Annotated in this window: 50 protein-coding genes and 1 riboswitch (1 of these 51 running past the window's edge); of the genes, 31 read left to right on the forward strand and 19 right to left on the reverse strand. The window is 71.1% G+C overall.

The window, feature by feature from the left end; all coding sequences use genetic code 11:
- Positions 1–36: 36 nt before the first annotated feature.
- The 4 genes from ACFUPX_RS05565 to ACFUPX_RS05580 all read right to left on the reverse strand — a co-directional run bounded on the left by ACFUPX_RS05565 (position 37) and on the right by ACFUPX_RS05580 (position 8,514).
- Complete coding sequence (locus ACFUPX_RS05565) at positions 37–756, reverse strand: DUF4232 domain-containing protein (protein ID WP_383316460.1); 720 nt, start codon at positions 754–756, stop codon at positions 37–39.
- A gap of 966 nt (positions 757–1,722) precedes the next feature.
- Positions 1,723–4,503 carry a BTAD domain-containing putative transcriptional regulator gene (locus ACFUPX_RS05570; protein WP_383316463.1) on the reverse strand — a complete coding sequence of 927 codons (2,781 nt, stop codon included), beginning with the start codon at positions 4,501–4,503 and terminating at the stop codon, positions 1,723–1,725.
- A 205-nt stretch (positions 4,504–4,708) separates the two neighbouring features.
- On the reverse strand, positions 4,709–6,697 hold the full coding sequence (locus ACFUPX_RS05575; protein ID WP_383316466.1) for an ATP-binding cassette domain-containing protein: 1,989 nt from the start codon (positions 6,695–6,697) through the stop codon (positions 4,709–4,711).
- A complete protein-coding gene (locus ACFUPX_RS05580) occupies positions 6,694–8,514 on the reverse strand; it encodes an ABC transporter ATP-binding protein (RefSeq protein WP_383316469.1) in 1,821 nt (606 codons plus the stop codon). The genes ACFUPX_RS05575 and ACFUPX_RS05580 overlap by 4 nt, the downstream gene beginning before the upstream one ends.
- Positions 8,515–8,708: 194 nt before the next feature.
- On the opposite strand from ACFUPX_RS05580, the gene ACFUPX_RS05585 reads away from it, so the two are divergent.
- From ACFUPX_RS05585 to ACFUPX_RS05600, 4 genes are all read left to right on the forward strand, one after another.
- A complete protein-coding gene (locus ACFUPX_RS05585) occupies positions 8,709–9,611 on the forward strand; it encodes an ABC transporter ATP-binding protein (protein WP_383316472.1) in 903 nt (300 codons plus the stop codon).
- Positions 9,608–10,402 carry an ABC transporter permease gene (locus tag ACFUPX_RS05590; protein ID WP_383316475.1) on the forward strand — a complete coding sequence of 265 codons (795 nt, stop codon included), beginning with the start codon at positions 9,608–9,610 and terminating at the stop codon, positions 10,400–10,402. The genes ACFUPX_RS05585 and ACFUPX_RS05590 overlap by 4 nt, the downstream gene beginning before the upstream one ends.
- A gap of 115 nt (positions 10,403–10,517) precedes the next feature.
- A complete protein-coding gene (locus ACFUPX_RS05595) occupies positions 10,518–11,753 on the forward strand; it encodes a sensor histidine kinase (RefSeq protein ID WP_383316981.1) in 1,236 nt (411 codons plus the stop codon).
- A complete protein-coding gene (locus ACFUPX_RS05600; protein WP_383316478.1) occupies positions 11,746–12,375 on the forward strand; it encodes a response regulator in 630 nt (209 codons plus the stop codon). The genes ACFUPX_RS05595 and ACFUPX_RS05600 overlap by 8 nt, the downstream gene beginning before the upstream one ends.
- Before the next feature lie 73 nt (positions 12,376–12,448).
- Here the strand turns inward: ACFUPX_RS05600 and ACFUPX_RS05605 are convergent, their stop codons facing one another.
- From ACFUPX_RS05605 to glgX, 3 genes are all read right to left on the reverse strand, one after another.
- Entirely contained in the window at positions 12,449–13,819 is a 1,371-nt protein-coding gene (locus ACFUPX_RS05605; RefSeq protein WP_383316481.1) for a carbohydrate-binding protein, read from the reverse strand.
- Between the two features lie 591 nt (positions 13,820–14,410).
- Positions 14,411–15,364 carry a LysR substrate-binding domain-containing protein gene (locus ACFUPX_RS05610; protein WP_383316484.1) on the reverse strand — a complete coding sequence of 318 codons (954 nt, stop codon included), beginning with the start codon at positions 15,362–15,364 and terminating at the stop codon, positions 14,411–14,413.
- Between the two features lie 69 nt (positions 15,365–15,433).
- Positions 15,434–17,764 carry a glycogen debranching protein GlgX gene (gene glgX / locus ACFUPX_RS05615; RefSeq protein WP_383316487.1) on the reverse strand — a complete coding sequence of 777 codons (2,331 nt, stop codon included), beginning with the start codon at positions 17,762–17,764 and terminating at the stop codon, positions 15,434–15,436.
- 289 nt (positions 17,765–18,053) lie between these two features.
- Between glgX and ACFUPX_RS05620 the strand changes: the two genes are divergently transcribed.
- The 7 genes from ACFUPX_RS05620 to ACFUPX_RS05650 all read left to right on the forward strand — a co-directional run bounded on the left by ACFUPX_RS05620 (position 18,054) and on the right by ACFUPX_RS05650 (position 25,261).
- A complete protein-coding gene (locus ACFUPX_RS05620) occupies positions 18,054–19,184 on the forward strand; it encodes an Ig-like domain-containing protein (protein ID WP_383316491.1) in 1,131 nt (376 codons plus the stop codon).
- A gap of 157 nt (positions 19,185–19,341) precedes the next feature.
- A complete protein-coding gene (locus tag ACFUPX_RS05625) occupies positions 19,342–20,583 on the forward strand; it encodes an Ig-like domain-containing protein (RefSeq protein ID WP_383316494.1) in 1,242 nt (413 codons plus the stop codon).
- Between the two features lie 69 nt (positions 20,584–20,652).
- Positions 20,653–21,423: an enoyl-CoA hydratase/isomerase family protein gene (locus ACFUPX_RS05630; protein WP_383316497.1), complete on the forward strand. Its 771-nt coding sequence runs from the start codon at positions 20,653–20,655 to the stop codon at positions 21,421–21,423.
- Between the two features lie 287 nt (positions 21,424–21,710).
- Positions 21,711–22,214, forward strand: a complete 504-nt coding sequence (locus ACFUPX_RS05635) for an ATP-binding protein (protein WP_249587637.1) — start codon at positions 21,711–21,713, stop codon at positions 22,212–22,214.
- Positions 22,215–22,638: 424 nt separating this feature from the next.
- A complete protein-coding gene (locus ACFUPX_RS05640; protein ID WP_383316502.1) occupies positions 22,639–23,421 on the forward strand; it encodes a polysaccharide deacetylase family protein in 783 nt (260 codons plus the stop codon).
- Positions 23,421–24,611, forward strand: a complete 1,191-nt coding sequence (locus ACFUPX_RS05645) for a YncE family protein (protein ID WP_383316505.1) — start codon at positions 23,421–23,423, stop codon at positions 24,609–24,611. Before ACFUPX_RS05640 ends, ACFUPX_RS05645 begins: the two co-directional genes overlap by 1 nt.
- Before the next feature lie 98 nt (positions 24,612–24,709).
- The gene (locus ACFUPX_RS05650) at positions 24,710–25,261 is read left to right on the forward strand and encodes a glycoside hydrolase family 25 protein (RefSeq protein ID WP_383316508.1); all 552 of its coding nucleotides are present in this window, start codon (positions 24,710–24,712) and stop codon (positions 25,259–25,261) included.
- Between the two features lie 30 nt (positions 25,262–25,291).
- Here ACFUPX_RS05650 and ACFUPX_RS05655 read toward each other — a convergent pair whose 3' ends face one another.
- On the reverse strand, positions 25,292–25,951 hold the full coding sequence (locus tag ACFUPX_RS05655; protein ID WP_383316511.1) for an NADPH-dependent F420 reductase: 660 nt from the start codon (positions 25,949–25,951) through the stop codon (positions 25,292–25,294).
- 256 nt (positions 25,952–26,207) lie between these two features.
- Between ACFUPX_RS05655 and ACFUPX_RS05660 the strand changes: the two genes are divergently transcribed.
- Positions 26,208–26,861, forward strand: a complete 654-nt coding sequence (locus ACFUPX_RS05660; protein ID WP_383316515.1) for an RNA polymerase sigma factor — start codon at positions 26,208–26,210, stop codon at positions 26,859–26,861.
- Positions 26,858–27,982 carry a CU044_5270 family protein gene (locus ACFUPX_RS05665; protein WP_383316518.1) on the forward strand — a complete coding sequence of 375 codons (1,125 nt, stop codon included), beginning with the start codon at positions 26,858–26,860 and terminating at the stop codon, positions 27,980–27,982. The genes ACFUPX_RS05660 and ACFUPX_RS05665 overlap by 4 nt, the downstream gene beginning before the upstream one ends.
- Here the strand turns inward: ACFUPX_RS05665 and ACFUPX_RS05670 are convergent.
- Together ACFUPX_RS05670 and ACFUPX_RS05675 are read right to left on the reverse strand one after the other, a co-directional pair.
- Entirely contained in the window at positions 27,940–28,410 is a 471-nt protein-coding gene (locus ACFUPX_RS05670; RefSeq protein WP_383316521.1) for an ABA4-like family protein, read from the reverse strand. The genes ACFUPX_RS05665 and ACFUPX_RS05670 overlap by 43 nt on opposite strands.
- On the reverse strand, positions 28,407–29,339 hold the full coding sequence (locus ACFUPX_RS05675) for a hypothetical protein (RefSeq protein WP_383316984.1): 933 nt from the start codon (positions 29,337–29,339) through the stop codon (positions 28,407–28,409). The genes ACFUPX_RS05670 and ACFUPX_RS05675 overlap by 4 nt, the downstream gene beginning before the upstream one ends.
- Positions 29,340–29,595: 256 nt before the next feature.
- Here ACFUPX_RS05675 and ACFUPX_RS05680 point away from each other — a divergent pair, with 256 nt between their 5' ends.
- Positions 29,596–30,246 (forward strand): MerR family transcriptional regulator, encoded by a 651-nt coding sequence (locus ACFUPX_RS05680; protein WP_383316524.1) that lies wholly within the window; start codon positions 29,596–29,598, stop codon positions 30,244–30,246.
- Positions 30,247–30,289: 43 nt separating this feature from the next.
- On the opposite strand, the gene ACFUPX_RS05685 is transcribed toward ACFUPX_RS05680, so the two are convergent.
- Entirely contained in the window at positions 30,290–30,838 is a 549-nt protein-coding gene (locus ACFUPX_RS05685) for a GNAT family N-acetyltransferase (protein ID WP_383316528.1), read from the reverse strand.
- Positions 30,839–30,926: 88 nt separating this feature from the next.
- On the reverse strand, positions 30,927–31,622 hold the full coding sequence (locus ACFUPX_RS05690; protein ID WP_383316531.1) for a FadR/GntR family transcriptional regulator: 696 nt from the start codon (positions 31,620–31,622) through the stop codon (positions 30,927–30,929).
- Positions 31,623–31,908: 286 nt separating this feature from the next.
- On the opposite strand from ACFUPX_RS05690, the gene leuA reads away from it, so the two are divergent.
- Together leuA and ACFUPX_RS05700 are read left to right on the forward strand one after the other, a co-directional pair.
- Complete coding sequence (gene leuA, locus ACFUPX_RS05695; protein ID WP_383316987.1) at positions 31,909–33,615, forward strand: 2-isopropylmalate synthase; 1,707 nt, start codon at positions 31,909–31,911, stop codon at positions 33,613–33,615.
- Positions 33,612–34,403, forward strand: a complete 792-nt coding sequence (locus tag ACFUPX_RS05700; protein WP_383316534.1) for an ABC transporter ATP-binding protein — start codon at positions 33,612–33,614, stop codon at positions 34,401–34,403. The genes leuA and ACFUPX_RS05700 overlap by 4 nt, the downstream gene beginning before the upstream one ends.
- A 59-nt stretch (positions 34,404–34,462) precedes the next feature.
- On the opposite strand, the gene ACFUPX_RS05705 is transcribed toward ACFUPX_RS05700, so the two are convergent.
- Positions 34,463–34,675 carry an EF-hand domain-containing protein gene (locus tag ACFUPX_RS05705; RefSeq protein WP_383316537.1) on the reverse strand — a complete coding sequence of 71 codons (213 nt, stop codon included), beginning with the start codon at positions 34,673–34,675 and terminating at the stop codon, positions 34,463–34,465.
- 81 nt (positions 34,676–34,756) lie between these two features.
- On the opposite strand from ACFUPX_RS05705, the gene ACFUPX_RS05710 reads away from it, so the two are divergent.
- The 4 genes from ACFUPX_RS05710 (at position 34,757) to ACFUPX_RS05725 (ending at position 39,221) form a co-directional block, all read left to right on the forward strand.
- Complete coding sequence (locus ACFUPX_RS05710; protein WP_383316540.1) at positions 34,757–35,416, forward strand: GNAT family N-acetyltransferase; 660 nt, start codon at positions 34,757–34,759, stop codon at positions 35,414–35,416.
- 60 nt (positions 35,417–35,476) lie between these two features.
- Complete coding sequence (locus ACFUPX_RS05715; RefSeq protein ID WP_383316989.1) at positions 35,477–36,139, forward strand: response regulator transcription factor; 663 nt, start codon at positions 35,477–35,479, stop codon at positions 36,137–36,139.
- Complete coding sequence (locus ACFUPX_RS05720; protein WP_383316544.1) at positions 36,136–37,446, forward strand: sensor histidine kinase; 1,311 nt, start codon at positions 36,136–36,138, stop codon at positions 37,444–37,446. Before ACFUPX_RS05715 ends, ACFUPX_RS05720 begins: the two co-directional genes overlap by 4 nt.
- Before the next feature lie 221 nt (positions 37,447–37,667).
- A complete protein-coding gene (locus ACFUPX_RS05725; protein ID WP_383316547.1) occupies positions 37,668–39,221 on the forward strand; it encodes an alpha/beta hydrolase in 1,554 nt (517 codons plus the stop codon).
- 22 nt (positions 39,222–39,243) lie between these two features.
- Here the strand turns inward: ACFUPX_RS05725 and ACFUPX_RS05730 are convergent, their stop codons facing one another.
- The 4 genes from ACFUPX_RS05730 to gcvT form a co-directional block, all read right to left on the reverse strand.
- Positions 39,244–40,629: an L-serine ammonia-lyase gene (locus ACFUPX_RS05730; protein WP_383316992.1), complete on the reverse strand. Its 1,386-nt coding sequence runs from the start codon at positions 40,627–40,629 to the stop codon at positions 39,244–39,246.
- Between the two features lie 159 nt (positions 40,630–40,788).
- Positions 40,789–42,051, reverse strand: coding sequence for a serine hydroxymethyltransferase (gene glyA / locus ACFUPX_RS05735; RefSeq protein ID WP_383316550.1), 1,263 nt, complete (start codon positions 42,049–42,051; stop codon positions 40,789–40,791).
- Between the two features lie 30 nt (positions 42,052–42,081).
- Positions 42,082–42,459, reverse strand: a complete 378-nt coding sequence (gene gcvH / locus ACFUPX_RS05740; protein ID WP_383316553.1) for a glycine cleavage system protein GcvH — start codon at positions 42,457–42,459, stop codon at positions 42,082–42,084.
- Positions 42,460–42,517: 58 nt separating this feature from the next.
- Positions 42,518–43,657 carry a glycine cleavage system aminomethyltransferase GcvT gene (gene gcvT / locus ACFUPX_RS05745; RefSeq protein WP_383316556.1) on the reverse strand — a complete coding sequence of 380 codons (1,140 nt, stop codon included), beginning with the start codon at positions 43,655–43,657 and terminating at the stop codon, positions 42,518–42,520.
- A gap of 147 nt (positions 43,658–43,804) precedes the next feature.
- Positions 43,805–43,911, reverse strand: a riboswitch (glycine riboswitch).
- Between the two features lie 153 nt (positions 43,912–44,064).
- Between gcvT and ACFUPX_RS05750 the strand changes: the two genes are divergently transcribed.
- The 11 genes from ACFUPX_RS05750 (at position 44,065) to ACFUPX_RS05800 (ending at position 56,458) form a co-directional block, all read left to right on the forward strand.
- Positions 44,065–44,739 (forward strand): AAA family ATPase, encoded by a 675-nt coding sequence (locus ACFUPX_RS05750; RefSeq protein ID WP_383316995.1) that lies wholly within the window; start codon positions 44,065–44,067, stop codon positions 44,737–44,739.
- A gap of 64 nt (positions 44,740–44,803) precedes the next feature.
- Positions 44,804–45,643, forward strand: coding sequence for an enhanced serine sensitivity protein SseB (locus tag ACFUPX_RS05755; RefSeq protein ID WP_383316559.1), 840 nt, complete (start codon positions 44,804–44,806; stop codon positions 45,641–45,643).
- Between the two features lie 123 nt (positions 45,644–45,766).
- A complete protein-coding gene (locus ACFUPX_RS05760; RefSeq protein ID WP_383316562.1) occupies positions 45,767–46,540 on the forward strand; it encodes an enhanced serine sensitivity protein SseB C-terminal domain-containing protein in 774 nt (257 codons plus the stop codon).
- A gap of 352 nt (positions 46,541–46,892) precedes the next feature.
- Positions 46,893–47,897, forward strand: a complete 1,005-nt coding sequence (locus tag ACFUPX_RS05765) for an ABC transporter permease (RefSeq protein ID WP_383316566.1) — start codon at positions 46,893–46,895, stop codon at positions 47,895–47,897.
- Between the two features lie 101 nt (positions 47,898–47,998).
- Positions 47,999–49,768, forward strand: a complete 1,770-nt coding sequence (locus tag ACFUPX_RS05770; protein WP_383316569.1) for an ABC transporter substrate-binding protein — start codon at positions 47,999–48,001, stop codon at positions 49,766–49,768.
- Between the two features lie 119 nt (positions 49,769–49,887).
- Positions 49,888–50,889 (forward strand): ABC transporter permease, encoded by a 1,002-nt coding sequence (locus ACFUPX_RS05775; RefSeq protein ID WP_383316998.1) that lies wholly within the window; start codon positions 49,888–49,890, stop codon positions 50,887–50,889.
- Positions 50,886–51,983, forward strand: coding sequence for an ABC transporter ATP-binding protein (locus tag ACFUPX_RS05780; protein ID WP_383316572.1), 1,098 nt, complete (start codon positions 50,886–50,888; stop codon positions 51,981–51,983). The genes ACFUPX_RS05775 and ACFUPX_RS05780 overlap by 4 nt, the downstream gene beginning before the upstream one ends.
- Before the next feature lie 35 nt (positions 51,984–52,018).
- Positions 52,019–53,281 (forward strand): ABC transporter ATP-binding protein, encoded by a 1,263-nt coding sequence (locus tag ACFUPX_RS05785; protein ID WP_383316574.1) that lies wholly within the window; start codon positions 52,019–52,021, stop codon positions 53,279–53,281.
- A gap of 108 nt (positions 53,282–53,389) precedes the next feature.
- Entirely contained in the window at positions 53,390–54,781 is a 1,392-nt protein-coding gene (locus ACFUPX_RS05790) for a M1 family metallopeptidase (protein WP_383316578.1), read from the forward strand.
- 74 nt (positions 54,782–54,855) lie between these two features.
- Positions 54,856–55,524 carry a trimeric intracellular cation channel family protein gene (locus tag ACFUPX_RS05795; protein WP_383316582.1) on the forward strand — a complete coding sequence of 223 codons (669 nt, stop codon included), beginning with the start codon at positions 54,856–54,858 and terminating at the stop codon, positions 55,522–55,524.
- 64 nt (positions 55,525–55,588) lie between these two features.
- Complete coding sequence (locus ACFUPX_RS05800) at positions 55,589–56,458, forward strand: thioesterase family protein (protein WP_383316585.1); 870 nt, start codon at positions 55,589–55,591, stop codon at positions 56,456–56,458.
- Positions 56,459–56,524: 66 nt separating this feature from the next.
- On the opposite strand, the gene ACFUPX_RS05805 is transcribed toward ACFUPX_RS05800, so the two are convergent.
- Positions 56,525–57,571, reverse strand: a complete 1,047-nt coding sequence (locus tag ACFUPX_RS05805) for a YeiH family protein (RefSeq protein ID WP_383316588.1) — start codon at positions 57,569–57,571, stop codon at positions 56,525–56,527.
- Positions 57,571–57,671: the 3' end of a cysteine dioxygenase gene (locus ACFUPX_RS05810; protein WP_383316591.1), read on the reverse strand. 469 nt of this gene lie beyond the right edge of the window; 101 of the gene's 570 nt are visible here — the last part of the coding sequence; its start codon lies off the right edge, out of view; the stop codon is at positions 57,571–57,573. Before ACFUPX_RS05810 ends, ACFUPX_RS05805 begins: the two co-directional genes overlap by 1 nt.

Genomic DNA, 57,671 nt, shown 5'->3' on the forward strand with positions numbered 1-57,671 from the left:
GCGTCGCTCCGGGCCGGTCTTTCCCTGGGGGGGGGATCAGAAGTCGTAGGGCTTCTCGGTGTTCCAGTTGGTGACCTCGGCGTCGGACCAGGTGAACTCCGAGGGCACGCCCTTGCCGTCGAAGGCACTCGTCTCGGCGGCGGGACCGGTGTCGCCGGCCTGGTCGCGCATCGCGAGGGAGAGGTCGGCCGAGGTGTGGGTCCTGCCGCCGTCGGTGAAGAGGGCCACGGCGGAGTAGACCTTGCCGCCGGGCTTGACCGTGATCCGGGCGCCGCCGCCCGGGGCGTCCTTGGACGCGTGTGGCAGGACGTTCGAGGTGTCGCCGAGCATCACTGAGGGGTAGGAAGTGACCCAGCAGGACGTGGAGTCGGTATTCGTCGCGCCGACCAGGAGGTGCTCGCCCACCTCGCCGGGGAAGCGGTGCAGCACGGAGTAGGAGATCTCGTCACCCTTGCACGGCTGGGCCGCGGCGGCGCGCACGGGGGCGGCTTTGCCGGCGCTGGAACCGGAGGCTGCCTTGCCCCCACCGGAGCCGGAGCTGGCCTTACCCGCACCCGAACCGGAGGCCGCCTCGGTGGTCACCGTCTCCGCGGAGTCCGCCTTCGCCCCGTCGGAGGTGGTGACACTCTTGCCCGCACCGCCCTTCGCCGCGCTGTCGCCCGACCCGCCGACCGAGCCACCGCAGGCGGCCAGGGACAGGGCGAGAGCGGCGGTGGCGGCGGCGATGGCCGTGGTGCGGATCCGGGTCGTACGCATGATGAGGTTCCCCCGTGCGGTGGTGGACGCGGGACTGGCTGGTCGTTCCCGCTGCAGACACCACTGTGTCCACCCCCGCTGCCGTCCCACTCACGCCCCGCTGACGTCCCGCTGACGCGGGGTCGCGCGGCGAACCGTGGGGTGGGGGGTGTTGGCGTGCCTGCGGCGGTTCCGTTGTCCCGGCCTACGTGTGCGCCCCGTTGTTGTCCCGCTTGCGCGGGGGTTGTGCGGCGAGCCGTGGGGTGGGGTGGTGTGCCCGCGGCGGTTCCGTTGTCCCGGCCTACGTGTGCGCCCCGTTGTTGTCCCGCTTGAGCGGGGGTTGTGCGGCGAACCGTGGGGTGGGGGTGGTGTGCCTGCGGCGGTTCCGTTGTCCCGGCCCACGCGTGTGCCACGCTGCGACGCTGCCTGAGGCAGGTGCCCCTCGGCACCACATCTCCCGCGTCCGGGCCGTAAGTCCCCGGCCCACAAGCCGGGTTCGTCGGCGTGCTCGCGAGCGAGGCCTGTTGCCGCGCGGGCTCTTGCTCTGGCCGTGGGGTGTGGCGCCGCGGTGTGGTGTCCGACGGGGTGTGTCCCGGTGCGGCGTCCCATGCGGCACCCCGCTGTGGCGTCCGGTGCGGTGTTCCATGCGGCGCCTGGCTGTGGTCTCCGGCCTGGTGTTCCATGCGGCGCCTGGCTGTGGTCTCCGACCCGGTGTTCCATGCGGCGCCCCGCCGTGGCGCCCGGCCCGGTGTCCGGCTGTGGCGCCCGGCTGTGGTGTCCGGCCCGGTGTCCCCTGCGGCGTCCCGCTGAGGCGCCCGTCTGTGGTGTTCGGTGCGCTGTCTGGTGTGGCGCTCGGCTGCGGCGCCCGACCCGGGTCCCAAAGGGCGCCCGCTGCGGCGCCCGGCCCGGCGCACCGTGCGGCGTCCCGCCGTGCCGTCCGGCCCGGCGTCCACCCGGTGTTGGTCCGAGCCGCAGGCGTCAAGCCCCCTACGTGCGGTTCGCCAGGCGGACCATTGCTGTGTCGTAGCGGGCGCGCAGGCCCACGTCCGCCGATACCCGCAGCAGCGCGGCGAGTGCCCGTACCGCGCCCTCGTCGTAGCCGGACGACTCCGCCTCGCTCGCCGCGCTCTCCAGGCGGCGGATTCCCTCGGCCTCGTCGCCCAGGCCGATCAGCGCCTCGCCGCCCGCCGTGAGCAGCAGGACACGGGACGCCGCCGGGGCGTCCGGCGTGCTCTCGACCGCCAGGGCCGCGACCGACGTGTCCAGGGCCGACTGCCATTGCCTGGTGTCCAGTTGATGCCGGGACAGGTGGTGCAGCGCCAGGCGTTCGGTGTGGCGGTCGCCGGCCTCGCGGGCCAGGTGCGACGCCCGTACGCAGCCCTCGGCCGCCTCCTGGGGGCTCCCCAGCGCGGCCTGGGCGAGCGAGAGGTTGATCAGTGCCGTCGCCTCGCCGCGCCGGTCGCCGGCGCGGGCGGCGATCACCGGCGCCGCCTCCAGGTGGACGACCGCCTCGGCCGTGCGGCCCTCCTCGGTCAGCACCCACCCCAGCAGGGCCAGCACCCGCGACTCGGCGCGGGCGTCCCCGTCGGCCCGCGTCGCCTCAAGTGCCGTATGGAGCAGGGGAGTCCAGCCGTCCAGGACCCGCCAGACCATCTGCGGCCACAGTCCCAGAACGATCCGCCAGGTCCGTCCGTGCAGCCCGGCCGCGTCCGCCGCCGCTGCCGCGAGCGTCAGGTCCTCGCGCTCGGCCGCGTACCAGTCCATGGCCTCTTCGCGGTCCGCGAACTCCCGTATCGCGTGCGGCGGTCGGAAGTCCGCGGGCAGCGTGAAGCACGACTCGTCGCCGGGCTCGGCCGCGTCGGCGGCGGCCAGGGCCGTGGCCACGCAGTGGTCGAGCACCCGGACCAGGGCGTCGGGCCCCGCCGCCAGGTCGCGCGCGTACAGCCGTACGAGATCGTGCAGGGTCCAGCGGCCCGGTGCGGTACGGGTCACGAGGTGGGCCGCGGCCAGCCGGTCGAGCGCCGCCTCCGCCGTCTTCGGGTCCGTGCCCGCGAGAGCCGCCGCCGTGAAGCGGTCGACGTGCGTGCCCGGATGGCGCCCCAGGTGTGCGAAGTGGTGCGCGACGTCATCGGGCAGCCGCCGCACGGTCAGCCGCAGCGCCGCGCGTACGCCCGTGTCCTCCACGTCGAGCAGACTCAACCGCCGTGACTCGTCGGCCAGTTCGGCGCTCATCGCCCGCAGCGAGCAGTCCGGCTGGTCCGCGAGGCGCGCCGCGGTCACCCGCAGCGCGAGCGGAAGCCCGCCGCACAGCTCCACGAGCCGCAGCGCGCCCACCGCCTCCGCGACGACCCGCTCCTTGCCGAGCACCGCGGCGAGCAGGGCCGTGCTGTCGTCCGGTTCGAGGACGTCCACGGGGACGGGACGGGCGGCGTCGGACGCGATCAGGCCACGCAGGCGGTACCGGCTGGTGACCACGGTGACGCAGCGGGTGCCTCCCGGGAGCAACTCCCTGACCTGCTCCGAGCCGCGCACGTTGTCCAGTACGACGAGGAGCTGACGGTCGGCGGCGAGCGAGCGGTACAGCGCGGACGCGCCGTTCGCCGACTCCGGAATGCGGCGCGGCGCGACCCCCAGTGCGAGCAGGAACTCACGCAGCACTTCGAGGTGCGTCGGCTCTCCCGTGTCGCTGAAGCCGCGCAGGTCCGCGTAGAGCAGCCCGCCGGGGAACGCCGCGCGGTTGCGGTGCGCCCAGTGCACCACCAGCGCCGTCTTGCCCACGCCCGCGGGCCCGGTGACCAGGCACACGGGCGCCTCGCCGGCGGCCGCACGGGACAGGTCGGTGAGCTCCCCGGAGCGCCCGTGGAAGCCGCGCGGCATGCGGGGCAGCAGATCGACGGTGTCCGGCACGGAAACGCCCGGCCCGCCGGGCGCAGGGGCGGGCACGGCCGGTGCCGGGCCCGGAGCAGCCACCTGCGCCACCTGCGCCGCCGCGCCCGCCGCGCCAGCCGAGCCCGACGCACCTGCCTCCTCGTCCCCGCGCAACGCGACCCCGTAGGCGTCCGCGAGCTCGCGGCCCGGATCGACGCCCAGTTCCTCCGCGAGCAGCCGCCGGGTGCGGTGGAACCAGTCGAGCGCCTCCGAGCGGCGTCCCGCACGCTGGAGTTCCCGCATGAGCGCGGCGGCCAGCGACTCGCGCAGGGGATGGGCCTCGGCCTCCGCGCGCAGCACGGCCGCCGCCCGGTTGTGCTCGCCGAGGCGCGCGTACGCCCCCGCCAGCATCTCCACGGAGGCGAGCCGGAGTTCCTCCAGGGCGTGCGCGGCGGCCTGGAGCGGCGGGCTCGGATAGGCGCCGCTCAGCGCGGGCCCCTGCCACAGCGACAACGCCTCCTGGTACATGGCCACGGCGTCGGCCGCGACCCGCTGGCCGCGGGCCAGCGTCACCAACTCCTCGAACCGGTGGGCGTCCAGCAGGCTCTCCGGCATCCGCAGGACGTACGAGGCGCCCTGCGTGACCAGTTCCACCCCGAACATCTCGGCGTCCGCCCCGGCGAGCAGGACCCGCAGCCGCGACACATGGCCCTGGATGACGCTGCGGGCACGAAGCGGAGGTTCGCGATCCCACAGCGTCGCCGTCAGTTGGTCCACCGGCACCGGGCGGTTGGGCCTCAGGAGCAGGGCGGCGAGGAGGCTGCGGCGCTTGGCGGGACCGAGGGGCAGTTCGCCGGCCTCGGTGGCGACGGAAACCGCTCCGAGCAGCCGGAACTCCACTGATGCATCTCCTTCTGGGGGAAAAGTCCAGATTACCGGAGGCGATTGCGGGAGGTGATTGCCGGAGGTGCCCGTGCGGCCCGTGTGGCCCGTGTGGCCCGTGTGGCCCGTGCGGCCCGTACGGCCCGTACGGCCCGTACGACCTGTGCGACCTGTGCGACCTGTGCGACCAGTGCGGCGCCCTTCCCCGCCGCACCCCTCCCGCCTACCCCACCACGCTGTCCCGCCACGCCCGGTGCAGATCCGCGAACGACCCGCTCCCCGCGATGAGTTCGTCCGGTGTGCCGTCCTCCACGACGCGCCCGTGCTCCATCACGAGCACCCGGTCGGCGATCTCCACCGTGGAGAGCCGGTGGGCGATCACGACGGCGGTCCTGCCGCGCAGCACGGTGTGCATGGCGCGCTGCACGGCCCGCTCGCCCGGGATGTCGAGCGAGCTGGTCGCCTCGTCGAGGATCAGCACCGCCGGGTCGGCGAGCAGCGCCCGCGCGAAGGCGACGAGCTGGCGCTGACCGGCGGAGATACGGCCACCCCGCTTGCGTACGTCGGTGTCGTAGCCGTCGGGCAGCGAGGTGATGAAGTCATGGGCGCCGATGGCCTTCGCCGCCTGCTCGATGTCCTCGCGGGTGGCGTCGGGGCGGCCGATGGCGATGTTCTCGGCGACCGTCCCGGAGAAGAGGAACGCCTCCTGCGTCACCATGACCACGCCCCGCCGCAGCTCGGCGTTGGCGAGGTCGCGCAGGTCGACGCCGTCGAGCAGGACGCGGCCCTCCGTCGGGTCGTAGAAGCGGGCGAGCAGCTTGGCGAGCGTCGACTTGCCGGCGCCGGTGGAGCCCACGACGGCGACGGTCTGCCCGGCGGGCAGCGTCAGGTCGAAGCGGGGCAGGATCTCGCCGCCGGTCCGGTAGGCGAACCGCACGCCGTCGAAGCGGACCTCGCGGCCCGGGTGTTCGGAGGCCAGGACGGGCAGCGGCCGAGCCTGGTCGGGGTCCGGCTCGGGCACGGAGGGGGTCTGCGCGAGCAGCCCGGCGACCTTCTCCAGCGAAGCCGCGGCCGACTGATAGGAGTTGAGGAACATCCCGAGCCGGTCGATCGGGTCGTAGAGCCGCCGCAGATACAGCACGGCCGCGGCCAGGACGCCGAGCGCGAGGGTGCCGTCGGTGACGCGGTAGGCGCCCCACAGGACGATCCCGGCGACGGCGGTGTTGGCGACGAGCCGGGACCCGACGACGTAACGGGCCATTTCCAGCATGGCGTCGCCGTTGGCCCGCTCGTGATGGCGGTTGAGTACGCCGAACTCCTCCTCGTTGGCGCGCTCGCGCCGGAAGGCGCGGACCGGCCGGATGCCGTTCATCGTCTCGGCGAACTTCACGATGACGGAGGCGATCGCGGTGGACCGCTTGCCGAAGAGGGGTCCCGCGCGGTGCTGATAACGCCGTACGAGGAGGTAGAGCGGCACGAACGACACGACCGCCACGGCTCCCAGGCTCAGGTCGAGCCAGAGCAGCATCGCCGAGATGTAGACGAAGGACAGGATGACGGTGATCAGCTCCTGCAGCCCCTCGCTGAGGAGTTCCCGCAGGGATTCCACGTCGGTGGTCGACCGGGAGATGAGCCGCCCCGACGTGTACCGCTCGTGGAAGTCCACGCTGAGGGCCTGCGCGTGCCGGAAGATCCGCCCGCGCAGATCGAGCAGTACGTCCTGGTTGACGCGGGCGGAGGCCACGATGAACGCGTACTGGAACGCGCCGGACGCGGCGGCGCAGAGCAGATATCCGATGCCGATGGCGACGAGCGGCCCGTAGTCGTCGCGGCGGACCGCGGGCACGCCCCTGTCGATGGCGTACGCGACGAGGAGCGGCCCGCCCTGCACGGCGGCCTGCTGCAGCAGAAGCAGCACGGTCGCGACGATGACGCGCCCCCGCAGCGGCGACAGCAAGGACCGCAGCAGGGCGCGGGTGGCGCCCGGGGCGGCGGGAAGGGTGTCCTCGCCGAAGTCGTCGGGCTCCGGGGCGGGGGACCCACCGGCCGGCGGGTGGCCGCCCTGTTCCCCGGGCTCCCGGGACTCCCCGGACTCCTCGGGCCTGCCCGGCCGGAAGCGTCCCGCCTCGGCGCCGGAGTACCCGTGCTCTTCGGGGCGGACCTCCTCGTCCGGCTCGGCGGCGGTCCGTGACGCCGGTGTCGACGCGGTCATCGTGCAGCCTCCTCATCCACGGACACCGGGCCTGCCCCCGACATCAGCCATGCGTACTCCGTGTTCCCCCGCAGCAGTTCCTGGTGGGTGCCCACCGCGGTGATCCGGCCGTCCGAGAGCAGGGCCACCCGGTCGGCGAGGAGGACCGTGGAGGGGCGGTGGGCCACCACCAAGGCCGTCGTGTCCTTCAGGACGCGGCGCAGGGCCGCCTCCACCAGGGCCTCCGTGTGGACGTCCAGCGCCGAGAGCGGATCGTCCAGGACCAGGAAGCGGGGGCGGCCCACCACCGCGCGGGCCAGGGCAAGACGCTGGCGCTGGCCGCCCGAGAGGCTCAGGCCCTGCTCGCCGACCTGGGTGGCCGTGCCCTGCGGCAGCGCATGGGCGAAGTCCGCCTGGGCGACCTCCAGGGCGCGCTCCAACTCCTCCTCGCCCGCGGCTTCTTCGGCGCCCATCAGGACGTTCTCGCCCACCGTCGCGGAGAACAGCGTCGGCTCCTCGAAGGCGACCGCCACCAGCGTGCGCAGCCGCTCGCGGTCCATCTGCGCGATGTCCTCGCCGTCCAGCGTGATGCGGCCCCCGCTCACCTCGTGCAGCCGGGGCACCAGCGCCGTGAGGGTCGTCTTGCCGCTGCCCGTCGCGCCGACGAGGGCGAGCGTCTCACCGGGGCGTATGTGCAAGTCGATCCGGTCGAGGGCGGGCGGCGCCCCCGCGGGCGCGTCCGGGTAGCGGAACTCCACGCCGTGGAAGCGCAGTCCGGCCTCACCCCCGGGCCCGGTGGTCTCCCCGCGCGCCACCGACGACTCCGGCTCCGCGTCCATCACCTCGAAGTACCGCTCGGTGGCCGTCGCCGACTCCTGGCTCATCGCGAGCAGGAACCCGATCGACTCCACCGGCCAGCGCAGCGCGAGCGCCGTGGAGAGGAACGCCACCAGCGTGCCCGTCGACAGCTCCCCGTCCGCCACCTGCACGGTTCCCAGCACGAGCGCAGCCCCGATCGCGATCTCCGGCAGCGCCATGATCACCGCGTAGATCGCGGCGAGCAGCCGCGCCTTGGCCAGCTCCGTGCCCCGCAGCGTGTGCGAGAGCTCGCGGAACGCCTGCGCCTGACTGCGGTGGCGGCCGAAGCCCTTGATGATGCGGATGCCCAGCACGCTCTCCTCGACGACCGTCGTCAGATCGCCGACCTGGTCCTGCGCCCGCCGCGCCACGGCCATGTACCGGCCCTCGTAGTACGCGCAGACGATCACCAGCGGCACCAGCGGAGTCAGCAGGACCAGCCCGAGCGTCCAGTCCTGCGCCAGCAGGATCGCCATGCCGACCACGATCGTCGTCCCGTTCACGATCAGGAACGTCAGCGGGAAGGCCAGGAACATCCGCAGCAGCATCAGGTCCGTCGTGCCGCGCGAGAGCAACTGGCCCGAGGCCCACCGGTCGTGGAAGGCCACCGGAAGCCGCTGGAGATGGCGGTAGAGATCGGCCCGCATCGCCGCCTCGACCGAGGCGAGCGGACGGGCCACCAGCCACCGCCGCAGACCGAAGAGCAGCGCCTCCGCGACGCCGAGCAGCAGCAGGAGCAGCGCCCCGAGCCACACACCTCCCAGGTCCCGGTCGGCCACCGGGCCGTCCACGAGCCACTTCAGCACGAGGGGGAAGACGAGCCCCGTACAGGAGGCGAGGATCGCGACGAATGCCGCGCTGAACAGGCGAGTTCGTACGGGCCGGACATACGGCCACAGCCGCAGCAGGGTCCGCGCCGCGGACCCTTCCCGGGCCGGACTCTGGGGAGCTTCCTTGGTCGGTGCATCTGGTTTCGGCATCACGAGCGAGCCTACGGACGGCCACTGACACAGCCCACCGAGTTTTTGCCCGTCCCCGCTCGTCCGCTGGTCCTACGACCCGGGCGCACCGGCCGCACCGGCGAAGTCGTACCCCTCCATCAACCGATCGGCTGATGCCCCTTCGAGCGCGATGGGCGATGCCCGGACCCCCTCCCACCGGCGAGGCTCGACCCATGCCCATCATCGAAGTGCACGACCTGCGCAAGGCCTACGGCGGACGGGCCGTCGTCGACGGTGTCTCCTTCGCCGTCGAGGAGGGTGAGATCTTCGGCGTGCTCGGGCCCAACGGCGCGGGCAAGACCACCACCGTGGAGTGCGTCGAGGGCCTGCGCGTCCCCGACACCGGGACCGTACGGGTCGCCGGACTCGACCCCGTCGCCGACCACGACCGCGTCACCCAGATCCTGGGCGCCCAGCTCCAGGAGAGCGAGCTCCAGGCCAAGCTCACCGTGCGCGAAGCCCTGGAGCTGTACGCCGCGTTCTACCCGCACCCCGCCGACTGGCGCCCCCTGGCCGAACGCCTGCACCTGACCGACAAGCTGGACAGCCGCTTCGGCAAGCTCTCCGGAGGCCAGAAGCAGCGCCTGTTCATCGCGCTCGCCCTGATCGGCAACCCGAGGGTCGTCGTGCTCGACGAGCTGACCACCGGGCTCGACCCGCGCGCCCGCCGCGACACCTGGCGGCTCATCGAGGACGTACGCGACAGCGGAGTCACCGTCCTGCTGGTCACCCACTTCATGGAGGAGGCCCAGCGCCTCTGCGACCGCATCGCGGTCATCGACCAGGGGCGGATCGCCGCGCTCGACAGTCCGGCGGGCCTCATCAGCCGGGCCGCGGGCTCCACCGTCATGTCCTTCACGCCGTCCGAGCCGCTCGACGAGCGGGAACTCGCCGCCCTGCCCTCGGTGATCTCCGTCGGCCTGCGCGACGGCCGCTACACCCTGGGCGGCACCGACGAGACCGTCGACGCCGCCATCACGCTGCTCGCCCGCCACCACATCACCGCCCACCAACTCCGGGTCTCCGACGCCACGCTGGACGACGCGTTCCTCGACCTGACGGGAGCCACGGCATGAGCGCCACCGCCACCGCACCGCACGCCACCGCACCGCACGCCACCGCGCGGAACAAGGCCTCGGCCGCCGTGCTCAAGGCCGAGTTCCGGCTCTTCCGCCGCGAGCCGGGCGCCCTCTTCTGGATCATGATGTTCCCCACGATCCTCCTGGTGGTCCTCGGCTCCATCCCCTCCTTCCGGAAGACCGACGCCTCGCTGGGCGGCCTCCGCCTCGTCGACGCGTACGTCCCCGTGACGGTGCTGCTCTCCCTGATCATGGCGGGCGTACAGGCCATGCCGCCGCTGCTCACCGGCTACCGCGAACGCGGCATCCTGCGCCGCATGTCGGCCACGCCGGTCCGCCCCTGGGCCGTGCTCGGCGCGCAGATGGGCATCTACGGAGCCGCCGCCCTCGTCTCGTCCCTGCTCTCCCTGACCGTGGGCCGCCTGGCCTTCGACGTGCCCCTGCCGCGCCAGGCCTTCGGCTACGCCCTCGCGCTGCTCCTCGCCATCCTGTGCGGGCTCGCGCTCGGCGCCGTGGTCTCCGCCCTCGCGCGTACGACCAAGGCCGCGACCGCGATCGGCTCCGCCGTCTTCTTCCCGATGATGTTCAGCGCGGGCGTCTGGCTGCCGGTGCAGGCGATGCCGGACGCGCTCGCCCGCGTCGTGCAGATCGCCCCGCTCGGCGCGGCGGCCCAGGCGCTGGGCGACGCGGCGGCCGGCGACTGGCCCGGCCTGACCCACCTCGGCGTGCTCGCCCTGTGGGCCGTGGGCCTCTCGGCGGCGGCAGCGCGCTGGTTCCGGTGGGAATGAGGGGCGGGCGGGCGCACAGGTGACCCACACTGGGAACGTGAGCACGAGCACGAGCACGAGCACGACTACGGGTACGAGCACGGGTACGGGTACGAGCACGGCGGACGCCACGCAGATGATCGAGCAGCGCTGGGGCCAGTTCCACCGCTGGGGCCCCTACGTGCTCCTCGGGTTCGGCGCCCTCATGTCGTCCGCCACGAGCGACGTCGTCGGCATGGGCCGTGGCGCGTGGATGGAGGCAGCGGCCCTGGTCGCCGCCGCGGTGGTGCTCCAGGTCTGCTGGGGCGTCCTCGAGCGCTCCCGCCCCGGCCCCTCGCTCGCGGGGATCCTCTACTACGCCGTGCGCTGGGCGATCGCCTTCGTCCTCACCTGGATCAACCCGTTCTTCGCGTTCTACGCCGTCGCCGGATACTTCGGGGCCGAGCGGCTGCTGCCCCCGCGCCTGGTCAAGCCCGGCCTCTTCGCCACCGCCGTCATCATGGCGGGCTCCCAGTCGGGCGGGCTCCCGCCGGACGGGGACCTTGGCTGGACCGTCTTCGGCGGGCTGCTCGCGGTGAACATCGCGCTGCTCGCCGTCTTCGCCCACCTCACGGCGCAGGAGGACCAGCGCGCCCGCGACGCCGCCGCCACCATCGTCGAACTGGAGCGCACCAACACCGCCCTCCAGCAGGCCATGGACGAGAACGCCGCCCTGCACGCCCAACTCCTGGTCCAGGCGAGGGAAGCGGGCGTCGCCGACGAGCGGCGCAGGCTCGCCGCGGAGATCCACGACACCATCGCGCAGGGCCTGACCGGCATCATCGCCCAGCTCCAGGTCGTCTCGACCGCGTCCGACGAGACCCTGGCCCGCGAACACCTCGGCCGCGCCGCGGACCTGGCCCGGCACAGCCTCGGTGAGGCCCGCCGCTCCGTGCACAACCTCTCCCCGACGGCCCTGGAGCACGACGCGCTGCCCGAAGCACTGAAGAAGACGGTCGCGGAGTGGGCCGAACGCACCGGCGTCCGCGCCGACTTCACCGTCACGGGACCCGCCGAGCCGCTCCACGAAGAGATCGAGGCGACCCTCCTGCGCATCGTCCAGGAGGCCCTGTCCAACGCCGCCCGGCACGCGGACGCCGCCCGCCTCGGCGTCACCCTCTCGTACATGGAGGGCGAGGTCGCCCTGGACGTACGCGACGACGGCCGCGGCTTCGACCCGCTGACCCTGGTGCAGCGCAGCGGCTCCGGCGGCTTCGGGCTCGACGGGATGCGGGCCCGCGCCGAGCGCATCGCGGGTTCGTTCACCGTGGAATCGGAGCCGGGGCACGGCACCGCCCTGTCGGCTCGCGTACCCTTGGTCCGCCATGGCTGACCTGATCACTCTCCTCATCGTCGATGACCATCCCGTCGTACGGGACGGTCTGCGCGGCATGTTCCGCTCCGACCCCTGCTTCGAGGTGCTCGGCGAGGCCGCCGACGGCATCGAGGCCGTCGCCCTGGTGGAGCGCCTGGACCCGGACGTCGTCCTGATGGACCTGCGCATGCCGGGCGGGGGCGGCGTCGAGGCGATCGCCGAACTGGGCAGGCGCGGGGCTCGCGCCCGGGTCCTCGTCCTCACCACGTACGACACGGACTCGGACACGCTGCCCGCGATCGAGGCGGGCGCGACCGGCTATCTCCTCAAGGACGCGCCCCGCGACGACCTGTTCACGGCGGTCCGCGCGGCGGCCCAGGGCCGTACGGTGCTCTCGCCCGCCGTCGCGTCCCGGCTCGTCTCACGCGTACGCGCCCCCGGCAACGAGCCGCTGAGCACCCGCGAACGGGAAGTGCTCGCGCTCGTCGCCAAGGGCACGTCGAACCGTGCGATCGCCGCCGAACTCTTCATCAGCGAGGCCACGGTCAAGACGCATCTCACCCACATCTACGGCAAGTTGGGCGTCAAGGACCGCGCGGCGGCGGTGGCCACGGCGTACAGCAGAGGAATCCTGGGCTGAGGCAGGGCGCCCCGAAGGGGCGCGGGGAACTGCGCGCCCAGCCACAGACGGCCCGCAGTCAACAGCCGAGCGACTAGGCGGTCTGCCACAACGCGGGCGTGTTGGGCGGCTCCCAGCCAACCTGCGCCTGGTGCCCCTGGAGGCAGCGGTAAGTGACGCCGCCATAGCTGACGGAGTCACCCGCGGCGTAGACCTTCCCCGCAGCCCAGGTGCCGCCGGGCTCTGGCTCACCGGGACCCGGGTCACCCCCACCCGTGGTCCGAAGCGTCAGGCCATACTGCTGGAGCAGCGGATTGATCGGCTGATGGAAGGTCGTCCCGCCGCTGGAGCAGTTGCCGGAGCCGCCGGACGTGACGCCCTGCGCCTGGCTCCCGGAGATGAAGGAGCCGCCCGAGTCACCCGGCTCCGCGCAGACCGTCGTCCGCGTCACGCCGCTGATGGTGCCCTCGGGGTAGGTGACACTGGTGTTGTGCTGCTGGATCGTGCCGCAGTGCCACCCCGTAGTGGAGCCGGAACGGCAGATCGACGCACCCACCGGGGACTGCGTGGAGCCCCCGACGCCGATCCGTTGCCCGCCCTGGCCCTTCACGTACGGGGTGGCGGTCCACTGGGAGTTGGCGGCGACCCAGGCCATGTCCCTGCCGGGGAAGATCGACGCCTGGAACGTGCCCTGGGCCACCTGGTTGTAGCCGCTGGTCGCGGTGCCCGCGCGCCCGCAGTGGCCCGCGGTGGCGAAGCCCTGCTGGGTGCCCTTGGTGACCGGGAAGCCGATGGAACACCGGCCGCCCATGTAGTACGCGTCGCCGCCCACGAGGTCGTAGAGCGGCCGCGGCCGGTTCTTGGTCTTCTCGACCTGTACGAGGGTGGGCGCGATGCCCGCGGCCCGGACGAGGGAGGCGGCGGCCCCCGCCCGCACGGCACGCACCACGACGGCGTTGGACCGCACGTCGACGTACCAGACGGGCGCGTCACGCGTAGCCGCCTTGCGGGCGGCACGATCCAACTTGCCCTTGGCCGAGTCAAGTTGCGCGAGGGAGTGATCAACAACCTTGGCCCGCGCGCCCCGCGCCTCGATCACGGGGACGTCGGAGGCATCGGTGGTGGCCACGGTGAGCCGCGCCGACGTGGCACCGTGCACCCAGGCGCCCGCGAAGTCACGGCCGAGGGCGCCCCGCAGGGCTCCCGCGACGGCGCCGGCCTCGGCCTCGTTGACCAGACGGGCCTCGGCCTGCGCCGACGTGAGGCCGAGGTCCCGCCGCATGGCCTCCAGGACCTCGGGCGATGTCCTGTCGACGGCGGCGGTCTCGGCGGGGGATGGCAGGTTGGCCGAGGCGGGATCGGCCTGGGCGTGGGCGGTGCCGGGCAGGCCCGCGAGGGCCAGCGCACCGGCCGCGGCGAGTGCGGCGCAGGCTGCGGCGGCGCGTCTGTGGTGGATGGGGGGCATGGGGGCATCTCCTCGGTCACGAGGGGGTGAGCGGACCGGCGGGGAGTCGGCCAGCGGTTCGCCCACAACGTAGAAGCCTCAACTGCCCTGCAGTAGATGCCAGTTGACCCCCGGCCCCGGTGTTATGGAAGGCGCAAGGAGGGGGAGGCGAGGGAGGGCGCGGCTGGTACGGGGCGATGGAGGAGTGGCCCCGGGAGCGGTGCGGGGAGCGCGGCCTCGGGAGCGGCGCGGGGAGCGCGTCCCCGGGAGGGCGGGGAGGCGGCTCCGGAGGGCCATGGCGCGGCACCGGGGAGGCGAGGGGGCCGGCTGGTACGGGGCGATGGAGGAGCGGTCCCGGGAGCGGTGCGGGGAGCGCGGCCTCGGGAGCGGTGCGGGGAGCGCGTCCCCGGGAGGGCGGGGAGGCGGCTCCGGAGGGCCACGGCGCGGCACGGGGGAGGTCTTGCGAGGGTGCTGCGAGCTGCGTTCCCGGTCGGGGGATCCCTTGTGAATGCGCCGCGGGCCTTGCTCCGGAGGGGGGCTCCTGCCAAGCCGTCGCAAGCCACGTTCCCGGCCAAGGCAAGCCCCGCCGACGCACCCCGAGCCGCACACCCCCTAGAGCAGCCCCGCCGAAGGCGCCGCCAGCCAAGCCGTGTAGCTCTCGCTGCGGGCCGCCGCCTCCGCGTGGGCCGCTCGGGCCTGGGCGAAGACCGTGGGGGCGGTGTCGCGGGCCGGGGCCGTCGGGTGCCAGCCGAGCAGGTGCCGCCAGTACAGCGGCGCCCCGGAGAGCGGCCGGGTCACCAGGCCCGGCGTCGGTGGGAACGTCGCCCGGCAGAGCCCCACCGCCCGGCCCACCTGGACCAGATGGACGCAGGACGCCACGTCCGTCTCGTACACGGAGGACGGCGTGAACCCCGCGCGGGCGCACGCCGCGGTGAAGCAGTCCGCGAAGCAGCCGTCGCCCGGCACGTCCGTCCACGCCTCGCCCGCCAGCCTGGCCAGGTCGATCTCCGGACGGTCGGCGAGCGGATGCCCGGTGGGCAGCATGACGAAGACCGGGTCACGGGCGACCTCCCGCCACACGAGCAGCTCACTCTGGGGCGGCGTACTGGCCCCGCACGTCCCCACCAGCGCGAAGTCGAGGCGCCCGTCGGCCGTGCGGGACGCGATCTCCCGCTCCGACCAGGAGGTGTGGGTCGTCACCCGCGCCCCCGGATGCGCCGCGGCCAGCCGGTCCACCAGCGCGCCGAGCAGCGGCCCGTGCGTCGCGCCGAGCCGGAACCCCGTACCGCCGTCCCAGGCGCGGCCGAACCGCAGCGCCTCCTCCCGCAGCCCGCTGACCGCGGGCAGCACGACCCGGGCGCGGGCCAGCACGAACTCCCCGAGCGCGGTGGCCCGCACCCCGTGCCGCCCCCGCTCGAAGAGCTCCCCGCCCAGGGCACGCTCGATCCGCTTCAACTGTGCGCTCAGGGCGGGCTGCGCGAGCCCCAGCGCGGTGGCGGCCTTGGTCAGGCTGCCCGCGTCGGCGATCGCCCGGATCGTCTTGAGGTGCCGCAACTCCAGGTCCATGGCCCGAGCTTGACCCGTGCCCCGGAGCGCGGCAATGGGCAGGTTCGGACCAATGCGGGCCCCCGGACGTCAGCCCCCTCCACCCCCCACGTCGTCCCGCACCCGCAGCAGCAGCACCGACCGCGCGGTCATCATCACCGTCGAGTCGGCGTGGAGGATCGTGCCGGGGGCCGAACTCTGCTCCTCCAGGGCGGTGTCCACCACCACCTCGTACGCCCGCGCCCACGGCGCCCCCGGCAGCACGAAGCCGCCCGCGTGGTCCGCCGCGTGCAGGACCGCGAGGAAGCTGTCGTCGACGATCGGCGCGCCCCGGGCGTCGCGGCCGGGTATGTCGCGGCCGGAGAGATACATGCCGAGCGTCGCCGCCGGCGCGTACCAGTCGCCCTGCGTCATCTCCGTCCCGCGCGCCGTGAACCACGCCAGGTCCCGCAGGCCGTCCGCCGAGTGCGCACGCCCCGAGAAGAACGCCCGCCGCCGCAGCACGGGATGCCGGTGGCGCAGGGCGATCAGGCGGGCCGTGAGATCGCGCAGGGCCGCCCACCCCGGCTGGTCGAGCAGCCCCCAGTCCACCCAGCTGACCTCGTTGTCCTGGCAGTACGCGTTGTTGCTGCCCCCTTGCGTGCGCCCCATCTCGTCCCCGGCGACCAGCATCGGCACCCCGGTCGAGAGCAGCAGCGTCGTCAGGAGATTGCGCAGCTGCCGCCGGCGCAGCTCCGTCACCCGCTCGTCCGCGCTCTCGCCCTCCACACCGCAGTTCCACGACCGGTTGTCGTTGGACCCGTCCCTGTTCCCCTCGCCGTTGGCCCCGTTGTGCTTCTGCTCGTAGGACACCAGGTCCCGCAGCGTGAACCCGTCGTGCGCCGTCACGAAGTTCACCGACGCGTACGGCCGCCGCCCGCCCCACGCGTACAGATCGCTCGACCCGGAGAGGCGGTAACCCAGATCCCGTACATCGGGCAGCGCGCCCCGCCAGAAGTCCCGTACCGCGTCGCGGTAGTGGTCGTTCCACTCCGTCCACAGGGGAGGGAAGGCCCCCACCTGATAGCCGCCGGACCCCACGTCCCACGGCTCGGCGATCAGCTTCACGCGCCGCAGGACCGGATCCTGCGCGATCACCGCGAGGAAGGGCGAGAGCATGTCGACGTCGTGGAACGAACGCGCGAGCGCCGCCGCCAGGTCGAAGCGGAAGCCGTCCACGCCCATCTCGGTCACCCAGTAGCGCAAGGAGTCCGTGATCAGGCGGAGCACGTGCGGCTGGACCACCTGAAGCGTGTTCCCGCAGCCCGTGTAGTCCGCGTACCGCCGCGCGTCGTTCGGCTGGAGCCGGTAGTAGCCGCGGTTGTCGATGCCCTTGAGCGAGAACATCGGGCCCAGCTCCCCGGCCTCCGCCGTGTGGTTGTAGACCACGTCCAGGATCACCTCGATCCCGGCCTCGTGCAGCGCCCGCACCATCCTCTTGAACTCGCCGACCTGCCCGCCCGTCGTCCCCGACGCCGCGTACGCCGCGTGCGGCGCGAAATAGCCGATCGAGTTGTAGCCCCAGTAGTTCTTCAGACCGCGTCTGAGCAGATGGTCCTCGTGCGCGAACTGGTGCACCGGCAGCAGCTCCACCGCCGTCACCCCGAGCCGCAGCAGATGCTCGATCGCCGCCGGATGCGCGAGCCCCGCGTACGTACCCCGCAGCTCCTCGGGAATCCCCGGGTGCAGCTTGGTGAAGCCGCGTACGTGGACCTCGTAGATGACCGAGTCCGCCCACGGCGTCTTCGGGCGCCGGTCGTCGGCCCACTCGTCGTCCGGGGCGTCGTCGTGCACGACCACGCCCTTGGGGACGTACGCGGCGGAGTCCCGGTCGTCCCGCACCGTGTCGGCCACCTGCTGCTGCGGCCAGTCCCGCACGTGGCCGTACACCTCGGGCGGCAGACCGTGCGTCGCGAAGTCGCCGTCCACCGCACGCGCGTACGGATCCAGGAGCAGCTTCGCCGGGTTCCAGCGGGCGCCCGTCCAGGGGTCCCAGCGGCCGTGCACGCGGTAGCCGTAGCGCTGCCCCGGCAAGGCGCCCGGCACGAAGCCGTGCCAGATCTCGTGCGTCAGCTCCGTCAGCGAGGAGCGCGTCTCGACGCCCTCCTCGTCGAAGAGACAGAGCTCGACGGCCTCGGCGCCCCCCGCCCACAGCGCGAAGTTCGTGCCCGCGACCCCGTCGGGCCCCACCCTGAACCGCGCGCCCAGCGGCGTCGGCGTCCCCGGCCACACGGGCAGCGGGCGCGCCCGCGCGACGGCCCGTGGCGCGGCGCGCGCCGGAGTCGACGTCCCGTTCACGGCGGCGGGCCCACCGTTCACGGCGGCCGCGCCCGTCCCGCGCCGCCCACCCGGCAGTGCTTCCTGTTCGGCTGCGCTGGACACCCATCCGCCTCCTGCGGCTCGACCCCTGCCGCGTCCCGGCGGCGGGGGCGTACCAGACCGGACGCCGCGCGGAACCCCGGGGCCCGTGCCGTCCTCCCCACTGTTCTGCCCAGCGTGTGCGTCGCACTCACGTTTCCCCAGGAGGGGGACGGTCGTTGGGACGGACGTGAGACAGGTAGCGAGGCGCGCTCGGCGCGCAGGGGCCGCGCTGGCCGCCGTAGTGACATGGGCAGGACTGCTTGCCGGAGTCGCGGGGTGCAGCGGTGACAGCGGTGGCATCGACCAGCTGATGGGCAAGCCACGGTCGCCCGCCGACGTGATCCGGGTGACGCCCGACGACGGCAGCAAGGGGGTCCGGGGCGAGGAACGGCTCCAGGTCGAGGTCCCCGACGGACGCCTCGAATCGGTGAAGGTCGTCCGGGTGCAGGACGCGCGGGAGGCTCCGGTGCCGGGACGCATCGACGAGGACGGCATGACCTGGAAGCCCCAGGACCAGGGCGGCCTGGCGCTCGCCGCGAAGTACTCGGTGGACGCCGTCGCCCTGGACGGCCACGGCCGCCGCTCGGCCCGGCACACGACGTTCACGACGCAGGTGCCCGACGAGCGGTTCATCGGCTACGTGACGCCGGAGAACCGCTCCACGGTCGGCACCGGCATGATCGTCTCCCTGGAGTTCAACCAGGAGATCGAGAACCGCGAGGCCGTCCAGCGCGCCATCCGCGTCACCGCCGACCCGGAGGTCGACGTACGGCCGCACTGGTTCGGCAAGACCCGCGTCGACTTCCGCCCCGAGAAGTACTGGAAGCCCGGCACGAAGGTCACCGTCGGCCTGCGCCTGCGCGACGTCGAAGCCGCCCCCGGCATCTACGGACTGCAGGACAAGAGCTTCTCGTTCACGGTCGGCCGCAGCCAGACCTCCCTGGTCGACGCCGCGGACCACACCATGGAAGTACGCCGCGACGGCGAGGTCCTCTCCACGGTCCCGATCACCGCGGGCGCCCCCAAGACCACGACGTACAACGGGAAAATGGTGGTCGCCGAGATGCTGGAGGTGACCCGGATGAACAGCCGCACGGTCGGCTTCGGCGGGGAGTACAACATCCCCGACGTCCCGCACGCGATCCGCCTGACGACGTCCGGCACCTTCCTGCACGGCAACTACTGGTCGCCGAACGCCCCTGGCAACACCAATGTCAGCCACGGCTGCGTGGGCCTGCGCGACGTGAAGGGCGGCAGCTCACGCACCCCGGCGGGGTGGTTCTTCGACCGCACCCTGATCGGCGATGTGGTGGAAGTCGTCAACAGCGATGACAAGAAAGTCGCTCCTGACAACGGGCTCGGTGGCTGGAACATGGGATGGAAGGAGTGGACGGCGCCGCCCGGCACGAAGACGGAAGCCAAGCCCACGGACCCCAGCTGAGCCAGGGCCCGCACCCCGTGCGCAGTTGGGACTGAACGGTGACATTGGCGGGGAGTCATCGGTCAGGGCCGTGTGGTTATCTAGCGCTGGCGCGTGTCTGTGCGCGCAGATGCACTGGGGTGCGGGCCTGACCAGGCCGTGCGAGGGGAGACACATCTTGAACGGGCGACCGATATCGGGGACGTCGGTTGGTGCGCGGGGGCGCGCACGGCGACAGGGGACCAAGGGCCTCTTTGCGGTGGCATCGGGTGTGACGCTGCTGTTGGTCACGGCATGCGGCGGGGGAGGCGGCTCGGACGCGGGCGGCGACGGCAAGGGCGAGGCCGACAAGAACGCGCCGTCGACCGCCGTGGTGACGATAGCGCCCAAGGACGGCGCCGACTCGGTGGCCACCAGCGGCGCACTGAAGATAGCCGCCGACAAGGGCAAGCTGTCCGAGGTCAAGGTCCAGGACGGCAAGGGCAATCCGGTCCCGGGCAAGATCACCTCGGGCGGCGCGAGCTGGACGCCGGCGCATCACCTCGCCGCGTCCACGAAGTACAAGGTCCACGCGATAGCCAAGGACTCCGAGGGACGTGAGTCCGCCAAGGACACGTCGTTCACGACGCTGACGCCGAAGAACACCTTCATGGGCCAGTTCACGCCGGAGGACGGTTCGAAGGTCGGCGTGGGAATGCCGTTCTCGGTCAACTTCACGCGCGGCATCACCGACCCGGAGGCCGTCGAGAAGGCCATCGAGGTCAAGACCGAGCCGTCCGTGCCGGTCGAGCCGCACTGGTTCGGCAACGACCGCATCGACTTCCGGCCCGAGAAGTACTGGAAGGCGGGGACCGAGGTCACCGTCAAGCTCAACCTCGACGGTGTCGAGGGCCGGCCCGGCGTCTACGGCAAGCAGGCCAAGACCCTGAAGTTCACCGTCGGCCGCAGCCAGGTCTCCACCGTCGACGCCAAGTCCCACCAGATGAAGGTCGTCCGGGACGGCAAGCAGATCAAGAAGATCCCGATCACCGCGGGCGCACCGGGCACGACGACGTACAACGGCCAGATGGTCATCAGCGAGAAGCTCAAGGTCACGCGCATGAACGGCGAGACCGTCGGCTTCGGCGGCGAGTACGACATCAAGGACGTGCCGAACGCGATGCGCCTGTCCACGTCGGGCACGTTCATCCACGGCAACTACTGGTCGGGCGGCGCCTTCGGCAACACGAACGCCAGCCACGGCTGCATAGGCCTGAGCGACGTGCGCGGCGGCTACAGCAAGAAGACGCCCGCCGGATGGTTCTTCGAGAACTCCCTCGTCGGTGACCTCGTGGTCGTGAAGAACTCGGCGGACAAGACGATCCAGCCCGAGAACGGCTACAACGGCTGGAACATGTCCTGGGAGAAGTGGAAGGCCTGAGCCTTCCGGTGCGGCCCGACCACCCGGCCGCATGTCGACGTCATGCGGGGCACGGCTAACGTGCCCCGCATGACATCTGTGCATCTCGAAGTCGCCGAGGGCGTCGGCACCATCCGCCTCGACCGCCCCCCGATGAACGCGCTCGACATCGCCCTTCAGGACCGGCTGAAAGAGCTGGCCGAAGAGGCGACCCGGCGCGACGACGTACGTGCCGTGATCATCTACGGCGGCGAGAAGGTGTTCGCGGCGGGCGCGGACATCAAGGAGATGCAGGCGATGGACCACGCGGCGATGGTCGTGCGGTCCAAGGCCCTGCAGGACTCCTTCACCGCCGTCGCCCGCATCCCCAAGCCCGTCGTCGCCGCCGTCACCGGTTACGCGCTCGGCGGCGGCTGCGAGCTGGCGCTCTGCGCCGACTTCCGCATCGCCGCCGACAACGCCAAGCTCGGCCAGCCGGAGATCCTGCTCGGCCTGATCCCCGGCGCGGGCGGCACCCAGCGCCTGTCCCGTCTGGTCGGCCCGTCCAAGGCCAAGGACCTCATCTTCACCGGCCGCATGGTCAAGGCCGACGAAGCGCTCGCCCTCGGCCTCGTGGACCGCGTCGTGCCCGCCGCCGAGGTGTACGAGCAGGCGCGCCAATGGGCGGCGCGGCTCGCGCAGGGGCCCGCGCTCGCGCTGCGCGCCGCCAAGGAGGCGGTGGACGCGGGCCTGGAGACGGACATCGACACGGGGCTCGCGATCGAGCGCACCTGGTTCGCGGGTCTTTTCGCCACCGAGGACCGCGAGCGGGGCATGCGCAGCTTCGTCGAGGAGGGTCCCGGCAAGGCCAAGTTCCTCTGAAACGGCACCCGAAGTTCCGCTGTAACGCCATCAGTTGAGGGCGCGTCAGCCAAAGTGTCCCCCGAAGGAGCGGATTATGCGCGACTTAAGAGAACCTTAAGCCTGCCTCCTTCGCGGCCCTAAGTGATCACTCGTAAGCGGGCAGTCATCGCAGGTCAGACGGGGTGTCGCAGGGACTTCTCTGCCTCTGGCATATGCCTACCCGGCCCCCCGGAACGGATGATTCCGGGGGGCTTATTCCGTCGGAACGGCCCCGGAACGCGCTCTGTGCGGCCATGATGGGGGGCATGGCGGGGCTGGAGGGTATCGAACAGCCGCGGCGACACGGGAGTGCGACCGCGGCGCGCTGGTCGCCGGCGGTCGAGGACGAACACGCGCTGAAGGCGCTGGAGTTGTTCGGTAATCCGACGGACGCGGAGGTTCCGCTGCCGTCGCGCCCGGAGTCTGCCGCCATCGCGCGCAGGCTCACCCAGGTCGTGGTGCTCCGGCACTGGGGTCTGTCCCCGAAGCTGACCGAAGACGCGGTGCTCCTCACCTCCGAACTGGTCGGCAACGCCGTGCGGCACACCGGCGCCCGCGTCTTCGGGCTGCGGATGATGCGGCGGCGCGGCTGGATCAGGATCGAGGTGCGTGACCCCTCGCGCGGGCTGCCCTGTCTGATGCCCGTCCAGGAACTCGACCTCAGTGGCCGCGGCCTCTTCCTGGTCGACAAGCTCTCCGACCGGTGGGGCGTGGATCTGCTGCCGCGCGGCAAGACGACGTGGTTCGAGATGCGGGTCGCCGACCGCTGACGTGGCTGGCTCGACTGGCGCGGTTGACTCGACTGACTCGACTGACGAAAAACGCGAAAGCCCCCGGTCGCCGTTTGAGGCGCTGCGGGGGCTTTCGCGGGGGCGCCGCGGACGAAGGGGTGTGGTCCACGGCGCTGATGACGACCTGAGCCCGGGTCAATGGGGGTCGTGGCTTCGACTATGGCAGACGGGCGCCGACGATCCAAAAGTCCCTATCCGGTCATGCGGGTACAAAACGTGACACTTTCAAAGTGAATCCTTGGTGAGCTGGGACACCTGCCTGGTAAACGCTGGTTAAGTTCAGGCTGTGGCAGGTGTTCCGCAAGCGGCATAGAGGGGCATCGGAGCCTCCGCGCCCCCGACCCGCAGGGTTCACGTGCGGGCAATCAGCGGCTTTTGCCTGCTTTTCCCATTAAATGGTCGCGTGATCGAGACTGACCGCCGCGGAGCCCTGCGCGCGGGCGCCGGACTGGCCGCCGCGGGCGCGCTCACCGCAGGCTGCTCCGCCTTCGGATCCGCCCCCGCAGCGCACCGGGCCGCACCCGACGCCCGACGCCCCGCCGCGCAAACCCCCCGCGCCGCCCCCGCACCCCGCCGCTTCCCCGGCCTGCCCGACCAGATCGCGCACAGCCCCCGCCAGCGCCCCCAGGTCGCCCTCACCTTCCACGGCCAGGGCGACCCGGCCATCGCGCGCTCCCTGCTCACCATCGCCGAGAAGGCGGACGCCAGGATCACCGTCCTCGCCGTCGGCAGCTGGCTCGACGAACACCCCGAGCTCGCCCGCCGCATCCTCGACGGCGGCCACGACCTCGGCAACCACACCCACCACCACCGCACCATCAACGAAATGCCCGAGGCCGACGCCTACGCGGAGATCACCGGCTGCGCGGACCGGCTGCGCCGCCTCACCGGATCCATCGGCACCTGGTTCCGCCCCTCGCGCGCCGAGACCGCGACCCCGCTCGTCGCCCGCCTCGCCCACCGCGCGGGCTACCCGCACGTCCTCTCGTACGACGTCGACTCCCTCGACTTCACCTCGCCGGGCGCCCAGGCCGTCACCCGCAAGGTCGCGTCGGAGGTGCGTCCGGGCTCCGTGGTGAGCATGCACTTCGGGTACGCGGACACGGTCGCCGCGCTCCCCGCCGTCCTTCAAGCCCTCGACCGGCGCGGCCTGCGCGCGGTGACGACCACGGAGTTGCTGACCTGATGACCCTGCACCTGAACCTCACCCAGCGCACCGGGGCGCTCTTCGCCGCGGGCGCCGTCGTGGCCGCCGCGCTCGCCGGCTGCGGCAGCGGCGACCACCGCGAGGACGAAGCCCTCGGCACCGAGGGCATCCAGAAACCCGCCGAGCGCAAGGCGGCGCCGGGCCTCCCCGGCATGCCACCGGTCCTCGACCCCAAGGACGTCTACGCGGCCGACCGCCCGAACAAGCTCTCCCCGGTGGTCAAGGACTTCCCCTCCCGGATCTACGTTCCCAACACCAACTCCAACACGGTCTCGGTCATCGACCCCGAGAAGTACGAAGTGATCGACACGATCGACGTGGGGATCCAGCCCCAGCACGTCGTCCCCTCCTGGGACCTGAAGACGCTCTGGGTCAACAACAACCGGGGACACACGCTCACCCCCATCGACCCCAAGACGGGCAAGGCGGGCAAGCCGGTCGACGTGCACGACCCGTACAACCTCTACTTCACGCCCAACGGCAAGTACGCGATCGTGATGGCCTCGATGGACCGCGAGCTCGTCTTCCGCGACCCGCACACCATGAAGGAGCTCAAGACCGAACCGGTCAGCTGCTACGGCGTCAACCACGCCGACTTCTCCGCGGACGGCCGCTACTTCATCGTCTCCTGCGAGTTCTCGGGAGAGCTGTTGAAGGTCGACACGGAGAAAATGAAGGTCGTCGGCCAGCAGAAGCTGCCCTTCGAGGGCGCCATGCCGCAGGACGTGAAGGTCTCGCCCGACGGCAAGACCTTCTACGTGGCCGACATGATGGCCAACGGCATGTGGGTCCTGAGCGGCGACAAGTTCGACAAGCCGAGACTTCTGCCCACCGGCAAGGGCACGCACGGTCTGTACGTCAGCCGGGACTCACGCGAGATGTACGTGTCCAACCGAGGCGAGGGAACCATCTCCGTCTTCGACTTCCCCAAGAACAAACTGACCAAGAAATGGAAGCTCCCCCAGGGCGGCAGCCCCGACATGGGCGGGGTGTCGGCGGACGGCAACACCCTCTGGCTGTCCGGCCGTTACGACTCAGAGGTGTACGCCATCGACACCCGCACCGGAGTGCAGACGGCCCGCATCCCGGTGGGCGGCGGCCCGCACGGCCTCGCGGTGTACCCGCAGCCCGGCCGCTACTCGCTCGGGCACACGGGGATCTTCCGCTGAGTAATACGGCTCAGTAGTACAACGGTTGACCACCCCGGCCACCGGGCACGAGAAGGGCAGATCCACCTGCACTCCCTCTGCCGCTCAGGAGGCTGCCCGTGCTCAAAGGCATCGACGTCAGCTCGCACCAGTCCACCTTCGACACGGACGGCATCTCCTTCGTGATCATAAAGTCGACGGAGGGCCGTTCGTACGTCAACCCAAGACTGACGGCACAGACGAAGCGGGCGCGGGACGGCGGCTGCGTGGTCGGCTTCTACCACTTCCTGTGGCCGGGGAACATCACGGCCCAGGCGGAGTACTTCGTCAGCAAGACCCCTGAGAAATCAGGGGACTTGCTGGCAGCGGACTGGGAGTGGACGGGCGAGCACACGCGCGCGAGCAACGCGGAGAAGGACCGGTTCATCCGGGAGGTGAAGCGGCTGAGGCCCGACCACCGCGTGATCTTGTATACGAACCGCGATTTCTGGCTGAACCACGACACCACGTCCTACGCGGGCGACGCCCTATGGATCGCCGACTACGTCACGGCGGGCAAGCCCCGCATCCAGGCGAAGTGGCGGATCCATCAGTACACGTCGTCGCCGCTGGACAAGAATGTCGCGGATTTCGCGAGCGAGGACGCGCTGCGGGACTGGGCCAAGCCGTAGCCGTCCCGCGCGCGGCCTCTCGTGTCGCGGTCAGGCGCGCCAGTCCGGCGTCCGCTCCTTGGACGCCGAGTCCAGCGCCTTGCGGATCGCGTCCGCGTCCGCCGCGAGGCCGTAGACCGGGGTGCCCGGCTGCTGGCGCCACGATTCGTCCTGGCCGCCCGTGTCGACGGTGTCGAAGCCGATCTCGTCGATGAGGTCGCGTACGACCTTCTTGGCGGCCTCGTCGTCGCCGGACACCGGAAGGGCCACGCGGCCGGGCGTGCCCTTGGGCTGGGGCTTGTCGAGGATGTCCTGGGCGTAGGTGCCGTTGAAGGCCTTGATCACCGGGTGGCCGATCTGCCGCTCGGTCCAGCGGCTCTCGGTCAGGCCCTCCTCGATCTCGGCGATCTTCCCGTCGCGCTGCTGCGGGTAGTAGTTGCCGGTGTCGATGACGGCGAAGCCGTCCGCCGCACCGTCGAGGAAGCCCGACGGCAGGTTCGGTACGGCCTTCAGGGGGATCGTCACGACGACCACCTGGGCGCCGCGCGCGGCCTCCTCGACCGTCACCGGCGTCGCGCCGGTCTCCTCGGCGAGGGCGGTCAGGGTCTGCGGGCCACGGGAGTTCGCGACGGAGACGTCGTGGCCGATGGCCGTGAGACGGCGGGTGAGGTTGCCGCCGATGTTGCCCGCGCCGATGATGCCGATCTTCATGACTGACCCTTCCGGGGGTTGGTGCGCCGGTGTCGTAGCGGAGCCAACCTCCGGAACGGGTGAGGTATTCCGGGCCGGGTGTATCCGGCCGGGTGTATCCGGCCGGCTGGATCGGCCTGCCTCAGAGTTTCACCGCGATCTTGCCGATGTGAGTATTGATCTCCCTCGGGCGGTGCGCGTCCTGGACGTGGTCCGGCCGCCCGATGTGTGACGAGGGGCACAGGAACTCGTCGGGGAGTGCGGAGAGGTACGTGGTGTGAGGCCTACTGAACTGGGAGATGGCATCCATGCACGTATCCGGGCAGGTGAGCGCGAGGCGTTCGGTGAGTTGTACGAGGCGTACGCGCGGACGGTCTACAACCACGCGCTGCGGCTGACCGGCGACTGGTCGACCGCCGAGGAGGTCATGTCCGAGACCTTCCTCGCGGCCTGGCGCACCCGTGACCGGCTCGAACCGGACGGCGGTTCGCTCAAGCCGTGGCTGCTCGGCATCGCGACGCACAAGGCGCAGAACGCCAACCGCAGCCTGCGCAGGCGGCTGTCCTTCCTGTCCCGTCAGCCGGATCCGCCCCAAGTGGCGGACTTCGCCGAGGAGTCGGCGGGGCGGATGGACGACGCGCGGCGGCTCGCGGCCGTGCACGGTGCGCTGCGCAGGCTGCGGCGGCAGGAGCGTGAGGTGCTCGTGCTGTGCGTGTGGTCCGGGCTCGACTACGCGCAGGCCGCCGAGGCGCTCGGCGTTCCGGTCGGCACGGTGCGCTCGCGGCTCTCGCGGGCCCGTGGGCGGCTGCGGCGGCTCAGCGAGGGCGGTACGGGAGAAATGAAGGACGTGACGGAACCTCTCCGTGGCCGCGGAGAGGTAGAGAGTGAGGCCGCGTTCGCGGCCCTGCCCCTGCGGGAGGAATTCCGATGAACGCCGCCACCCCGTCCCGGGGAGAGGCCGAGGCCGCCGAACTGGCTCGCCTGCTGCCGGAGTCGGGCGAAGACGAGTGGGAACTTCCGCCGGGGCGTCACCTCCATCACAAGGACGTCCTGATGCAGCAGATCGACCACGACACGGACCGTGCGCAGCCGGTCCCCGTCACCCCCACACCCCTCCACCACCGGTTGCTGCGCCCCGCGGTCCTGATGCCGGCGGCCGCCGCGCTCGTGGTGGGCGGGATCCTGGCCGCCACGCTGCCCTCCGGCGACGACGCAGGAGGGGTCCGTGACATGAGCTCCGGGCGGGGCGCCACCTCCGGTGCGAGCGTCACGCTCGACCGGATCGCGACCGCGTCCCTGAAGGCCGATACGCAGCGGGTGAAGGACGGCCAGTTCGTCTACGTACGCAGCCTGGTCCAGGAGAACCAGGGCGAGTTCAACGGCAAGATGAAGCTCGGTGCTCCGTTCGAGCGGCAGGTCTGGATGTCGCAGAACTCCGCCCCCGTCACGGCCATCGGCACGATCCGGGAGAGCGGAAAGGGTGCGTCGATGCCCGGCCAGGATCTGCCCATAGAGGCATCCGCCGTGGACGGTTCCCCTGACTCCGGAGCCATCCCGGAGGGGCCGGACCGGCCCACGTACAACTGGCTCGCCTCGCTGCCCACCGACCCCGACGCCCTGCTGAAGAAGCTGTACGCGCAGACGCGGGTGAGCGACGAGAGGGAGACGAAGGCGCAGGCGGTCTTCGACAGGATCGGCGACCTGCTCGCCGAGACGATCATGCCGCCGGAGAACGCCGCGGCTTTCTACAAGGCCGTCGCGAAGCTCCCCGGTGTGACCGAGGTGCCCGACGCGGTGGACGCGGCAGGCCGCCACGGGATCGGCATCACCCTCGACGAGTCGTCGTACGCGACGCGCAGTGAATGGATCTTCGACAAGAAGTCCCTGGCCTACCTCGGCTACCGCGGCTACATGACCAAGGACCACAAGCCGGGTGGCAAGCCGGGCGAGAAGGGCAATCCCGAAGTGCTCGCCGGCAGCGCCGCGGTCCTTGAGCGCGCCGTCGTCGATCAGCGCGGGATGGAGCCGGAGTCCACCAGCCGTCGCGGCTGATCGCGGCTCGTCCGTATCGCGGGCACGGCCCGCAGCAGCAGGAAGAGCAGCAGCCCGAAGGGGGAGAGGAGGATCGTCAGGACCAGGAGCGGCCCCATCACCAGCGGATGGATGCCGATCCGGCGTGCCTCGCGGTACATCCACTGTCCGATCAGCAGGTCCCAGGCGATGACCTGGGCCCAGATGGCGCCCGCCCCGTTGGCGAGGACGAGCAGTTCGCGGAATCCGTCGATGTCCGGGCTGCTGACGGCGGCCCAGAGTTCGGGGAGGACGGGCAGCGCCATGGCGGCATGGACGGCGAGGATCGGTAGGACGGTGAGGGGCGAGGCGGCGATGCGGGCCGTCGTCCGCCTCCCCGGCGCGAAGATCATCAGCAGCCAGACCGGGGCTGCCAGGTAGAAGGAGAGTTCGAAGAGGAATCCGGTCATGACACAAGCTCCTTGCGGTCGTCGCCCTCGTGGGCGCGGGTTGTCTGAACGGGGTGGGGCGTACGGCTGGTTGGCGCGCGCAGGGCTCCGTACGCAGCCGCAGCCGTGACGGCGATGACCAGGCCCGCAGCCGTGAGGGTCGCGCCGTCCGGGCGCAGGAGCGGCTGGCCGCGCAGGGCCTGCCAGGTGACCAGGGCGAAGGCGGCGGCGTACGCACCCGAGGCGACGAGTACGAGCCGCAGCCGCACCCGCTCGTCGGCCAGCAGGCCGAAGCGGGGGCGTGTCGCGAGCGCCGTCAGGGCCATGAGGAGCAGCGGAAGCAGTTGCAGCGCGTGCATGCCGACGAAGTGCGGGACGCGCAGATCGCCGCCGGTTCTCGACCAGCCGGTCAGCGGCATGGAGGGACCACCGTCCGGTACGCCGACGCTGTGGGCGCCGACGATCGGTGAGGAGCCGCGCTCCTGACCGGGCGTCGGCTGCGTCATCAGGAACCCGACGGCGGCCCCGGCGAGCGCGATGACGATCCCGCAGCGCATCGCCCAGGCGGACGCGCGGTCGGCGATCCGGGCGCGCAGCAGCAGGATCGCGATGAACAGGGTGCCCAGCCACAGGACGACGACGGTGACGGCCATGGCGTTGAACACGGCTTCGTCGAACGGGGTCCGATGGTTGAAGTGGCTGCGCTTCCCGCGCACCACCTGCCCGGTGATGAGCACCATCTCGCCGAGGCTCGCGAGGGCGACGACCGTGCCCGCCCACCGGCCCGCCAGTCGGCCGCGGTCGAGCAGCGACAGCATCCAGGCGAGCGAGAGTCCGTACGCGACGAACGAGACCGAGAACTTGAACGGCTTGAACCAGATCGGCGAGCCGACGAGTAAGCGGTCGTCGACGACCAGTCCGATGCCGGACACGACGGCGAGGGCTGCCATGGACGCGGAGAACGCCACGAGCGGCCGGTGCCACGAGCGCCATGAAGACACAGAAATCCCCCAGATTGTCTCTGTCGGCGAACACGCGAAAGCGCGAATACGTGAAAACGGGTCACACAAAAACGGATAGTGGCGCTGTCCGCTATCCGATAGCGCCACTATCTATGATGGGGGTCGGGGAGGGCAAGGGCGCGGCCGGTGACAGAGTGGCGAGCGGGGGCGCGAACAGGCGACTGGGCAGGAGAGTGGGCAGGCCGTGCGTATTGGCGAGTTGAGCCGCAGGACCGGTGTGCCGGTGCCGACGATCAAGTACTACGTCCGTGAAGGGCTGTTGCCGCCGGGCGAGTTGAGCAGCCCGAACCAGGCGCACTACGGCGAGCCGCACGAGCGCAGGCTGCGCCTCATCCGCGCGCTGCTCGACGTGGGCGGCCTGAAGGTGGCCGCGATCGCGGAGGTGCTCGCGGCGGTCGACGACCCCGCGCGCCCGCTGCACAAGGTGCTCGGCGCCGCGGCCGACCGGCTCGGTTCGGCGGGGGACGCCGACGACGACGCCGAGGCGGCGGCCGCGAACACGGCGGTCGAGGAACTGATCGCCCGCCGCGGCTGGCACACCCACGAGTCGAACCCCGCAGCGGCCGACCTGTCACGGGCCCTGGCCGCCATGAGCCGCGTCGGCCACGGCGCGTACACGGAAGTGCTCGACGACTACGCCGACGCCGCCGAAGTGGTCGCCCGCGCCGACCTCGGCTACGTGAACCGTCGGGTGGCGGTCGAGGACCTGGTGGAGAGCGTGGTGATCGGCACCGTGCTGGGGGAGGCGGTGTTCAACGCGATGCGGCGGCTGGCGCATGTGGACGCGTCGGCGCGGTTGTACGGGGACGCCGGGATGGGACGGCCTTCGAGCTGATCCACGAGCCCGCGCGCGGAGGTGTCGTTGTCCGCCCTCCGGCTCAACCGGGCGGCGTGACCGAAGACCACCGGCCGAACCACTGCTCGGCGTCGAACTCCTCGAACCGCTCCACCTCGGTGAACCCCAGCTTCTTCGCGAGGCGTAGCGAGCGGGCGTTGGCGATCTGGGTGCAGAGCACCACCGGCTCGCCGGGAAGCATGTCGGCGCACCAGCCGAGTGCCGCCGCGCACGCCTCCGCCGCGTACCCGCGTCCCCACGCGTCCGGCAGGAACATGTAGCCGAGCTCGGCTTCCAGGCCTTCCGGACGGAGGTGGCCCGGACGCTCCGCATCGCGTCGATCGAGCGTGATCGTGCCGATCATCGCTCCGTGGAGGTCGACCACGAACAGGCCGGGGCGCCGTCCGGGTATCTCAGGCGCGGCGCGTTCGAGCTCGGCACGCGGTCGAGGGCCTCCGAGGTGGGTGCGCACCTCCGGCGATGCGAACAGGTCGATGAACGCAGCGCGGTCTCGGGCTTCGGACTCGCGGAGCGCGAGCCTCTGGGTCCTCATCGGGGCAGGTGGCCAGCCGACGGGTCCGAGTTCTGCCATGGCGGGCAACCTATCGCACGTCAAGAACGGTGCGGCCGGGCACCGCACACGATCTTCGCGACGACGGAAGCCGCCCCCTGGGGAAGTGCTACTGATCGCGGGCCAGCAACCGGCCCAGGACGTCCTGGAGTTCGGTCTGTGCCACGCGTGCCGCCTCCTGCGCGTCCATCGCCTCGACCGCCCCTACCAGCGCGGCGTGGGCGGCGTCGCCGTGGGTCGGCTCCTGCGTGCGTACGTCGACCAGGTCGAGGAGGTTGAGCAGGCCCTCCCGCAGGACGGGGGCGAACTCCGCGAAGAGGTCCGTGAGGACGGGGTTGTGGGCCGCCGCCACCACCGCCGCGTGCAGGGCGATGTCGGCGTCGACGAAGGCGGCGTCGCTCGCCGAAGCGGTGGCCCTGCGGGCCTGGAGTGCGGTGCGCATGGCGGTGATGTCCTCGTCGGTGCGACGCATCGCCGCCAGCCGCGCCGCCTGCACCTCCAGCAGCATCCGCACCTCGTACACGTCCGACACCGCCGCCCGCCGCAGCCGCGTCGGCCAGTCCGCGACCGGCTGCGTGGCGATGACGAAGACGCCGGCGCCCTGCCGGGACTTGACCAGGCCCGCTCCGGCGAGGGAGCGCAGGGCCTCGCGGACGGTGGAGCGGCCGATGCCGAGCTCCTTGGCGAGGGTCGTCTCGCCGGGGAGTCTGCTGCCGATGGGCCAGTGGCCGCCGGTGATCTGCTCGCGCAGGCGCTCGGTGGCCTGTTCGACCAGGGGGCTGGGACGGAGCGAGCCGAGCGGCATCCGGGGGCCATACCTTTCGGGGTGGGCCCGGGGGGAGGCGGGCCTGTCTGAGGAGCGGGCGAGCGCGTGAGGTGCTTGTCCGAGGAGTGCTTGTCTGAGGAGCTGAGGTGTGGTTAGTGTAGCGACATGATCTTCTGCGGTCTCCTTCTTCTCGGCTGCCGCGGCGGGGCCTGAAGCGACCGGCACCCCGCCGCGGGGTGCCGTGCTGCCGGTCGGCCACCGACCGAGCCGAGGGATCACCGTGAAATCCCCTGCGTACCCGTGGAATCCGCAGCGCCCCAGCCCCATGCCGCACCACCGCTACCGCCCCTACCAGGACCGGGTCAACGTGCCCACCGCGGAACGCGGTTGGCCCGGCGCCCGCATCCAGCGCGCCCCCCTCTGGGTCCCCGTCGACCTGCGCGACGGCAACCAAGCACTCGCCGAGCCGATGGACCCCGCCCGCAAGCGCCGCTTCTTCGACCTGCTCGTCTCGATGGGCTTCAAGGAGATCGAGGTCGGCTATCCGTCGGCCAGCCGCGCCGACTTCGACTTCGTGCGCGACCTCGCCGCGCTCGGTGCGAGCGGCGGGATCCCCGACGACGTCAGCATCGTCGTCTTCACGCCCGCCAAGCCCGACCTCATCGACCGCACCTTCGCGTCGATCGAAGGGCTGCCCCGCGCGGTCGTGCACCTCTACATCCCCACCTCGCCCGTCTGGCGCGACGTCGTCCTCGGGCGCTCGCGCGCACAGGTGCGAGGCGTTGTCACGGAAGCCGCCACGCACATGGCCCGCCTGGCGGACGCGCGGCCGGGAGCCGACATCCGGTTCCAGTTCTCGCCGGAGACCTTCAACCTCACCGAGCCCGACTACGTACTCGAACTCTGCGACGCGCTCAGTGAGTTGTGGGAGGCCAGTCCCGACCGGCCCGTCACCCACAATCTCCCGGCCACCGTCGAGATCGCGACCCCGAACGTGTACGCCGACCAGATCGAGTACCTGCACCGCCACCTCGCCCGGCGCGCGTCCGTCATCCTCTCCGTGCACCCCCACAACGACCGTGGCACCGGCGTCGCCTGCGCCGAACTCGCCGTCCTGGCCGGGGCCCAGCGCGTCGAGGGCTGCCTCTTCGGCAACGGCGAGCGCACCGGCAACGTGGACCTGGTGACCCTCGCCCTGAACCTGTACGCCCAAGGCGTCGACCCCATGGTCGACTTCTCCGGCATCGACGCCGTGCGCGAGGTCGTCGAGCACTGCAACCGGCTGCCTGTGCACCCCCGCCACCCGTACGCGGGCGATCTCGTCCACACCGCCTTCTCCGGCACCCACCAGGACGCCATCAGCAAGGGTCTCGCCCATCACGCCCGCAGGGCGGCCGAGTTGGGGATCCCGGAGAGCCGGGCGCCGTGGGACGTGCCGTATCTGCCCATCGACCCCGCCGACATCGGCCGCTCGTACGAAGCGGTCATCCGCGTCAACTCCCAGTCGGGCAAGGGCGGAATGGCGTATCTGCTCCAGACCCGGCACGGCCTCGATCTGCCGCAGCGCATGCGGCCCGACTTCTCGCGCGTGGTGCAGGAGGCCACCGACGACAGCGGGCGGGAGGCCAGTGCCAAGGAGTTGTACGAGCTGTTCCGCGCGACCTACGTCGCCCCGGGGGAGGGTGGCGGCGACGTGGAGCTGAGTTCCTGGACCACCGACCGGGCCCCGGACGGCGCCCACCGCTTCGTCTGCACCCTCGAACTGGGCGATCGCACAGGGGACTTCGAAGGCGCGGGCAACGGCCCCCTCTCCGCCTTCGTCGAGGCGCTCGCCGCGGCCGGGATCACCGTCGACATCCTCGACTACTCCGAGCATGCCACCGGGGCGGGCGGCGGCAGCGAGGCCGTCGCGTACGCGGAGTGCCGGGTGGGCGACGCCGTCCGCTGGGGCGCGGGCGTGGACACCTCGGTCCTGACCGCCTCAGTGCAGGCCGTGCTCGCCGCCGTGAACCGGGCGGGGGCCGTCCGATGACCCCCGTGTTGCACGCCGACGACGTCACGGTCTTCCGCGACGGGCGCCCCATCCTCGAAGACGTCACCCTCACCGTCCGCCCCGGCGAGCACTGGGCGCTGCTCGGCGCGAACGGCGCGGGCAAGTCGACCCTGCTCGGCCTCTGCGGCGCCGTCACCCACCCCACGCACGGCACGGTCGAGGTGCTCGGCCGCCGCCTGGGCAGTGTCGACCTGCGCGAACTGCGGGCGTACGTCGGCCATGTGAACCCGCGCCATCCGCTCCGCTCGCCCCTGCGCGTACGCGACATCGTCCTGACCGGGCTCACCAACAGCGTGGAACCACTGCCCCGTTGGCGCCCCACGCCCGAGCAGGAGGAGCAGGCCGACCGTCTGATCGCCATGCTCGGCCTCGCCCACCGCACGGGCGCGCGCTGGCCCACGCTCTCCCAGGGCGAGCGCGGCCGGACCCTGATCGCGCGCTCGCTGATGCCAAGACCCCGGCTCGTCCTGCTCGACGAACCGGCCACCGGGCTCGACCTCGCGGGCCGCGAACGCCTTCTCGACAGCCTGGACACCCTGCGCGAGAGCCACCCCGAGCTCGCCACGGTCCTGGTCACGCACCACCTGGAGGAGCTCCCGGCCGGTACGACGCACGCGCTGCTGCTGCGCGACGGCCGCGTGCTCGCCTCCGGCGCCGTGGACGACGTACTGACCAGCGACCAGATCAGCAAGTGCTTCGACCATCCGGTGCGCATCGAGCGCACCGAGGGGCGGTGGAGCGTGCGGACCGCGCGGCGCGCCCCCTGACCGCGCGGAAGGGGCCCGGCGCGATCGCGCGCCGGGCCCCTTCCACGTGCGTACTCCCGCTACTTGTTCAGGCTCGCCCAGAACTCGTCGAAGGAGAGGCGCTTGTCCTTGTTGGTGTCCTTCGTGCCGATCACGGCCTCGGCCACCGGCTCGGTGACGTAGAAGTCCCCCATCTTCGCCATGGCCGACTTCCACTCGGCCGCCGTGATGAAGCCGTCGCCGTCCGCGTCGAACTGCTCGAACGTCTTGCGCGCTTCCTCGATGTCCGCCACCGGATCCACCCCTTCTTGGTGCACTACTGACGGGGGTTAGGGTATCGGCCGTCCGGGGACGCGATCACAAGGAGTACGCCCATGGCCAGCAGCCCTGCCACGCTCGGGTCGATCCTCGACGCGGCGGCGCACGGACGGTTCCCGCCGCCCGACGGCACCACCACCGTCGTGCCGCAGCCCAGCCACCGCGACGCGGGCGTGCTCGCCTTCACCGCGCACTCGGTGGTCTTCACGGACGAGGACCCGAAGTGGGTGCACGCCACCCTCGCCGCGCTCGACTGCGATCCGCTGGCCGCCACGATGAACCCCCTGTTCCTCGCCGCGTTCCTGGAGCGGACCGGCCGCGCGACGGACACCACCGACCTCCTGACCGTGGCAGCGGCCCTGCCGGGCGCACCCGAACCGGACCTCGGCCTCCGCGAGATCGACGACCCGGACCATCCCCGCGTGATGCGGGCCCGCAAGCGCCGCGACGACGTGCGGGTATGGGCCTGCGAAGGCGGCGGTGTCCTGGTGCTCGGGCGGGGGCTCGCGGGGCGCTGGGAGGCGGCGATCGAGGTCGCCGATGACGTACGACACCGGGGGCTCGGCAGGGCGCTCGCGCTCGCCGCCCGGCATCTGGTGCCCGGCGGGGCCCCGGTGTGGTCGCAGCAGTCCGCCGGGAACGCGCGCAGTGTGCGGGCCTTTCAGGCGGCGGGGTACCGGCCGGTGGGCGCGGAGGCCCTGTTCTTCGCACGGTGAGGGCCCGTGGTGCGCGACCCGCACCCTCACCCGGCCCTCTATAGGGTGGACGGCGTGCGAGTGCTGCTGGTCGAGGACGACGACAACCTACGGTTCGGGGTCGCCGCCGCGCTGCGCGCCGCCGGTCTCGCCGTCGACGAGACCGTGGACCTGCCGCAGGCCGACGAGGCGCTCTTCGTCACCGCCTACGACTGCGCCGTCTTCGACCGGATGCTGCCGTCCGGCGACGCCGCCGCCTACGTGGAGGAGCTGCGCCGCACCGGCCGGACGGTCCCCGTGCTCTTCCTGACCGCGCGCGACACCGTCGCCGACCGCGTCGACGGGTTCGCCAGCGGGGGCGACGACTACCTGGTCAAGCCGTTCGCCGTGCCCGAACTGGTCGCCAGGGTGCGCAGCCTGTGCCGCAGGGCCGGGGTCGTGCGCCCGCCGGTCCACCGCGTCGCCGACGTCGAGATCGACACCGCGCGCAGGCTGGTACGCCGCGGGGGTCTGCTGCTCACGCTCACCAGCAGGGAGTTCGCCGTGCTCGAGGTCCTCGCGGCGCGGGCCGACCAGGCGGTGTCCCGCGCCGAGCTCATCGAGAGCTGCTGGGACGAGATGACCGAGCCGCAGTCCAACGTCCTGGAGGTGCTCGTCTCGCAGCTGCGCCGCAAGCTGGGGGATCCGCCGCTGATCCGTACCGTGCGCGGGGTCGGCTACCGCTTGGCCCCCCAAGGCGCATGACGTCACGACCGCTCACTCCCACCGCGCGCGTACGCAGGCTGCGTCTGCGCATCACAGCGCTGTTCGCCCTGACCAGCGCGGTGGGCCTGATCGGCATGGCGGTGTTCGCCGTCCAGAGCGACGACCGGCGGTGGCGCCAGCAGCTCGACCAGACGATGAGCCAGGACACCAGCTGGGCGATCGGGCTCCTCGTGACGGACGAGGACGACCGCCTCGACGCGCGGGAGCTGGCCGAGACGATGGGCACGGGGTGCCCGCCCCTGACGGTCCTCTCGGTGCCGCGGGCGAAGGGCGCGGACCTCCACGTCGACCACGCGCCGCGCCACCCCTGCCTCACCGTCGGCGCCGCCGCCGTACGGGCCGCGGGGGAGGCCGCGGTGCGGGCCGAGGACACGGCGGCGTCGGACCGCCGCACGACGGACGGCCGTCCCGTACGACTCCTGTCCGAGCCTTTCTACGCTCCTGACGCGGGGGAGGGTGAAGGCCCGCAGGGCGCCATCGTCACGATGACCGGGACGTCCGACCAGCGTGCCGATCACCGCCGCCTGCTGTGGCTGGTGGCGGCGGCCTGCGCCGTCCTGATCTGCCTCTCGGCGGCGGTGGGCCACCTGCTCTCCGGCCGCGCGATCCGGCCCGCGCTCGCGGCCCTGCGCCAGCAGGAGGCGTTCCTCGCCGATGCCGCGCACGACCTGCGTACGCCGGCCGCCTCGCTGCGTACGCTCGCCGAGACCGCGCTGCGCGGCGAGACGGACCGTACGGATGTCCTGCGCCGTACGTTGCGTCTGGCGGACGGGATGGGCGGGCTCGTCGACGGGCTGCTGACGCGGGCCAGGCTGATGTCCGGTGTGGCGCTGGAGCGGGAGCCCCTGCGGCTCGACCAGCTGGTGGAGGGGGTCGTCGACGACACCCCGGCGGCGGGGCACCGGGTCTCCGTCGAGACCGAGGTCGCCGTGGTGGTGGCCGACCCCGACCTGGTCCGCAGAGCGGTGGCGAACCTCCTCGGCAACGCGTTCGCCCACGGCCATGCGCCGGGTGAGCCCGCGGACGTCCGTGTCACCGTCACGCGCGACGGCACGGTCACGGTCGAGGACGCGGGCCCCGGGTTGCCGCCCCACGTGGCGAAGTCCCTCTTCGACCGCTTCCGCAGGGGTTCCGGCTCCGGGTCGGCGGGGCTTGGGCTCTCCATCGCCGCGTGGGTGGCGCATGCGCACGGGGGTGCGTTGGCTGTGCTGCCGGGGGAGGGGGGCGGCGCCCGCTTCGCCCTGAAACTCCCCCCTGCGGTGGGGTCAGCCCTCACCCACCCCTGAGCAGCAGCCCCCCTCGCCGAACGAGCCTCTCCCACCCACCCGCCCGTTTGCCCCGCGGCACCCCCTGACCGAACAAGCTTTCCCGCCCACCCACCCGATTGCCGGCGCACGTGAGGGGACATACCGGCGCGGCTCCCCCCCCAAGACGGACCCCGCCCCTCATCAAATCCTCAGCATCACCCAGGCAAGGTGAGCGACCAGAACCGATCTTGGGAGCACCGTTGAACCCCGCCGCCCGCCGCCGCCCCCCTCTCTTCCTCGCCCTCGCCCTCGCCCTCCTCGGAGCCGCCACCCTCACCGGCTGCTCCGGCGCAGCCGACCCCGCAGCCACCCCCGCCGAGCTGAAGCCCTTCTACACGCAGCAGCTGAAGTGGAAGCACTGCGGTGACCTCGAATGCGCCCGGCTGACCGTCCCCCGCGACTACTCCCACCCGGAGAACGGCAAGACCTTCGTCCTGCCGGTGGCCAAGGCCGCCACCGCCGACCGGGGCCGGCGCATCGGGTCGCTCGTCTACAACCCGGGTGGTCCCGGCGCCGGCGGCGTGGACGACATCACGTCGGACGGCGGCGCATCGTTCGGCGCCAAGGTGCGCGCCCGCTTCGACATCGTCTCCTTCGATCCGCGAGGCGTAGGCGGCAGCAAGCCCGCCGTGAAGTGCGCGGAGGAAGCGAAGGAGGGCGAAGACAGTGCGGCTGAGCCGCTCTATCCGCGGACCACCGACGACCGCGCCCGCACCCTCGCCGCAGCCCGCGCCACCGCCGCGGCCTGCGCGAAGGACAGCGGCGGCATCCTGCGGCAGGTCGGCACGGAGGACGCGGCCCGCGACATGGACGTACTGCGCGCGGCCCTCGGCGACTCGAAACTCACTTATCTGGGGTGGTCGTACGGAACGAGCCTCGGCACCTCCTACGCCGAACTCTTCCCCCGCCGCGTCCGCGCACTGGCCCTGGACGGCGCAGTCGACCCCTCCCTCGGCTGGCAGGAACGTGCCGTGAGCCAGGCCGTGGGGTTCCGCAGGGCCGTGGACGACTACGCCGAGTACTGCGCGGACGTCGCGGGAGACAGCTGCCCCGGCCGCACGCCCGACGAGATATCCGAGCTGATCGACGGTCTCTACGAGCAGGCGGCAAGCGAACCGCTGCCGGCCGACGGCGACGAGTACGGCGTCGACGCGCGGACGCTGCTCGACGTCGTCACCGCCGCGATGTACACGCCGGAGGACGAGTGGGAGGGCCTGTCGGAGGCCCTGAGCGACGCGGACCGAGGCGACGGCACCAAACTGGCGGCCCTGGCGTCCGCCGACGAACCCACCACCACGGACACCCACCACCGTCGGACACGGGGCGCCGACACCGACAACAGCGACGCCGCCATCGTCGCCGTGAGCTGCCTGGACACCCCGCACCCCCGGAGCGCCCGCCCCTACTGGAACGCCCTGGCCCCCGCCGACAAGGCGGCAGGCGTCTACGGCACCACCAGCGTCACCGACGAACTCACCTGCGAGGACTGGCCCACAGACACCCAGCACCCCCACAAGACCCACAAGGTCCACGCACCCGGCGTCCCCCCGGTCCTGGTGATCGGCACCACCGGCGACCCTGCCACCCCGTACGAGGAGGCCGAGAGCCTGGCGGACCAGTTCCCCGGCGGCATGCTCCTGACCTACGAGGGCCTGGGCCACACCGCGTACGGCCGCAGCAACGCCTGCGTCACGAAGGCCGTCGACGCCTACCTCACCGACCTGAAGCCGGTCCGCCCCGACGCCACCTGCTGACGGAGGCGCGGGGATCAGAGGCTCAGCACTCGATGATGTTCACCGCGAGCCCGCCCCGCGCCGTCTCCTTGTACTTCACGCTCATGTCCGCCCCGGTCTCCTTCATGGTCTTGATGACCTTGTCGAGGGACACCTTGTGGTTGCCGTCACCGCGCATCGCCATCTTCGCCGCGGTCACGGCCTTCACCGCCGCCATGCCGTTGCGCTCGATGCACGGGATCTGGACGAGCCCGCCGACCGGGTCGCAGGTCAGGCCGAGGTTGTGCTCCATGCCGATCTCGGCCGCGTTCTCGACCTTCTCGGGGCTGCCGCCGAGCACCTCGGCGAAGGCGCCCGCCGCCATCGAGCAGGCGGAGCCGACCTCGCCCTGGCAGCCGACCTCGGCGCCGGAGATCGAGGCGTTCTCCTTGAAGAGCATGCCGATCGCGCCCGCGGCGAGGAGGAAGCGGACCACGCCGTCCTCCCGCTCCTCCTGGGTGGACCCGCCGGCCACGAAGTTCATGTAGTAGTGCAGGACCGCGGGGATGATGCCCGCGGCGCCGTTCGTCGGGGCGGTCACGACACGGCCGCCCGCGGCGTTCTCCTCGTTCACGGCCATCGCGTAGAGCGTGATCCACTCCATGGCGCGGGCCTGCGGATCGCCCTCGGCGCGCAGCTGGCGTGCCGAGTTGGCCGCGCGGCGGCGGACCTTGAGGCCGCCCGGCAGGATGCCCTCGCGGGACATGCCGCGCGACACGCACGCCTGCATCACGCGCCAGATGTCCAGCAGACCCTCGCGGATCTCCGCCTCGGTGCGCCAGGCCTTCTCGTTCTCCAGCATCAGCGCGGAGATGGAGAGGCCGGTCTCCTCGGCCAGGCGCAGCAGCTCGTCGCCGGTGCGGAAGGGGTGCTTGAGGACCGTGTCGTCCGGCACGACCGGGTTCTCGCCGGCCACCGCGTCCTCGTCGACGACGAAGCCGCCGCCCACGGAGTAGTACGTCTTCTCCAGGACGAGGGCGCCCTCACGGTCGTACGCGAAGATCGTCATGCCGTTGGCGTGGTACGGCAGGGCCTTGCGGCGGTGCAGGACCAGGTCCTCGTCGAAGTCGAAGTCGATCTCGTGCATGCCGAGGAGGTTGATGCGGCCGCCCGATTTGATCTCCTCGACACGGGCGTCGGCCGACTCGACGTCCACCGTGCGCGGCGACTCGCCCTCCAGGCCGAGCAGGACGGCCTTGGGGGTGCCGTGGCCGTGGCCCGTCGCGCCGAGGGAGCCGTAGAGCTCGGCCCGTATGGCGGTGGTGTGGGCCATCAGGCCCTCGTTCTTGAGGCGGCTCGCGAAGATGCGGGCGGCGCGCATGGGACCGACCGTGTGGGAGCTGGACGGGCCGATGCCGATCGAGAACAGGTCGAAGACCGAGAGGGCCACGAGAAACTCCAATGGTGGTTGGTAGACGCCGTTGTCTGCCGGGGTGGTGCAGAGAACTACGAAAAGCTGGGCATGAGCCGGGGCACCGCACTCACTGTCTTCACTGTCCAGTGTGCGCGGTGCCCCGAAGATTCGTACGAAGTAAAGCGTACGAAACTGCTACAGGTTGGGGTACAGGGGGTGCTTCGCCGCCAAGGCCGAGACCCGGGCCTTGAGCGATTCCGTGTCCACGTCGCCCGGCTTCAGCGCCTCGGCGATGACGTCGGCGACCTCACGGAAGTCGTCCTCCTGGAAGCCACGGGTCGCGAGCGCGGGCGTACCGATCCGCAGGCCCGAGGTGACCATCGGGGGGCGCGGGTCGTTCGGGACCGCGTTGCGGTTGACCGTGATGCCGACCTCGTGGAGGCGGTCCTCGGCCTGCTGGCCGTCCAGCTCGGAGTTGCGCAGGTCCACCAGGACCAGGTGCACGTCCGTGCCGCCGGACAGGACGTCGACGCCGACGGCCTTCGCGTCGTCCCGCACCAGGCGCTCGGCCAGGATGCGGGCGCCGTCCAGGGTGCGCTGCTGGCGCTCCTTGAACTCCTCGGAGGCCGCGATCTTGAAGGAGACGGCCTTGGCCGCGATCACGTGCTCCAGGGGGCCGCCCTGGAAGCCGGGGAAGACCGCGGAGTTCAGCTTCTTGGCGAACTCCTTGCTGCGGGCCAGGATGATGCCGCCGCGCGGGCCGCCGAGCGTCTTGTGCGTGGTGGAGGTGACCACGTCCGCGAACGGCACCGGGTTGGGGTGCAGGCCCGCGGCGACGAGCCCGGCGAAGTGCGCCATGTCGACCCACAGGTACGCGCCGACCTCGTCGGCGATCCGGCGGAACTCGGCGAAGTCCAGCTGACGCGGGTAGGCGGACCAGCCCGCGATGATGACCTTGGGGCTGCTCTCCTTGGCCAGGCGCTCGACCTCGGCCATGTCGATCAGACCGGCCTCGTCGACGTGGTACGGGACCACGTTGAACTGCTTGCCGGAGAAGTTCAGGCGCATGCCGTGGGTGAGGTGGCCGCCGTGCGCCAGGTCCAGGCCCAGGATCGTGTCGCCGGGCTTGGCGATCGCGAAGAGGGCGGCCTGGTTGGCGGAGGCACCGGAGTGCGGCTGGACGTTGGCGTACTCGGCGCCGAACAGCTCCTTGAGCCGGTCGATCGCGATCTGCTCGGCCACGTCGACGTGCTCGCAGCCGCCGTAGTAGCGGCGGCCGGGGTAGCCCTCGGCGTACTTGTTGGTGAGGACCGTGCCCTGGGCCTCCATGACGGCGACCGGAGCGAAGTTCTCCGAGGCGATCATTTCCAGGGTGGACTGCTGGCGGTGGAGCTCGGCGTCGACGGCGGCGGCGACGTCCGGGTCCAGCTCGTGGAGAGGGGTGTTGAGAAGCGACATCAGGTGGTCCCTAGGGGTCTTCGGGGGGCTTCAGCTGCCGGAGAACTCGGTGTACTCGTCCGCGGAGAGCAGGTCCTTCGGCTCCTCCGAGACGCGCACCTTGAAGAGCCAACCACCCTCGAACGGGGCGGAGTTGACCAGCGAGGGGTCGTCCACGACGTCCTGGTTCGACTCGACGACCTCGCCGGTCACCGGCGAATACAGGTCGCTGACCGACTTGGTCGACTCGAGCTCGCCGCACGTCTCGCCCGCGGTCACCGCGGCGCCGGCCTCGGGAAGGTCGGCGTAGACGACGTCACCGAGCGCGTTGGCGGCGTGCTCGGTGATACCGACCGTCGCCACACCGTCCTCGGTGGCCGAGAGCCACTCGTGCTCCTTGCTGTAACGCAGTTGCTGGGGGTTGCTCATGACCTGAATTCTCCTGTACGCGGGGGAGTGCTGGTGGACGAGGCTGCTGTGCGGGGTGTCACTTCTGGCGCTTGTAGAACGGCAGAGCCACGACCTCGTAGGGCTCGTGCGTGCCGCGGATGTCCACGCCCACGCCCTCGGTGCCGGGGGCCGCGTGCGCCGCGTCGACGTACGCGATGGCGATCGGCTTGCCCAGCGTCGGGGACGGGGCGCCGGAGGTGACCTCGCCGATGACCCTGCCGTCGGCGACCACGGAGAAGCCCGCGCGCGGGATGCGACGGCCCTCGGCGATCAGGCCCACCAGCTTGCGCGGGGGAGCGGTCTCGGCGCGCTCGGCGGCGGCCGCGAGCGCCGCGCGCCCCACGAAGGTGTCGGACTGCGAGGTCTTCTCGAACTTCACGACCCGGCCCAGGCCCGCGTCGAAGGGCGTGAGCCCGGCAGTCAGCTCGTGCCCGTACAGCGGCATGCCCGCCTCCAGGCGCAGGGTGTCGCGGCAGGAGAGCCCGGCGGGGATCAGGCCGACGGGCTCGCCCGCCGCCATCAGCGCGCCCCAGAGCTTCTCGGCGTCGCCGGGCGCGACGAAGAGCTCGAAGCCGTCCTCGCCGGTGTAGCCCGTGCGGGCGATCAGCGCGGGGACACCGGCGACCGTGCCGGGCAGGCCCGCGTAGTACTTCAGGCCGTCCAGGTCCGCGTCCGTGACTGACTTCAGGATGCCGGGGGACTCGGGACCCTGGACGGCGAGCAGCGCGTACGCGTCGCGGTCGTCACGGACCTCCGCGTCGAAGCCCTCGGCGCGGGCGGTGAGCGCGTCCAGCACGACCTGCGCGTTCGAGGCGTTGGCGACGACCATGTACTGGGGGGCCTCGGCCTCGGCCTCGCTGAGCCGGTAGACGATCAGGTCGTCCAGGATCCCGCCGTCCTCGGCACAGATCATCGTGTAGCGGGCGCGGCCGACACCGATGGAGCCGATGTTGCCGACCAGCGCGAAGTTCAGGAAGTCCACGGCCTGGGGACCAGAGACCGTGATCTCGCCCATGTGGGAGAGGTCGAAGAGACCGGCCTTGGTGCGGACGGCGACGTGCTCGTCGCGCTCGCTGCCGTACCGGAGCGGCATGTCCCAGCCCGCGAAGTCGGTCATGGTCGCGCCGAGCGCACGGTGCACGGCATCGAGGGCAGTCAGACGGGGGGCGGTGCTCATACGTGGAACTCCCAGGGCATGACGGGCGAGGTCGATCCTCCCCATCTGTCATCGGAACCTGAGAGGTTCACCACGACCCGCTCGTATAAGGGGCCATGACTTGCACCTTGGGTGGAGCCGCAGGAGCGGCCCGCTTTTCAGATGTGCCTCGCCCGCGCGGTACGGGGCCTGAGAGATTCAAGGGAGGGACTTGCTCCTTCGGCGCCCCGGTGCGTCGATACGACGGTGACCGGGAACTCTCCCGCGCGGATTCAAACGGCCTGTATGGAGTTTGCGGGCACATCATTGCACGGGCTCGCGTCACAGGGCAGTGCCGGTCGAGTAATGCCCTTGTGCCGCATTACCTTCTCTTTACACTTGCCGGGGAAGCTGCGGGAAGCAGGTACGTGACCGCTATGGGGAGGCCGATCACGGTGCGCAGGACGAGTGTCTACGCGACCAACACAGGGGTGGCCCTGCCCAAACAGGCCGCCGCCCCCACCAGGGAGAGCTGCGGCCCCCTGCCGGTGGCCATAGTCCGCGACCTGCGGCAGCGGACCGGCCACAGCCCGCACCGGCTCATGTTCGGTGACGGCGACCTGATCGTCGTCTCCGGCCTGCCGGGCAGCGGCAAGTCCACGCTGATGCGCAGGGCCGTGGCGGGCCCGCGCATCGACTCGCAGGACACCCGCGACCGCTGGGCCAGGCGCATGCCGGGCCTGCTGCCGTACGCGGTGTACCGCCCCCTGGTCCGCCTCGCGCACTACGCGGGGCTGCGCAAAGCCCTGCGCTCCGGCGAGAGCGTCGTGGTGCACGACTGCGGCACCCAGGCCTGGGTGCGCCGCTGGCTGGCCCGCGAGGCCGCGCGGCGCGGCACGGCGCTGCACCTGCTGCTGCTCGACGTGCCGCCGGACACCGCCATGGATGGCCAGCTTTCGCGGGGGCGCGGGGTGTCGAGGTACGCCTTCGCGCGCCACCGCAGGACGATCGGCCGCCTGGTCGGCGCCGCCGAGCGGGGCGACCTGCCGCGCGGCTGCGGCTCGGCGGTGCTGCTCGACCGGACGGCGGCGGGCGTGCTGCGGGGGATCGGCTTCGGAGGCTGAGCCGACGGTCGCCACGTTAGGGTCGTGCCGCACGCAGAGCGGGACCGAGCAGGGGTTACGAACGATGGACATTCCGGCGCAGGCGCACGCCCATCCTTACGGAGGATGGCCGGGCAACGAACTCGAAGAGGTGCTCGCGGCAGCCCTCGGCACGCCCGGGGCGGCCCCGGCGTCCGCGGGGGCCCGCATAGTCGAGGTGCTCGGCCGCAGCCACATCTGGATCCCGCTGCCGAACGGCGGGGGCCCCGACACCGGCACCCTGGACCTGCCCACGATGGAGATCGACGGCCAGGCCTACGTGCCCGTGTTCAGCTCCCAGCAGCAGTTCCAGCAGGCCACCGGCGGCCGGATGGGCTGCACCGTGGCGCCCGCCGTGGAGTTCGCGCGCGGCCTCCCCCCGCAGCTGGGCATCGCGGTCAACCCGGACGGCACGATCGGGGTCCCGCTGCCGCCGCCGGCCGTCGCCGAGCTCTGCCGGGCGGGGCGCACCCCGCTGGACGGACCCGCGAGCGGCGGTCGCGTACGCCTCTTCGAGCCGGACTGGCAGGAGGACCCGGTGGACTTCCTGGCCGCCGCCGCCCGGGAGTTCGAGGCCACCGGGGTCGTCCTGAGCGCCCGCCGCTGCCTGGCGAGCGTCGAGGGGGAGGACCCCACGCTCTTCGTCGGGGTCGAACTGACCTCCTGGGAGGGCAACGCGCGCGAGCTGCCGATGGAGGCCGTGGGCCGGGCCCTTGGCCACGCGCCGGTGGCCTGGCCGGTGAACCTGGTGCTGCTCGACGTCGCCCAGGATCCGGTCGGCGACTGGCTGCGCGAGCGGGTCCGCCCCTTCTTCGGCCAGGCCGCCGGACACGGGCACGGACACGAGCACGGACACGGACACGGACACGAGCACGGACACGCGTAAGGACATGTGCAGGTACGTGTGTGAGGGTGCCGTACGTCAAGTCGGTGTCAGGATCGCCGCTTAAGCTGGTTTCATGACCTGGGTCCACCGGGTCAGCGGGTCATCGCGAAGGGGCGGTTAAGGGTGAGTGCGTCGGGCACGGCTGCGGCCGGGCAGGTCGAGCACATGCTGCGCCAGGTGACGCCGGGGCGTTACGACGCCTACGAGGCGCTCCTGCGGGCACTCGCCGCCGACCAGGTGTGGATGCTGCTCTGGCACGGCCAGGCCGGATCCCCCGACGCGCAGTACGGGAACATGGAGGTCGAGGGCCTGGGGTACGCGCCGTGCGTGACCTCCGCCCAGGAGCTCTCCGCCAGTGGCTGGAACCGCTCGTACGAGGTGGTCAGCGGCGTCGACATCTCCCGCACCCTCTACCCCGACCACTACGGCCTCTGGCTCAACCCGCACGCCCCCGGCGGCGGCGTCGGCATCCCCTGGCTCGACCTGCGGCGCATCGCGTCGGGCCTGGACCTGCTGCCCGCGGGCCCCCTCAGGCTCACCGAGCCGGCCATCGAGATCCCCCAGTTCTACGCCCTGCTCACGCAGAACGCGCACCGCACCCCCGCGGTCCGCTCGCTGCGCCGCGCCTGGGTGCAGCCCGCCCTCGGCGCGCCGTATCTGGCCATCGGCCTCGATGTGTACGACACGTCGGCGTCCTCGGTGGACGGGGTACGCACGATGATGCAGCAGTCGATCGCCGCGGTCCCCGACGGCCTGCCCGTCTCGACGGTCGCGATGTCGGACGCGTACGACCCGGTGGCCATGTGGCTGAGCGCCAACGTCAGGCCGTTCTACGACCGCGAGGCCCAGCCCGCCCCGGCGCCCGCGGGCGGGTACGGCTACCCCGCGCCGTACTGAAGCGGACCCGCAGCCGCGCCGGAAGCGCGCTGAACCGGCCACTCCGGCTCGTATACCTGCCCTGACCGTCACGATGTCCGTTCTGGTGGCGGAGGGGTCCTATGGGCTCCCGTGGCGCTTTGTGACCCAACTGCCCCGTGTTCGCCCCTCGTTCACCTGCGTCCGGATAACGGAACACCTCGATCAGCATCACGGTTGCGCATCCATTCCCCGTCAAGGCTGGTAACAGATCGCAACCGCGATGAAGACTCCCGCAGCAGGGGCGCTTCGCCCCGTGCACGACGGACTGATCACATCGCTACAGCGACAAGTGCGGGCCGGTCACCACCGGTTGAGAGGGGTCCCTGCCACGATGACGGCACCATTGCATGACACACCTGCGGACGCGGACCCGACGGCGGACGTCGCTCCCGCAGCTGATGCAGGGGTGAAGAAGGTCGAGGGGCGGTCCCTCAAGCAGATCGCCTGGAACCGCCTGAAGCGGGACAAGGTCGCGCTGGCCGGCGGCATCACCGTGCTCGTCCTGGTCTTCGTCGCCGTCTTCGCGCCCCTGATCGTCTCCCTGCTGGGCCACCCGCCCAACGAGTTCCACCAGGACGAGCTCGAAGACCTGACGAACCTGCCCAAGGGCGCGTTCGGCGGCATGAGTGGTGACTTCCTCTTCGGCGTCGAGCCGAACAAGGGCCGCGACATCTTCAGCCGGATCGTCTACGGCGCCCGGATCTCCCTGCTCGTGGCGTTCCTCGCCGCAGTGGTGGCCGTGGCGCTGGGCACCTTCTTCGGCATCATCGCCGGCTACTTCGGCGGCTGGGTCGACGCGCTGATCAGCCGGGTCATGGACGTGCTGCTCGCCTTCCCGCAGCTGCTCTTCGTGATCTCCCTGGTCTCGGTCCTCCCCGACGACCTGCTCGGCCTCACCGGCAGCGGTGTCCGCATCGCGGTACTGATCCTGGTGATCGGCTTCTTCGGCTGGCCCTACGTCGGACGCATCGTCCGCGGCCAGACCCTCTCGCTGCGTGAACGCGAGTACGTGGAGGCGGCCCGCAGCCTCGGCGGCGGCCAACGGCACATCCTCTTCCGTGAGCTGCTGCCGAACCTGATCGCTCCGATCACCGTCTACGCGACGCTCATGATCCCCACCAACATCCTCACCGAAGCGGCGCTCAGCTTCCTCGGCGCAGGTGTACGCCCGCCGACGGCTTCCTGGGGCGGCATGCTCCGTGACGCCCTTGCGACGTACGAGCACGACCCGATGTTCATGGTCTTCCCCGGCCTGGCGATCTTCGTGACCGTGCTTGCCTTCAACCTCTTCGGTGATGGGCTGCGCGACGCCCTGGACCCCAAGGGAACCCGTTAACAGCCCCAACTGGCTTGCCCCTGCCGCAGCGTCAGGTGGCTCTTCCCATGGTTCTTCAGGCAGCCAAAGCCAAGGACCGCGAATCTCGGAGGATGCGAGAAATGCCCACAGGTTCTTCCAAACGACGGTTGACCGCCGGTGCGGCCCTCGTCGTGGCGGCGCTGGTGACCACCACGGCGTGCGGCGGCGGCAGCGACGACGACGACAGCAAGGGTGCCGGCTACAACAAGGCGATCGGCAACGTCGCGAACAAGTCTGCGAAGAAGGGCGGGACGCTCAAGTTCATCGCCAAGCAGGACCTGGACTCGGCCGACCCGCAGCGCGCGTACTACGGCATGACGTGGGACTTCATGCGGTACTACACCCGCACGCTGATCACGTACGACACCAAGCCGGGTGCCGCGTCCAACAAGCTCGTCCCCGACCTCGCCGAGTCCACGGCGAAGATCAGCGACGACGGCAAGACCTACACGTACAAGCTGCGTTCCGGGCTGACCTGGGAGGACGGCTCGAAGCTGACCTCCAAGGACATCAAGTACGGCATCGAGCGCATCTGGGCGACCAAGGTCATCACCGGTGGCCCCGGCTACCTCAAGTCCACGCTTGACCCCAAGGGCGAGTACAAGGGCCCCTACGAGGACAAGACGAAGGACAAGCTGGGTCTGAAGGCGGTCGAGACGCCGGACGACAACACCATCATCTTCAAGCTGCCCAAGAAGAACGGCGACTTCGAGCAGATGCTCGCGATGCCGTCGGGCACCCCGGTGAAGCAGTCCGAGGACACCGGCGCCAAGTACACCCAGCGCCCGTTCTCCTCCGGTCCGTACAAGTTCCAGAACTACAGCGCGGGCAAGAGCATCACCCTGGTGCGCAACCCGAACTGGAAGAAGTCGTCCGACCCGGTCCGCCCGGCCCTGCCGGACAAGATCTCGGTCACCATCTCGGCGAACCTCGAAGAGAACGACAAGCGCCTGATGGAAGGCGACTACGACGTCGACATGAATGGCACCGGCATGACCCAGTCGGGTCGTACCACCGCCATTCAGGACCACAAGGACAACGTCGACAACATGCAGACGGACTTCGTCCGTTACGTCGCCCTGGTGACCAAGACGAAGCCGTTCGACAACGAGGCCTGCCGCAAGGCCGTCTTCTACGCCACGGACTTCGCGAGCCTGCAGAAGACCCGTGGCGGCGAGGTCGCCGCCGGCGAGATCGCCACCAACGTCTTCCCGAAGTCGATCAAGGGTCACGACGACTACGACCCGTACGGCATCCTCAAGCGCAAGGGCAAGCCGGACGCCGCCAAGGCGAAGGCCCAGCTCAAGGAGTGCGGCAAGCCGAACGGCTTCTCGACCAAGATCTCGGCCCGCACCAACCAGCCGGGTGAGGTGGACGCCGCCACGGCGCTCCAGGAGCAGCTGAAGAAGGTCAACATCAACGCCGATGTCGACCAGATCGACGGCGCCGACTCCTCCAGCATCACCGGCTCTCCCTCGGTGGTGAAGAAGCGCGGCATCGGCATGACGATGGCGGGCTGGGGTCCGGACTTCCCGACCGGCCAGGGCTACGCCCAGCCGCTGTTCGACAGCCGTTTCATCAATGAGAACGGCAACTACAACGAGTCGCAGATCGACGAGCCGAAGATCGACAAGTACTTCGACGACGCGATCGGCACGGTCGACCCCGACAAGGCCGGTGAGATCTACACCGATCTGGCCCACGAGATCGTCGACAAGGCCTACTGGATGCCCTTCATCTACGAGAAGAACATCAGCTGGCGTTCCTCGCGGGCGACCAACGTCTACTCGTCCGCCGCTTACAGCGGTCGCTACGACTACGTCTCGCTCGGTGTGAACGACAAGAAGTAGTCCCCGCCGCCAAGGCAGTCCCACCGCCGAATCCCGCCAGTCCGAAGGGCAGGTGATGGCCCCGGGCGGTGGCCGTGACTCCTCACAAGGGGGTCCCGGCCACCGCCGGGCCGCGCACAGTGCTTGCTTATCTCATCCGGCGCCTGATCGCCGTCATCGTCATGGTGCTGGTCGTACTGCTCGCGACCTTCACCGTCTTCTTCATGCTGCCCAAGTGGGCGGGACAGGACATCGCCGTCCTCTTCGCCGGGAAGTCGTCCGGTGCCGAGCAGCTCGCGGGCATCCGGATCAAACTGGGTCTCGACGACCCGCTGCTCGTCCAGTTCTGGGACTTCGTCAAGGGCATCCCGATGGGGCGTGACTACGCCAACGGGGCCGACGTCACCCACTGCCCGGCCCCCTGCTTCGGATACTCCTTCCGTACCGAGGCGCCGGTCTGGGAAACCCTCAAGGACGCCCTGCCGGTCACCATGGCGCTCGCCGCCGGTGCCTGTGTGCTGTGGCTGGTCGCCGGTGTCGCCACCGGCGTGCTCTCCGCGCTCAAGCGCGGCACCATCTGGGACCGTTCCGCGATGATCACCGCCCTCGGCGGTGTCTCGCTGCCGATCTTCTTCACCGGCATGATCGCGATGGGGCTCTTCGTCCACACGCTCGGCTGGGTGGAGATCGAGGACACCCTCACCACGGACGATCCGATCAACGTCTGGTTCGAGACGATGATCCTGCCGTGGATCGTGCTCGCGTTCCTCAACGCCGCCATGTACGCGCGACTGACCCGCGCCACCATGCTGGAAGTGCTCGGTGAGGACTACATCCGCACCGCGCGCGCCAAGGGGCTCGGCGAGGCCGTCGTCATCAGACGGCACGCGCTGCGCTCCGCCATGACGCCGATCCTCACCGTCTTCGGCCTCGACCTCGGTGTGCTCCTCGGTGGCGCCGTCCTCACCGAGTCCACGTTCAACCTGCCGGGGCTCGGCCTGGAAGCGGTCAAGGCCATCAGCAACAAGGACCTGCCGGTCATCCTCGGCGTCACCTTGTGCGCGTCGCTCGCGATCGCCCTCGCCAACCTCGTCGTCGACCTTCTGTACGCCGTCATCGACCCGCGAGTGAGGCTGGGATGACCGAATTGCACAAGACCGGAGCGGCGGTCGGAGAACCCGTCGTCGACTCGGTCGCTCCCACCGCCTTTCTCGAAGTGCGCGACCTCAAGGTGCACTTCCCGACCGACGACGGCCTGGTCAAGTCCGTCGACGGGCTCAGCTTCCAGCTGGAGAAGGGCAAGACCCTCGGTATCGTCGGCGAGTCGGGATCCGGCAAGTCGGTCACCTCGCTCGGCATCCTCGGCCTGCACACCGCCGGGCAGTACGGCAGCCGCAAGCCGCAGCTGTCCGGCGAGATCTGGCTGAACGGCACGGAGCTGCTCAGCGCGGACCCGAACGAGGTGCGCAAGCTGCGTGGCCGCGAGATGGCGATGATCTTCCAGGATCCGCTGTCCGCGCTGCACCCGTACTACTCCATCGGCCAGCAGATCACCGAGGCGTACCGCGTCCACCACAAGGTGGACAAGAAGGTCGCCCGCAGGCGTGCCGTCGAGATGCTCGACCGGGTGGGCATCCCCCAGCCGGACAAGCGGGTCGACAGCTACCCGCACGAGTTCTCGGGCGGCATGCGCCAGCGCGCGATGATCGCGATGGCCCTGGTGAACAACCCCGAGCTGCTCATCGCGGACGAGCCGACGACCGCCCTGGACGTCACCGTCCAGGCGCAGATCCTCGACCTCATCCGGGATCTGCAGAAGGAGTTCGGCTCCGCGGTCATCATGATCACGCACGACCTGGGCGTGGTCGCCGAGATGGCGGACGAGCTGCTCGTGATGTACGGCGGGCGCTGCGTCGAGCGCGGCTCCGCCGAGAAGGTCTTCTACGAGCCCCAGCACCCCTACACCTGGGGCCTGCTGGGATCGATGCCGCGCATCGACCGCGAGGAGACCGACCGGCTCGTGCCGGTCAAGGGCTCCCCGCCCAGCCTGATCAACCTGCCTACGGGCTGCGCCTTCAACCCGCGCTGCCCCTACGCCGACATCCCCAAGGACCAGATCACCCGCCGTGAGCGCCCCGACCTGCACGAGGTCGCGTCGGGCCACTTCACCGCCTGCCACATGTCGCAGGACGAGCGCACCCGTATCTGGACCGAAGAGATTGCGCCGAAGCTGTGAAAGACGATGCGAAAGATCAGGCGAAGGGCCAGGAGATGACGATCCCGGCGCAGAAGGAGAGCTCACCCGAGCCGCTGCTCAAGGTCGAAGGCCTGGTGAAGCACTTCCCCATCAAGAAGGGGCTGTTGCAGCGCCAGGTGGCCGCCGTGCAGGCCGTCGACGGTCTCAGCTTCGACGTACGCCCGGGTGAGACGCTCGGCGTCGTGGGCGAGTCGGGCTGCGGCAAGTCGACGATGGGCCGCCTGATCACGCGCTTGCTCGAACCGACCGCGGGCCGCGTGGAGTTCGAGGGCGTGGACATCACGCACCTGAGCGTCGGCAAGATGCGGCCGCTGCGCCGCGACGTGCAGATGATCTTCCAGGACCCGTACTCGTCGCTGAACCCGCGGCACACCATCGGCACGATCGTCGGTGCGCCGTTCAAGCTGCAGGGCGTCAAGCCCGAGGGCGGTCTGAAGAAGACCGTGCAGGAGATGCTGGAGCGGGTGGGGCTCAGCCCCGAGCACTACAACCGCTACCCGCACGAGTTCTCCGGCGGTCAGCGCCAGCGCATCGGCATCGCCCGTGCGCTCGCCCTGCAGCCCAAGCTGGTCGTGGCCGACGAGCCCGTCTCCGCCCTGGACGTCTCCATCCAGGCGCAGGTGGTCAACCTCCTGGACGACCTCCAGGACGACCTCGGCCTCACGTACGTGATCATCGCGCACGACCTCTCGGTCATCCGGCACGTCTCGGACCGCATCGCGGTGATGTACCTCGGCAAGATCGTGGAGCTCGCGGACCGTAAGGACCTCTACTCCACGCCGATGCACCCGTACACCAAGGCGCTCCTGTCCGCCGTTCCGGTGCCCGACCCCAAGCGGCGCGGCGTCAAGAGCGAGCGCATCCTGCTCCGCGGTGACGTCCCCTCGCCGATCGACCCGCCCACCGGCTGCCGTTTCCACACGCGCTGCTGGAAGGCGACGGAGATCTGCGCGAAGACCGAGCCGCCGCTGATCGCTCTCGCCTCCGGCCACCAGGTGGCGTGCCACCACCCGGAGAACGCCGAGGACCAGCAGCCGGGCGACACCAAGCTGCTTCAGGTCGCCAAGGAGGCGATCGACGTGGTGTCCGTGGTGAGCAAGGCCGAGGAGACGGCGGCGGAGGAAGCCACGCCGGCCGTGGCGAAGGACGCTCCGAAGACCCTCTCGGAGACCGAGCCGAAGACCGAGCCGAAGACCGAGCCGAAGACCGAGCCGAAGGCCGTCTCGAAGGACGCCCCGAAAGCGGAAGCCAAGGGTCAGGAGTCAACTGACCGCTAGCGCCTGATGACTTGGTAAAAATCAGTCACCAGGTCATGTACACGCCCATACGGGAGAGTGCAGAGTCTGCGTGTCCGTTTCACCGGAACACGCGCGAAGGGATGACTCATGGCACTCTCCCGTTCGGCACGTCTGGGGGCGCTGGCCACCGCCGCCGCCTCCTTCTGCCTCATCGCCGCCGCACCCGGGCCCCACCCGGGCTCCGACGGCGTGGGCGACCCGTACTTCCCGCAGCTGGGCAACGGCGGATTCGACGTACGCCACTACGGCCTCGACGTGGCGTACAACCCCGACACCGACCGCCTCGACGGCCGCACCACGATCACCGCGCGCGCCACCCAGAACCTCTCCTCCTTCGACCTCGACCTCCAGAAGCTGGAGGTGACCAGAATCGAGGTGAACGGCAGACGCGCGAAGTTCACCCGCGACGGCGACGAGATCCGCATCAGCCCGCGCGACCACCTGGGCAAGAACAAGACGTTCACCGTCACCGTCACCTACGGCGGTGTGCCCGAGGCGCTGAGCGGCCCCATCGTCTTCGGCTCCGACTACGGCTGGATGAAGACCACCGACGGCGTCTTCGTCGCCTGTGAGCCCAACGCGGCATCCACCTGGTTCCCCTCCAGCGACCACCCCATGGACAAGGCGGCCTTCGACATCCGCATCAAGGCCCCCAAGGGCCTGACCGGGGTCTCCAACGGCCGTCTGGTCGACACCTACGACAAGGGCGGCCAGACCGTCGCCCACTGGCGCGAGTCCAAGCCCATGGCGACCTACCTGGCGACCGCCACGATCGGGAAGTTCGACGTCAAGAAGGGCAAGACCCCCGGGGGAACCCCGATCTACGTCGCCATCGACCCCGTACTGGAGAACAGCAACAACGTCGACGTGTACGGCGTCACGGCGGAGGTCACCGACTACTGGTCGAAGGTCTTCGGTCCCTATCCCTTCGAGGAGACCGGCGCGATCGTCGACGACATGCCGCAGGCCGGCTTCTCGCTCGAAACCCAGACCAAGCCGGTCTACTCCGCGATCCGCAGCGAGTCGACCATCGCCCACGAGCTCGCCCACCAGTGGTTCGGCGACTCCGTCTCCGTCGACCAGTGGAAGGACATCTGGCTCAACGAAGGCTTCGCGACCTACTCCCAGTGGCTGTGGAGCGAGCACAAGGGCACCCAGACCGCCCGTGAGGCCTTCCTCGCGGGTTACAACGCACGCCCCGCGGACGCGCCCTTCTGGCAGACCGTCGTCGGCGACCCGCAGCGCGACACGATGTTCGCCTCCGCCGTCTACCAGCGAGGCGCGATGACGCTCCAGGTCCTGCGCGAGCGCATCGGCGACAAGGCGTTCTTCAAGCTGCTTCCGGCCTGGACCGCGCAGAACAAGTACGGCAACGCGAACACCGCCGACTTCATCAAGCTCGCCGAGAAGATCTCGGGCAAGCAGCTCGACTCGCTGTTCGAGACGTGGCTGTTCACGAAGGGCAAGCCCGCCCTGTAGCCGCCGCTGCCCGCAAGCCGCCGCGCGGCACCGCCCTGGTGGGGCCCGCACCGGCGGGCAGGTAAGAATGTCGCGTGATTCAGGATCTGTTCAGTCCCTCCGTCCAGCACGCGCTCGACATCGTCGGGATCTTCGTCTTCGCGATCTCCGGGGCGCTGCTCGCCGTGCGCAAGAACTTCGACGTGTTCGGCATCGCCGTGCTCGCCGAGGTCACCGCGCTGGGCGGAGGGCTCATCCGTGACGTGGTCATCGGGGCGGTGCCGCCCGCCGCCTTCACCGACCTCGGCTACTTCATCACCCCGCTGTTCGCGGCCCTCCTGGTGTTCTTCCTGCACCCCGAGGTGGAGCGCACCCAGCTCGCGGTGAACGTCTTCGACGCGGCGGGCCTGGGCCTCTTCTGTGTCACCGGCACGACCAAGGCGTACGACTACGGCCTCGGGCTCACCTCGTCGGCGACCCTGGGGCTCGCCACCGCGGTGGGCGGCGGCGTGCTGCGCGACATCATCGCCAACGAGGTGCCCTCGCTGGTGCGCTGGGACCGCGACCTGTACGCCGTGCCCGCGATCGTCGGCTCCGCGATGGTCGCGCTCTGCATCAACTACGACATGGTGAACGCCTTCACCAGCAGCCTCGCCGTGGTCACCACCTTCGTCCTGCGGCTGCTCGCGCTGCGCTACCACTGGCGCGCCCCACGGGCCTGGCACCGGCGCTCGACCGCGGTGGAGGTGGAGGAGGTGTCGTAGGAGGGCGAGGGCGACGAGACAGAAAAAGCTACCGCTCAGTAATTAGATGTTGTACGTTGCTGCCATGGCAGAGGCAGCATCCATACCGGCAGCGGTGCCCGCGAGCATCGGCGACAGCGAGTTCGACCGCGACACCGCGGTCACCCGGCGGGAGCCCGGCGTCTACGACATCGAGCTCTCCGCCGGGTGGACGATCATCAACGCCGTCAACGGCGGCTATCTCCTCGCGGTCATCGGCCGCGCGCTCGGCGACGCCCTGCCGCACGCCGATCCCTTCACGGTCTCCGCGCACTACCTCACGGCGTCCCACCCCGGGCCCGCCGTGATCCGCACGGACACGGCACGGGCGGGACGGACCCTGTCGACCGGGCAGGCCTCCCTCTTCCAGTACGACGAGGAGGGGCGCGAGGTCGAGCGGATCCGGGTGCTCGCCTCGTACGGCGATCTGGCGGGCCTTCCCGACGACGTCCGTACGACGGCCAAGCCGCCCGCCCTGCCGCCGCTGGAGCAGTGCTTCGGCCCGCAGGACGCTCCGGACCACCGCCCTGTGCCCGGCAGTTCCGCGATCAGTGACCGGCTCTTCCTGAAGCTGGACCCCTCCACCCTGGGGTGGGCGCTGGGCCAGCCGTCCGGCAAGGGGGAGATGCGGGCCTGGTTCGGCCTCGCGGACGGCCGTGACGCGGATCCGCTGTCGCTGCTGCTCGCGGTGGACGCGCTGCCGCCGACGGCCTTCGAGCTGGGCCTCTCCGGCTGGGTCCCGACGGTGGAACTGACGGTCCATGTCCGCGCGAAGCCGGCGCCGGGCCCGCTCCGGGTCTCGATCACCACGCGGAACCTCGCCGGTGGCTTCCTGGAGGAGGACGCGGAGGTCTGGGACAGCACGGACCGCCTGGTCGCCCAGTCGCGGCAACTGGCGCGGGTCCGGCTGGGCTGAGAGTCCCGGCCCGGATGGGGGTCGCCCCTGCTCATCAAGAGCTTGGGGGAGTTTGAGGCCATCTCCTCAGCCGACCCACACCACCCCCGCATAAGAACCCCCCGCGACCACAACCCACGCACAGAGCCCCAGCGCCGCCACCCGCCCCCCGGTCCGCGCCAGCGAGGGCAGATCCACCGCGGCCCCGAGCCCGAACAGCGCCGCGGCCAGCAGCAGTTCCTGCGCGTGCCCCGCGACATCGAGGACGGAACCCGGAACCCACCCGGTGCTCCGCACGGCGACCATCACCAAGAACCCCGCCACGAACAACGGAATCACCGGCGGGCGCCTGCGGCCCACCACCCCACCCGACGCGGACCGGGCCCGGTGGGCCAGCGCGACCCCCGCCACCAACGGCCCGAGCATCGCCACCCGCATCAACTTCACGAGAACCGCGTCCCCCAGGGCCCCCGCCCCCGCGGTCTGCGCGGTGGCCACCACCTGCCCCACGTCGTGGACGCTCGCCCCCGCCCACCGCCCGAACTCCACGTCGCTGAGTCCCAACGGACCCTGCAGCAAGGGCAGTACGGCAATGGCGAGCGTCCCGCAGAGCGTCACGAGCGCCACCGACACCGCGGCGTCCCGTTCCTCGCTCTCCGTCACCTCACTGACCGCACCGATCGCGGACGCCCCGCAGATCGAGTAGCCGGTGGCGATCAGGAGCGGCTGGTCGCCGGGCAGCCCCAGCCGGCGGCCCAGCCACCACGTCCCGAAGAACGTCGCCGTGACCACCCCGAGCACCATCGCCACCGTCGCCCAGCCGAGCCCCAGGACGTCGTCCAGGCTCAGCTTCAGGCCGAGCAGGACGATGCCGAGCCGCATCAGCCGCTTCCCGGCGAGGGAGAGCCCCGCCCTGCCCCGGCCCCGTACGACGGCCCGCACGCCCGGTACGTGCGCCGCCGCGAGGCCGAGCACCACCGCGGCCGTCAGCATGGGGACGGCGGGGACCAGCGCGTGCGTCACCCAGGCCACCGCGACACCGAGGACCGCGAGAGCGAGCCCCGGCAGCGGGCTGGGGCGAGGGCGGGGAGGTGTGCCCGCGGTGACCGGCGGTCGCTGGCCGAGCAGCGCCATCAGAGGTCGGCCGGCAGGTCGTACACCCGGCGCACGCTGGTGCCGAGGCGGGAGATGTCCGCGCCGTACACGTGCAGCGAGATCGCCCGCTCCGTACCGG

The organism is Streptomyces sp. NPDC057302 (assembly GCF_042667685.1).
GTDB lineage: Bacteria > Actinomycetota > Actinomycetes > Streptomycetales > Streptomycetaceae > Streptomyces.

Coding starts and splice junctions, on each gene's coding strand:
- ACFUPX_RS05565 (WP_383316460.1), bottom strand. CDS start 756: ATGCGTACGACCCGGATCCGCACCACGGCCATCGCCGCCGCCACCGCC.
- ACFUPX_RS05575 (WP_383316466.1), bottom strand. CDS start 6,697: ATGACCGCGTCGACACCGGCGTCACGGACCGCCGCCGAGCCGGACGAG.
- ACFUPX_RS05580 (WP_383316469.1), bottom strand. CDS start 8,514: ATGCCGAAACCAGATGCACCGACCAAGGAAGCTCCCCAGAGTCCGGCC.
- ACFUPX_RS05585 (WP_383316472.1), top strand. CDS start 8,709: ATGCCCATCATCGAAGTGCACGACCTGCGCAAGGCCTACGGCGGACGG.
- ACFUPX_RS05590 (WP_383316475.1), top strand. CDS start 9,608: ATGAGCGCCACCGCCACCGCACCGCACGCCACCGCACCGCACGCCACC.
- ACFUPX_RS05595 (WP_383316981.1), top strand. CDS start 10,518: ATGATCGAGCAGCGCTGGGGCCAGTTCCACCGCTGGGGCCCCTACGTG.
- ACFUPX_RS05600 (WP_383316478.1), top strand. CDS start 11,746: ATGGCTGACCTGATCACTCTCCTCATCGTCGATGACCATCCCGTCGTA.
- ACFUPX_RS05605 (WP_383316481.1), bottom strand. CDS start 13,819: ATGCCCCCCATCCACCACAGACGCGCCGCCGCAGCCTGCGCCGCACTC.
- ACFUPX_RS05610 (WP_383316484.1), bottom strand. CDS start 15,364: ATGGACCTGGAGTTGCGGCACCTCAAGACGATCCGGGCGATCGCCGAC.
- ACFUPX_RS05620 (WP_383316491.1), top strand. CDS start 18,054: ATGGGCAAGCCACGGTCGCCCGCCGACGTGATCCGGGTGACGCCCGAC.
- ACFUPX_RS05630 (WP_383316497.1), top strand. CDS start 20,653: ATGACATCTGTGCATCTCGAAGTCGCCGAGGGCGTCGGCACCATCCGC.
- ACFUPX_RS05635 (WP_249587637.1), top strand. CDS start 21,711: ATGGCGGGGCTGGAGGGTATCGAACAGCCGCGGCGACACGGGAGTGCG.
- ACFUPX_RS05645 (WP_383316505.1), top strand. CDS start 23,421: ATGACCCTGCACCTGAACCTCACCCAGCGCACCGGGGCGCTCTTCGCC.
- ACFUPX_RS05655 (WP_383316511.1), bottom strand. CDS start 25,951: ATGAAGATCGGCATCATCGGCGCGGGCAACATCGGCGGCAACCTCACC.
- ACFUPX_RS05665 (WP_383316518.1), top strand. CDS start 26,858: ATGAACGCCGCCACCCCGTCCCGGGGAGAGGCCGAGGCCGCCGAACTG.
- ACFUPX_RS05670 (WP_383316521.1), bottom strand. CDS start 28,410: ATGACCGGATTCCTCTTCGAACTCTCCTTCTACCTGGCAGCCCCGGTC.
- ACFUPX_RS05675 (WP_383316984.1), bottom strand. CDS start 29,339: ATGGCAGCCCTCGCCGTCGTGTCCGGCATCGGACTGGTCGTCGACGAC.
- ACFUPX_RS05685 (WP_383316528.1), bottom strand. CDS start 30,838: ATGGCAGAACTCGGACCCGTCGGCTGGCCACCTGCCCCGATGAGGACC.
- ACFUPX_RS05690 (WP_383316531.1), bottom strand. CDS start 31,622: ATGCCGCTCGGCTCGCTCCGTCCCAGCCCCCTGGTCGAACAGGCCACC.
- leuA (WP_383316987.1), top strand. CDS start 31,909: ATGCCGCACCACCGCTACCGCCCCTACCAGGACCGGGTCAACGTGCCC.
- ACFUPX_RS05700 (WP_383316534.1), top strand. CDS start 33,612: ATGACCCCCGTGTTGCACGCCGACGACGTCACGGTCTTCCGCGACGGG.
- ACFUPX_RS05710 (WP_383316540.1), top strand. CDS start 34,757: ATGGCCAGCAGCCCTGCCACGCTCGGGTCGATCCTCGACGCGGCGGCG.
- ACFUPX_RS05720 (WP_383316544.1), top strand. CDS start 36,136: ATGACGTCACGACCGCTCACTCCCACCGCGCGCGTACGCAGGCTGCGT.
- glyA (WP_383316550.1), bottom strand. CDS start 42,051: ATGTCGCTTCTCAACACCCCTCTCCACGAGCTGGACCCGGACGTCGCC.
- gcvH (WP_383316553.1), bottom strand. CDS start 42,459: ATGAGCAACCCCCAGCAACTGCGTTACAGCAAGGAGCACGAGTGGCTC.
- gcvT (WP_383316556.1), bottom strand. CDS start 43,657: ATGAGCACCGCCCCCCGTCTGACTGCCCTCGATGCCGTGCACCGTGCG.
- ACFUPX_RS05755 (WP_383316559.1), top strand. CDS start 44,804: ATGGACATTCCGGCGCAGGCGCACGCCCATCCTTACGGAGGATGGCCG.
- ACFUPX_RS05765 (WP_383316566.1), top strand. CDS start 46,893: ATGACGGCACCATTGCATGACACACCTGCGGACGCGGACCCGACGGCG.
- ACFUPX_RS05770 (WP_383316569.1), top strand. CDS start 47,999: ATGCCCACAGGTTCTTCCAAACGACGGTTGACCGCCGGTGCGGCCCTC.
- ACFUPX_RS05780 (WP_383316572.1), top strand. CDS start 50,886: ATGACCGAATTGCACAAGACCGGAGCGGCGGTCGGAGAACCCGTCGTC.
- ACFUPX_RS05785 (WP_383316574.1), top strand. CDS start 52,019: ATGACGATCCCGGCGCAGAAGGAGAGCTCACCCGAGCCGCTGCTCAAG.
- ACFUPX_RS05790 (WP_383316578.1), top strand. CDS start 53,390: ATGGCACTCTCCCGTTCGGCACGTCTGGGGGCGCTGGCCACCGCCGCC.
- ACFUPX_RS05800 (WP_383316585.1), top strand. CDS start 55,589: ATGGCAGAGGCAGCATCCATACCGGCAGCGGTGCCCGCGAGCATCGGC.
- ACFUPX_RS05805 (WP_383316588.1), bottom strand. CDS start 57,571: ATGGCGCTGCTCGGCCAGCGACCGCCGGTCACCGCGGGCACACCTCCC.